Raw genomic sequence first — 55,499 nt, 5'->3', positions numbered from 1 at the left:
CAGCTTCGCCGTCCCGGCCTCGCTCGAGACGTCGGCGGCCACACCGCGCACGGTGGCGTCGGGCACCGCCGCGCGCACGTCCTTGATCGCGCGCCGCACCGATCGCTCCGACCGCGCGTTGACGACCACCTCGGCGCCGGCGCGCGCCAGCCCGACGGCGATCGCGAGTCCGATGCCCTGCCCCGACCCCGTCACCAGGGCCGTCCGTCCGCTCAGGTCCAGCTCGATCATTGCCGCTCCGCTCCGTCCGCCGCCTGCGGACTCCTCGGAGGAGGGTGCCACACGCCTCCGACACCCGCCCCAGGAAACCGCTCCCACCGCACACCGCACGCTGATCGAGCGGCCCCGGAGGGGCGCAGCGGGACCGGCCGTCGTCAGGACGGCTGGTCTGCGGACCGCCCGTTCGGCACCGGTGGATCTCGATGCGCCCGCTGCGCGGCCTGCTCGATCAGCAGAAGTGCACCCCGCCGAGGCGTCCTGCAACGGTCAAGGCGTCCAGCAGCACCGGGACGCCTCGACCGTCCGAGGACGTCTCGGCGCAGCGCCCTGGTCGAGTGGCCCCGCGGGGGAGTATCGAGACCCGTCACCCGGAGTGGTGCCGGCCGATCGGCAGCACCAGCGGCGTCCCGGACACCGGGTCCGCGATCACGCGCGACTCCATGCCGAAGACCGCGCGCACCGTCTCCGCGGTCACCACCTCGGCCGGCGTGCCCGAGGCGTACAGCGCGCCCGCTCGCACCGCGAAGAGGTGGTCGGCGTACCGCGCCGCCAGGTTCAGGTCGTGCAGCACGATCACGATCGTCGTGCCGCGCTCGCGGTTGAGGTCGGTCAGCAGGTCGAGCACCTCGATCTGGTGCGACACGTCGAGGTAGGTCGTCGGCTCGTCGAGCAGCAGCACGTCCGTCCGCTGGGCGAGCGCCAGCGCGATCCACACCCGCTGCCGCTGCCCGCCGGACAGCTCGTCCACGGGCCGGTCCGCGATCTCCAGCGTCCCGGTCGCGCGGAGGGCGTCCTCCACGATCGCGTCGTCGTCCGCGGACGCGCCCCGCCCGAACCAGCCGCGGTGCGGATACCGCCCGCGCGCGACCAGATCCGCCACCGCGATCCCCTCGGGCGCGATCGGCGTCTGCGGCAGCAGCCCCACCCGCTGCGCGACCTGCCGCGTCGGGAGCCGGTGGATCGCCTCGCCGTCCAGCAGCACGGCCCCGGCGCTCGGCGTGATCAGCCGCGCCATCGCGCGCAGCAGCGTCGACTTGCCGCAGGCGTTCGCCCCGACGATCACGCTGATCGCCCCGGTCGGCACCGTCAGCGACAGCCCGTCGACGACCACACGCTCGTCGTAGGCGAGCGTCACGCCGTCGACCGACAGCGTGGAGTGACCGGCGGTCATGGCGGGCGTCGAGGCGGTCACAGGGATCCTCCGGTGCGGTTGCGGCGGGCGAGGAGCCAGAGCAGGAACGGCGCGCCGAGCGCACCGGTCACCACTCCGACGGGGAAGCGGGCGCCGGAGAAGGCGAGCCCCGCGACGTGCTGCGCGACCAGGTCCGCCGCGAGCACGACGACGATCCCGACCAGCGCGGACGGGATCAGCGGCACGCGCGCGTCCGGCACGAGCCGCCGCGCGATCGGCCCGGAGACGAAGGCGACGAACGCGATCGGACCGGTGGCCGCGGTCGCGACGGCGACCAGGCACACGGCCACAGCGAGCAGCCCCAGCCGGCTGCGCCGCACGTCCACGCCCAGCGCGGTCGCCGACTCGTCGCCGAGCTGCAGCATCGAGAGCCGCCCGGCCAGCAGCAGCGCGAGCGGCACGAGCACCAGCATCGACAGCGCGAGCGCCGGCACCCCCGCCCAGGACGCGGAGTTGAGGCTCCCGGTCAGCCAGCGCAGCGACTCCTGCACGTCCTCGAACTGCGCGCGCGTCTGCACGTAGGCGATCACGCTCTGCAGCATCGCCGCGATCCCGATGCCGATCAGGATCAGCCGGGCGCCGATCACTCCGCTGCCGTCGGCGAGCCAGGCGATCAGCAGCGCCGTGACGAGGGCCGCCGCGACCGCGATCACCGAGACCGCGCCTCCCGAGAGTCCGAAGAACGCGATCGCGACGACGGCCGCCGCGCTCGCACCCGAGGTGATGCCGATGATGTCGGGGCTGGCGAGCGCGTTCCGCAGCATCGTCTGGAAGATCACGCCGCCCATCCCGAAGCCCAGGCCGACCAGCACGGCGGTGAGCGTTCGCGGCAGGCGCAGGGTGCCGACGGTGAAGGAGGCACCCGGCACCGTCTCGCCCAGCATCACCCGCAGCACTTCGAGCGGCGAGTAGACGGTGCTGCCGACGGTGAGCGACACGACGACGAGTGCGAGGGCGACCAGCGCGAGCACCCCGCAGCCCAGCGCGGTGCGGCGGGCCCGGCGGCGACGACCCGCGGCGACGCCGAGCGGCGGAGCACCCGCGGGAGAACGGAGTGACGGGGCGGCGCTCACAGGGCCCGCACCTTCGAGCGGCGCACGATCGCGATCAGCACCGGAGCCCCGATCAGCGCGGTGACGATGCCCACCTCCACATCGCTCGGCCGCGCGACGACCCGCCCGATCACGTCGGCGACCAGCAGCAGCAGCGCGCCGAGCAGCGCAGAAGAGGGGAGCAGCCAGGCGTGCGACGGCCCGGTGAACCGCCGCGCGAGATGCGGCACGGTGAGCCCGATGAAGCCGATCGGCCCCGCGATGGCGGTCGCCGCTCCGCAGAGCAGCACCGCGGCGAGGCCGGCGACGAGGCGCGTGCGGCCGACGCGGCGGCCGAGTCCCTTCGCGAGGTCGTCGCCGAGGGCGAGGGCGTCGAGCCCGCGGGCGCTGCCGATGGCGAGCGCGCCGCCGACCGCGAGGAACGGCAGGACCTGCAGGATGCTCGTGAACTCCGCGCCGCCCACCCCGCCGACCTGCCAGAACCGGAACCGGTTGAGCGTCGCGTCCTGGGTGAGCAGCACGGCGCTGATCAGCGAGGCGAGGGCCGCGGCGGTCGCGGCGCCGGCGAGCGCGAGCTTGAGGGGAGTGGCGCCCTCGCGACCGAGCGAGGCGACCGCGTAGACGAAGGCCCCGGCCGCCGCCGCGCCGAGGAAGGCGAGCCAGATGAACTGGGGGAGCGTCGTCGCTCCGACCGTCGAGATCCCGAGCACGACCGCGAGGGACGCGCCCGCGTTCAGCCCCAGGATCCCCGGATCCGCGAGCGGATTGCGGGTCATCCCCTGCATCACCGCGCCGGCGAGCCCGAGCGCGGCGCCGACGAGGAGCGCCAGGACCGTGCGCGGGACGCGCCCCTGCACCGCCGCGTCGACGATCGAGTCCGGGTCGGGTGCGGTGAGCGCCGGCCAGATCTCGCCGAGCGGGATCTCGCGCGAGCCGTAGACCAGCGAGAGCACCGACGCGACGACCAGCGCGGCGAGCACCGCGATCAGCGCCGGGACGCGCCAGCGCGCACCGGCGCCCCGGAGGCGAGTGTCGTCGCGTCCGGGGCGCCGGTGGGGTGCCGTGGCCTCGGCGGTCACGACACCTTGTCGGCGGCGGTCGCGAGGCCGGTCGTGTACTCGTCGAGCACCCACGGGATGCTCAGCAGGTTCGGCGACGAGGTCGCCATCGCCTCGGAGGAGTCGTCGGTGAGGACGTAGACCGAGCCGCGGGCGACCGCGGGGATCTTGGAGAGCAGCGGGTCGGCCTGCAGCGCCGCGAGGGTGGTGTCGTCGCCGTAGACGATGAGGACGTCGGCGTCGAGCTGGTCGGCGTTCTCGGAGCTGACGGTGCCGCTGAACAGCTCGGAGTCGCCGGTGAGCGAGACGACGCTCGGGGCGAGCTCGAGGCCGAGGTCCTCGACGAACTTCACCCGCGCGTCGTTGCCGGTGTAGTAGGTGAAGGTGCTGGCGTCGGTCGGGTCGTACCAGCCGTAGGTGAAGGTCTTGCCCGCCAGAGAGGGCTTCGCGGCGACGGCTGCGTCGATCTCGTCCTCGACCTCGGCGACCTTCGCCTCGGCCTCCTCGCCCAGTCCGAGCGCCTCGCCGTCGAGCTTGGCGGAGTCCTGCCAGGTGGTCGCCCAGGGCAGTCCCGGGTAGGCGACGGTCGGGGCGATCTGGCTGAGGGTGTCGTAGTCCTGCTGCGTGATGCCGGAGTAGGCGGAGAGGATCACGTCGGGGGTGAGGTCGGAGATGGCCTCGAACGGCACGCCGTCGGTCTCGTCGAAGAGGGTCGGGGTCTCGGCGCCGCTCGCGTCGAGCGCCTCCTTGGTCCAGGCGAGGAGGCCGTCGCCGTCCTCGTCGCCGTAGGAGGCCTTCGCGAAGCCGACCGGGGTCACGCCGAGGGCGAGCGCCACGTCCTGGTTGGTCCAGCTGGTCGCGACCACGCGGTCCGCCGACTCGACGGTCGTCTCGCCGAAGGCGTGCTCGACGGTGACGGGGAAGCCCGCTCCTGTCGCGGCGGCGTCGGTGGTGCCGTCGGTGCCGGCGGCGTCGGCCCCCGCGGAGCATCCGGTCAGCAGCAGGGCGGAGAGGCCGAGCGCGGCGACGGCGGAGACGCGCAGAGGCGTGCGGCGGAGGGGGGTGCGGGAGACGGGCACGGCGATCCTTCGGAGGGGGTGACGGGGTTGCGAAGGTTAACCTAACCTAACTTCCTGCCCGCGGGCCAGTCCCGGGGTCTGGTCGTCCGCCGGCCTGGCTCTGCTGAGCAGGCGGTCGCTCCGTCCGACGTCCGGCACGCGGAACCGCGTCCGGCACGCGGGATCGGCGGATTCCGGCGAGCCGAGGGTGTTTCTGCGAGCCGGAGCTCGTCGCGCCGAAGCTTCGGCTCGTGAAGCCGCTCCGGGCACGCGAGATCGGCGGGATCCGGCGAGCCGAGGGTGTTTCTGCGAGCCGGAGCTCGTCGCGCCGGAGGTTCGGCTCGTGAAACCGCCCCGGGCACGCGGAATCGGCGGATTCCGGCGAGCCGAGGGTGCTTCTGCGAGCCGGAGGTCAGGAGGTGGGAGGTTCGGCTCGTGGAACGGAGTTCGGCTCGCCGAATCGCGAACATCCAGCGAGCCGGAGGCGTTCTCACGAGCCGAAGGTGCGGTCCAGCCGCTCCGGCGCAGGAGTGGCCGCCTCCGAAGCCTCCTCCGGTCCCCGCGCGTCCACCGCCGCCGCGTCCCCGCCGGCCCGCCGCGGCCGCAGCTCGCTCACCAGCGTCCCCGCCACGATCAGCGCGGCCCCCGCCAGCGCGAGCGCCGGCAGCCGGTCGCCGGCGAGCCGCCCGATCACGCCGCCCCAGACCGGCTCGGCGGAGTAGATGATCGTCGCGCGGGTCGGCGAGACGGAGCGCTGGGCCCAGTTCATCGTCAGCTGGATGAGGCAGCTGCTGGCCCCGAGGGCGAGGGCGGCGATCAGCCAGACCCAGGAGAACGCCGGGATCGCCTCCCCCGCGAAGGGCATGCCGGCGAAGGAGAGCAGCCCGGCGACCAGGAGCTGCACGACGGTCACGCGCCCGAGGTCGACCCGGCCGGCGAACGCGCTGATCAGGATGATCTCGGCGGCGATGGGGATGGTGCTGATCAGCGTCGCCAGCTCGCCCGGGCCCAGTCCCACTCCGGTCTGCGGCCCCGCGATCAGCAGGAGTCCGACGAACGCCAGTCCGACGCCGACCAGTGTGAGGACGCCGGGCCGCCTCCGCAGCACGACCCACTGCAGCAGCGGCACCAGCGGCACGTACAGCGCGGTCAGGAAGGCGGACGTGCTGCTCGGGATCGTCTGCAGTCCGTAGGTCTGCAGCCCGTAGCCGAGGACGATCATCACCCCGATCGCGGCCCCCGCGCCGAGATCGATCCGCCGCATCCCGCGCAGCGACCGGTGGAAGACCACCGCGCTGATGACCCCCGCCGCCAGGAACCGCACCCCGACGAAGAAGAGCGGACCGCTGTGCTGCATCGCCACGTGCACCGCCAGGAAGGTGCCGCCCCAGAGCGCCGTGATGCCGATCAGCGCCCACTCGGGACGCGAGAACCGGACGGCCGAGAGAAGGCGAGTGCGCAGCATTCTGCACACTATAGAGTGCAGAACGATGCGCACGCCAGAGCCCTCCGCCGTCCTCGCTCACGTCGGCAGCAACCTCCGCCGGGCGCGGCTGGAGGCCGGGCTGAGTCAGGCGGCGCTCGCCGAGCTCTCCGGCATCAGCCGGCGCACGATCGTCAACGTCGAGGCGGGCGAGGCGAACATCAGCCTGACCGGCGTCGACCGCCTCGCGATCGCGCTCGGCTCCAGCTTCACCGCCCTCGTCTCCGCTCCCGGCTCCGTCCCCGCCGCGATCGACGAGGTGGCCTGGCGCGGCGAGGACGCGGAGAGCGTCGCCGTCCTGCTCGCTTCCGTCCCCGCCCGCACTGAGGCGCAGCTCTGGACCTGGACCCTCGGCCCCGGCGACCGCTACCAGGCGCAGCCCGACCCCGACGGCTGGCATGAGATCCTCCTCGTCACCGCCGGCGCGCTCCTGCTCGAGCGCGAGGGCGAGCCGGACCTCCGACTCGCGGCCGGGCAGCACGTCGCGTTCTCCACCGCCCGCCGCTACGCCTACGTGAACGCCGCCCCCGACGAGACTGCGACCTTCACCCGTATCGTCGTGAGCTGATCCCGCGAGGGAGTCCCCCGCGCCCGGCGATCGGACGCCGTCCGCACCGTTCCGTGCCATCCCGATCGTTCTCCGACGCGGACCGCGGAGATCCGGCGCGCCACTCGCAGACTGTGCTCTCCACGATCCGCGAGCGGTGACCCGGTGGTCCGGGTCCCCGCCACCGCGCGCGGCGAGAGAAGGGATCACGATGAGACTCTGGAAGACGACGGCGATCTGCTCCACGGCGGCCTTGCTCGCAGGGCTGTCCGCCGCCCCGGCGACGGCGGCACCGGCGGAGGGCGGTGGAGCGGTCGCGGCGGCGGTCGCCCCCGCGCAGGACCTCTCGGCGCCCCTGACGGAACGCGCGCGCGACCTCGAGACGCCCGGCTACCGACTCGTCCAGGTCGAGGAGCGGACCGTCGAGTACCGGGTGGTCGACCCGGCCGCGACCCCGGCCCCCAAGAGGACGCTGACCTTCACGAACCCCCCGCAGGCCCCGAGTGCCGCGCGCCTCGAGGTGCGCTACCAGCAGAGCAACGGCGACTTCTTCAAGGAGGTGTCCCCGCTCCTCCAGCCCGGGGGTCCCGCGTGGCAGACCACCCTCCAGGGCGACGACCGCGAGGTCGACCTCCAGGTGAAGGACGCCTCGGGCGAGGTCCTCGCGGAGCGGAGCTACCCCGGGGAGATGCCCGCCGGGAACCCCACCGTCGCATGGTTCTACAGGAGCGTCTTCAACCTCCCCGGCTACACGTTCACCTGGTGACGCCCCGGTAGGGCCGCCGTTCGGCCGCGCCGCGAGGGCTCACCCCACGGCGCGGCCGTCCGTCGCCGTTCTGCTCGTCCTGCGCCACCGCGGTCGTTCCCTGCCGAGCATGCCGGGCCTGCCGAGCACCCGCTGCACGATGGGGTCTTCACGGTCCGCGACCGGTGATCCGACGACCGGGTCCTCCGCCCCGATCGCGGCGAGGAAAGGAATCAGGATGAAGCTCTGGAAGACCATGGCGATCTGCTCGACGACCCTCGCGCTCGTCGGTCTGTCGGCCGTGTCGCCGGCGATGGCGACGACCGAGGAGACCCCGGCCGCCGGCGCAGCGGTGGCGCCCTCGCCGGAGTGGGGACCCTCGGGCTCCGGTCCGCGAGCCGCCCAGCCGCTCTCCCTCCCCGGGCGCGCACCGGTCGAGGACGGGGCGGTCGACCACCGAGCTGCCGACGAGTCCGCGCCGTCCTCGTCCAAGCATCTTCTGACGTTCGCGAACGACGGAGCTCCGGGCGCCGTCCGCGTCGAGGTGCGCTACCGGCAGGGGAACGGCGACCTCTTCAAGGAGGTGTCGCCTCTGCTGCCGCCGGGACCCTCCTCCTGGACGACGTCGATCCAGGGCGACGCGCGGGATCTCTTCATCGAGGTCCACGACGCCTCGGGCGCGCTCCTCGAGCAGTGGGGGTTCCTCGGTGAACTGCCGTCCGGGGACCCCTCGGTGTACTGGTCGACGCAGATCCTCTCCGGCGAGATCCTCGGCTACACGGTCATCTGGAGCTGAGCCGCTGAGCCGCTGAGCCGTTGAGCAGCTGAGCCCCTGAGCCCCTGAGTTGCTGAGCCCCCGGTCCACGCGGCTCGGTGCGGAGACGAGGCGAGGAGTGCTCCCTCACCGGAGCGCTCCTCGCTGTTCGCGCCACGGCATCCGCGCGATGCGGTCGTGAGGGAGTGGCTCACCCCGCGGCGCGGCCGTCCCGCGGCGCCGACCACGAGCCGTCCGGGCGGAGCGCGCCGGCGACGGTCGTGGCGATCACCCGCAGCTCGCGGCGCTGCCGTCCGCTGAGCGGCCCGAGGACGACGTCGCGGACCAGGGCCTCGTGCCCGGGTGCCGCCTGCGACTGCTGGGCCGCACCCGCCTCGGTCAGTGTCGCGAGGGTCGTGCGCCCGTCCTCGGGATCGGCCCGCCGCTCGACCCAGCCGCGGTTCTCCAGTCGCGAGACCGCCCGCGACAGCCGCGACAGCGAGCTGTTCGCGAAGCCGGCCAGTGCGCTCATCCGCAGCGTCCGCTCCGGCGCGGCGGCCAGGGCGTAGAGGACGCCGTACTCGAAATGGCTGAGGCCGGAGTCCTTCAGCAGCTGCGCGTCGAGCGCCGCGGGAAGCCACTCGAGGAGGGTCGCGAGCGCGCTCCAGGCCGCGAGGTCCTCCCCGTCGAGCGGGGTGTCATCGGGATCGGGCATCCCCCGAGCGTAGCCGGAATTCACTTGACGCGGAAAGTGATTCGGCTATGGTTTCCCAGGCAAGCATTCGACTGCGACGGAGAGGAACCGACCCGCATGGACCTGGAACTGAACGGCAAGCGCGCCTTCGTGAGCGGATCGACGCAGGGCATCGGCCGCGCCATCGCTCTCGCACTGCTGCGGGAGGGCGTCGAGGTCGTCGTCAACGGGCGCAGCGAGGCGGGAGTCCACGCGGCGGTCGAGGGCCTTCGCGCGCAGGTCCCGGGTGCCGTCGTCTCGGGCCTCGCCGCCGACTTCGCCGACGCGGAGTCGGTGGACCGGCTCCTGGGCCTCCTGGGCCGCGTGGACGTCCTGGTCAACAACGTCGGCCTGTTCGAGGTCGCCCCCTTCGCCGCGATCACCGACGAGCAGTGGCTGCGCTACTTCACGGTGAACGTGCTGAGCGGAGTCCGCCTGTCCCGGCACCTCCTCGACCCGATGCTCGAGTCGGGCTGGGGGCGCATCGTCTTCGTCAGCAGCGAGTCCGGCGTGAATGTGCCGGGAGACATGACGCACTACGGCGTCACCAAGGCGGGGATGCTGGCGCTCGGCAACGGCCTGGCCAAGCTGACCCGCGGCACCGGAGTCACGGTCAACACGGTCCTCGGCGGCCCGACCTGGTCCGACGGTGTCGCGAGCAGTGTCCAGGGCATCGCGGACGCCCAGGGCGTGCCGGCCGGCGTCCTCCGCGCCGCGATCATCGGCGGCACCGCGACCTCCCTCGTCGAGCGCTTCCTCGAGCCGGACGAGATCGCCTCGCTCGTCACCTACCTCGCCAGCCCGCGCGCCTCCGCGACGAACGGTGCGGCCCTGCGCGCGGACGGCGGCGTGCTGACCGGCCTGCTCTAGGGCCCGCCGGGCGCCTCGGGCGCCGGCGATGCTCTCGGCCGTCGGCGCCGCGCCGACCTCGGCGGAGCCGCCCGCAGGTGCTCGCCGACCCGCCCCAGGATGCGCGCCAGCTCGCCCGCGTCCGCGTCGGTGAGAGGTGCGAACAGCAGACCGTGCACGGTCGCGATGTGCCCCGGGAAGACGGTGGCCAGGACGTCGCGCCCGGCGCCGGTGAGTGCGACGACCGTGCTGCGCTCGTCGTCCGGCGACGGGGAGCGGGTGACCAGCCCCCGCTGCTCGAGCAGCTGCGCCTGGTAGGTGAGGCCGCTGCGGCTGTGCACGACGCCGTCGGCGAGGTCGGTCATCCGCTGCCGGCCGCCGGGGGCGTCGCCGAGCCGCGCCAGCAGCTGGAACTGCAGGTAGCTGAGATCGCCGGTCTCGCGCAGCTGCTGCTCGACCGCGGGCCGCAGCAGGCTGCCCACCTCGGTGAAGGCCAGGTAGGCCGAGAGCTGGGTCGCGGTCAGGGCGGGCTTCGTCATGCCTCCGATCCTACCGTTGCTTCGAATTGGAAGCAGTGCTAGCGTGGCCTCAGTACTTCGAATTGGAAGCAATAACGCGAGGGAGACGATCATGCAGGCAGTGCGATTCCATGAGGTGGGTGGACCCGAGGTCCTCGCCCGGGAGGAGATCCCGGTCCCGGTTCCCGATGCCGGGCAGGTGCGGCTCCGGGTCGCCGCCTCGGCCTTCAACGCGGCCGACGCGGGGATGCGCGGCGGCTTCCTGCCGATCCCGGTCGAGCTCCCGCACGTGCCCGGCTACGACGTGTCCGGCACGGTCGACGCGGTCGGCGACGGTGTCGAGGGAGTGGCGGTGGGCGATTCGGTCGTCGCGTTCCTGCCGATGGAGCGCGACGGGGGAGCGGCCGAGTACGTGCTGGCGCCGGCCGAGGCCGTGGTCGCCGCTCCGACGAGCCTTCCGCTCGCCGACGCGGCCGCGCTGCCGTCGGTGGCGCTCACCGCCTGGCAGGCGCTGTTCGACGACGGCCGGCTCGTGGCCGGGCAGCGGGTCCTCATCGTCGGCGCGGGCGGGGTGGTCGGGAAGTACGCCGTGCAGCTCGCGAAGCGCGCCGGCGTGCACGTCGTGGCGACCGCCGCTCCGCGCAGCATCGACGCCGTCCGTGCGGCGGGGGCCGACGAGATCGTCGACCGCACCCGGACCGACGTGCTCGGTGCTCTCGGCGAGCAGGTCGACGTGCTGCTCAATCTGGCGCCGCTCGAGCCGGAGCGGTTCGCCGCTCTCGTCGCCGCGGTGCGGGACGGCGGGGCCGTCGTCAGCACGACGGCCTTCCTGTCGACTCCGGGCGACGAGAGCCGCGGCGTGCGGGCCGCGACGGTCTTCGTCCTCCCGAACCGCGAGCGGCTCGCCGAGCTGGTCGCCCTGGTCGACGCGGGGGAGCTGGCCGTGGAGGTCACCCGCCGGGTGCCGCTGGCCGAGCTGCCGGCGGTCCACGCCGAGGCGGCCGCCGGCCGGATCGCGGGGAAGGTGATCGTCCTCGCGTGAGACAGCGCGACCGCGGTCTCAGCAGCGCGGGGTGGGGCTGGGGGGAGTGGGGCAGGGGGAGGCGGGGAGATGGACTCCGCCTCCCCCTGCCGGTCGTGTCGTAGTCGTCGTCCCCCGAGCTCTTCGCTCAGGGGGAGCGCCACATCAGAGGTCGAACAGCCAGAGGAAGGGCAGCAGGAACGCCATGTCGGCTCCTTTCGTCGGATCGGACGGAATGCGCGGCGGGGGATCCCGATGCCGGGATCCCCGCGGTCGTGACCCGTCACCGATTCCGGTGCTGGACCACGACCGCGGTGGCGTCACCGGGCTAGGCGAGAATGGCGATGAGGTACGCGAAGAATGCGAGCAGCACATCGACTCCTTTCAACGGGCGGGACGGGACGTGCGGCCGGGACGGCCGGGGTCTGCCTCGAGGACGGGGAGGGGCGACTGCTCAGGCGGAAGAGGCGCGTCCCCGTGGTCGACTCGCTAGAGCGAGCCGAAGAAGGCGATGAAGATCGCAACGAGGGCGTTGGGCATCATGGCTGTCTCCTTTCGTGGTGCGGGCGGAGGGAGCGGTCGCGATGACCGGGGCCCACTGTCGCCGACGCCCCGAAGCGTCTTCAAGTCCGTGGCGCTTCTCGTCCCGGGCGGCGGAATCGCTTCCCTTCGAGAGGCCGCCGAGGGGCTCCCGGTCGGGAGGCCGGTGAGGGCAGGCTCTGTGCCATCCACCTCAGTCCGTGACAGCGACGACGTCCTTCGGCACTCGCTCCGCCAGGATCGGACGACCCCCTCTCGTCCGGGACGAGGGGAGGCCGCCGTCCTCCCCCGACCGGTCGAGAGTCCGATCGAAAGGAACAGGATGAAGCTCGTCCGCACCACGACCATCGGCGTGATCGCCGCAGCGCTCCTCGGCCTCGCCTCCGCGCCCCCGGCGACGGCGGCGAGCGACACGGGCGGGACGGCGACCGACCCGACCCTCTGCACCACGAACTACTCCGTGTACCAGGTCGACACCACCGTCAACGCCCACCTGGACGGTCAGGACGTGGTGATCGACCTGTCGGCCGGGCTCTTCCGGACGCGCACCCGGATCGTCGTCCTGGTGAACGACGAGTACATCGGCGAGACCTACTGCGGTTCCGCCTACTACGCGGACCGCTGGTCCGTGGGCGATCGGGTCTTCCTGAGGATGAAGCCCGCGAAGCCCGGCGACGCCCTGCGGGTCGCGGTGATCGGGGGCAAGCCCGGCGGGTCGCTCGGCTCCCGCTACGGACAGCACAGCCTGCTGGAGGAGCGGCTGAGCGCGCCCGGATCGGAGCGCTGACGCTCGACGATCCCGGGACTCCTCCGTGGTGCTCAGGTCCGCGGTGGCGGGATCCGCGGTGGTGGGGTCCGCGGTGGTGGGATTCACATCCCCCGTCGTGGTCGCGGTCACCCGTGCGTGTGCGGGTGGCCGCGGCCGATGCGGCGGGACTAGTCGAAGATCGAGATGAGATAGGCGATCAACGCGAAGATCATGACGACTCCTTTCCTCGGACCTGATCGGGCGCCCGGGGGTGGGTGACCGTGGTTCCACCGTGGCCCTCGATCGGCCGACTCTCCACTGATCGGCGGAGACCGATGACCTGGCGGGAATCGGTCAGTCGCCGACCGGGTCAGAGCAGGCGGGAGCGCGAGAACAGGGCGTGCAGCAGTGGCAGTGCCGACACCGCCATCAGCACCGTGCCGAACACGGTGTCGTCCGCCCGGACGACGGCGCCCGCGATGAGCAGCCCGGCGAAGAGCACCGCGGAGACGACCCGCCGCACGGTCCCCTCGAGCCGGTTCAGCCGGCGCTCGACCGTCGGCACGGTGACCGCGAGGGTCCCGTCCTCGAGGGTCGTCGTCAGCTCGTCCAGGCGTCGCGGCAGCCGGACGAGCAGCCCGAGCGTGTCGAGCGCCTGCCGCCCCACGTCCTGCGCGACGTTGCCGCGCTCCTCCCGGATCAGCTGCTGCGCGTAGGGCTCGACCGAGTCCCAGAGGTTGAACGCCGGGTCGAGCGCGCTGCAGACGCCGGAGGTCAGCGACATGGCCCGGATGATGAGCAGGAAGTTCTCGGGCAGCTGGAACGGCAGCGAGCGCACCACGTCGCCGAACTGGATCGCGAAGTCGCGGAACTCGCGCGGATCGACCTCGCGCAGCTCCGCGAAGCCCATGCCGCCGAAGCGCGCGAAGAGCTGGGTCATCGCGCGCTCGAGCTCGCGGGAGTCGGCGGAGGGGAGCAGCACGCCGACGTTGCGCGCCGCGTCGACGAGCCCCTTGCCGTCGCGCGAGGCGGCGGCGATCAGCATCGCACGCAGGCCGGCCCGCGTCGTCGGCGGCACCTCGCCCATCATCCCGAAGTCGATGAAGGTCAGGCGCCACGGCAGCTCGCCGTCGGGGGTGGGCGTGACGAAGACGTTGCCCGGGTGCGGGTCGGCGTGGAACCAGCCGTGGGTGAAGAGCTGATCGAACATGACCGCGGCGAACACCGGGGCGACGTCGCGCGGGTCGATGCCGGCGGCCGCCAGGCCCTCCGCGTCGGTGATCTTGATCGCGGTGACGTCCTGCAGCGTCAGCACCTTGCGGGTCGAGCGCTCCCAGATCACGTCCGGGACGCCGACGCGGGGGTCGCCGGCGAAGTCCGCGGCGAAGCGCACCGAGTTGGCGGCCTCGCGCAGGTAGTCGATCTCCTCGAGGCTGGTGACCGCGAACTCCTCGACGAGCGCGGGCGCGTCGACGCGATCGGAGACGAGGCGCACATGGGTCAGCCAGCCGCCGATGCGCCGGAGCGCCGCGAGGTCGACCTCGACGATCTCGTCGATGCCCGGGCGCTGGACCTTGACGATGGCGTTCTCGTGCCCGGAGTCTGCGGCATCCACCGGCGAGAGCCGCGCGCGGTGCGCCTGCCCGAGCGAGGCCGCGGCCACCGGAGACTCGTCGACGTCCGCGTAGGCGCGCGCGAGCGTCATGCCCAGCTCGGCCTCGGCGAGGGCGCGGATCCGCGGGAAGGGGACCGGCGGCACCTCGTCCTGGAGGCCCTCCAGCTCACGGGTGATCTCGGGCGGCAGGACGTCCAGGCGCGACGACATGAACTGGCCCACCTTGATCATCAGACCGCCGAGATCGACGGCCAGGACGTGGAAGCTGCGCGCGAAGCGCCGCATCCGCTGCGGGCGGGTGCGCAGCGCGATCGCCGTCAGCCCGATGCGGGGCAGCAGCAGATCGAAGAACCAGGTCACCGCGAGGTGCCAGGAGGCGAACCGCAGGATGCGGCGGTAGCGACGCTGGTCGCTGCGGGCTCGGCGGCCCGGGTCGGCAGGACCCGGGCGGACCGGCGCCACCCGGGTCAGTCCTGCGCGAGGATCGCGTACAGGCGGCGGCGCACGTCCTCGAGTTCGGAGACGGCCTGCCGGATCTGAGCCGGGGTGCCCGAGCGGCCGACCTGCGCGGCGGCCTGGGCGAGCGCGACGCCGGCCTTCGGCAGCGCGCCGAAGTCGACCTGGTCGGACTCGGACCACGGGGTGCCGGTGCCGGAGGCCGCGACCTGCGCACGACCGGAGTCGGTGAGGCTGTAGGTCTTGCGGCCGTTCGACTCGTCGGCGGCGATCAGGCCCTCGTCGGCGAGCAGCTGCAGGGTCGGGTAGACGGAGCCGGGGCTGGGCTTCCAGCTGCCGCCGCTGCGCTCCTCGATCTCGTGGATGATCTGGTAGCCGTGCATCGGCTGCTCGGCGAGGAGGGCGAGGACGGCGGCGCGGACGTCGCCGCGGCCGACCCGGGTGCCGACGCGCTTCTCGAAGCCGGCGCGAGCCTGCTCCATCGCCTGCCAGATGCCGTCGACGGGGTTGCCGGCGCCGAACGCGCCGGTCGAGGACTGGTTCTTCATGATGACCTCCGTGTGTCTTCCGAGTGTGCCGTTCCGAACGACCGTGTCGCTCCGAACGATACTCAGCGATATGTGCGGCGACTGTGAGCGACTGCCGTCGAGAGCACCCGTCGGGGGGCGCTCGACTCCTGTCGGCGGCAGAGCGTGCACGGCGCGCCACCTCAGCTGATCGTCGAGACGTCTAGGTGAGGATGTCTCGTCGCGATCAGCTGCGGCCGTCCCTCGACGCGCCGCTCCTTCGCTGCTGGTCGCACCGAGGAAAGGGATACCCATGAGAAACACCCGCACTGTGGCGGCCTGCGTGGCCGCGACGACCCTGTTCGGCCTGCTCTCGGCGTCACCGGCGCTGGCCTCCGAGCTCGATCGGGGCGACGCCTCGATCGTCCAGGGCCAGGAGTCGAGCGGCTCGAACCTCGGACTGCTCGGGCGTTCCGCGACGGACGCGGCGGACGCGCGGCCCGACCGGGGCGACGCGGGCATGCTCGGCTCCCCGCAGCCCGGCGGAGCGGACGCCCCTCTCCCCGCGCGGCCCGTGCAGGAGGTGCCGACCGAGTCGACTCCGGCTCCGACGCCCGGCTTCGCGGCATCCCTCGAAGCGGACAGGAGATTGATCGTCTCCTTGCCCATGGAGAGCTTCTCCTCGGGGAAGCGCTTCGTGGTCTATGTCGACGGGACGTACGTCGGCGAGACCAGTGCCGAGGGTCAGATCGGCGGCGTCCACCTCCTGTCGACGGAGGGTCCGGACGGCGTGGCGCGCTTCCGGATCGACGCGGGCAGGAACGGCGGCCGGGTGGAGGTCCGGCGGTACTTCGGCCGACGGGATCTCGGCCGGGACACCGAGCCCCGGGAGGAGACGGTGTTCGACCAGCAGGTCGCGGTCAGTCCCGACATCACGGCGACCCTCGTGGACGGCAGAGCCGTGGTCTCGGTGCCGGAGAAGTTCCTCGCGGCGGACCAGTGGCTCGTGGTCGCCATCGGCACCGTCCGCGCCGAGATCAAGGGGGATACCACCTGGGGGGTGGCCCGGGAGTGGAAGGAGGGCACGGATCGGCTGTTCGAGATCCCCGATGTGAAGCCCGGTGAGCAGCTCGAGGTCTGGGAGTTCGAGGGGAAGATCTTGGACCCGCTGACGGCGGAGAATTCGAAGGGGAGGTTGTTCGCCGTGACGCTCTAGGGGACGCGAGGCGGACGAGAGCGTGGTGAGTGATCCGGGGGCTCACGAGCAGGGCTCCGTGGGGTCGCGTGCGTACCGCGCCACAGAGGAGCGGCCGGAGGTGCGTCGAGGTGAGAATGTCTCGTCGCGACCGGCCGCAGCCGACAGAGACGTGCTGCCTCTCCGACGCTGGTCGCCTTCATCGAAGGGAATCTCCATGAGGAACACGCGCACTGCAGCGGCCTGCGTCGCCGCGACCACTCTGCTCGGGCTGCTGTCCGCGACGCCGGCGATGGCCGGCCCGCTCGACCCGGGTGCGGGAGGAATCGTCCAGCGGGAGGATTCGCCCGGCGCCGATCTCGGACTCCTCGGCCACTCCGTGACGGACGTGCCGGCCGGGCAGTTCGATCGCGGCGAGGCGGCGATGTCCGCGAGCCGGCAGCCGGGCGGACCGGACGTCCGCGAGCTCGGTCTCCCCTCGCGGGAGGTGCCGACCGTGCCGGCCCCTACTCCGACGCCGATCGAGCCCGCGCTCGCCGACACGTCGGCCGAGCCCGCCGCGGCAACGGAGTCGACCGCGCCGACCGCTCCCGGAGCGGCGCCGATCGCGCAGCAGCCGTTCGTGATCGCGACGCTCTCGGACGAGGGGGTGCTGGTGTCGGTGTCCGACGACCTCTACCGCACGGACAAGCGGTTCGTGGTGATCGTCGAGGGGAAGCCCGTCGCTCAGATCCAGAACAAGCGGACCCGCGGTGTGCTGAGGGTGGTCCCCGATGTCGTAGAGGGGCGGACAGTCCTCTACATCCCCGGTGTGAAGCCGGGCGATCGCATGGCGGTCACGGAGTACGCGGGATCGCTGGACGACGGGTTCGACGACTCCCTCCGCCGGACGAGGGTGTACGCGGCGCAGCTCGGCGACGCCCTTCCGGCGACCGCGCCGTCCGCTCCCGCGGCGTAGCCCGCGCTGTCCACCGGCCCCCGACATCGGGCTCCGGCTGAGAACGCAGAAGTCGCGGTAGTCGCGTTCGACTACCGCGACTTCTGCGTTGCGGAGTCGGTTCAGCGCGATGCCCGCGCGGAGCGCGAGGCGGCCGAGGCGACGGCGGTGCGAGCGGGACTCGAGAGCGGCCACCGCGACGTCCGGGTCTCGAGCGGGGCGGGACGGGCATGCCGCACTGCGCGACAGGGGGAGAAGGGGTGCGGTGCGCCGGGAACACAATGGCTCCTCGTGACCGGCCGGGGCTGCTCCAGGAGATGCCGCTTCGTCGTCGCCGGTCGCACTGAAGGAAGGGAATTCCATGAGAAGCACGCGCACTCTGGCGGCCTGCGCTGCCGCCACCGCCCTGGTCGGCCTGCTGTCGGCGACGCCGGCGACGGCCGCACCAGCCGGGATCGGGGCCTCACGGTCCGCGGCTGCGCCCGCCACGTCCGCTCCTGCAGCGAGTTCGACCGTGACGGCATCCCTCGTGGACGGTCACGTGATCGTGAGTCTCCCCGGTGAGATCGCCTCGTCGGACACGTGGCTCATGGTCCGCGCCGGGGAGAGGGTCCTCGGTCAGATCCAGAACGGCGTCGTCCTCGGCGGGAAGTCGTACTACGCGCTGGACGGCCGGATGAAGGTCGAGTTCGGTGCCGCGCAGGCGGGTGATCGGCTGGAGGTCTTCCAGCTCGAGGGTTCTCTGGGCGACGACGTCGACGACGCCCACTGGATCAAGAAGCTGGCCGACTTCCCGGCATCGGACGCTCCGGTCGAGTCGGGACTGACGGGGTCGTTCGAGGACGGCTTCGCAGTGGTGAGCGTGCCCACCGCCGTCTTCGCGGCGGAGAGGAGGCTCGTGTTCCGGGCCGACGGGGTGGAGGTCGGTCAGAGCTACGGCGGGGAGACCTTCATCGGCGGCGGCCAGGACGGCAGAACCGCGTTCCTCGGCAGCAAGCGGACCGACGGCGACCTGACGCGGGTGCAGCTCCTCGGTGTGAAGCCCGGCAGCCGGGTGGAGGTCTCGGAGTACGAGGGAGCAGGGTTCGACTTCGGGGTGGAGGACGTCAAGCGGATCGCGAAGCTGTTCGATCAGCAGGTGGGCGAGAAGCCCGGCGTGGCGGTGTCCCTGGTGAACGGGAACGCCGTGCTGTCCGTGCCCGACGAGGTCCTCCGGACCGACAAGCGGTTGGTGGTCTCCGCCGGAGGGAGGGACCTCGGTGAGATCCAGGGCGACGCGGCGTACGGGCCCGTGAAGGTGTGGCGCGAGGGCGACGCCAAGCTGTTCGAGTTCAGCACGGTGACGCCGGGTCAGCACCTGGAGGTCTGGGAGTACGAGGGCACGTGGTACGACTCGCGCGATCCGGCCCACCGCAAGGAGAAGCTGCTCGACCAGGTTCTGACGGCCGCTCCGGCTGCGCCTCCCGCTCCCGCCCCGGCGGAGCCGACGTTCGTGAAGGCGTCGATCTCGGACGGTCGTGCCCTGGTGACCCTGCCGGACGCGATCGTCGAGTCGGATCGGCGCTTCGTGGTCGTCGTCGGCGGGAAGCCCGTCGCCGAGATGCGGCAGAACGACGCCCGCGGGGTGGCCGGTGTCTCGAAGTCGACCGAGGACGCGGAGACGACCTTCCTCATCGACGGGGTGGATCCCGGCGATCGACTGGAGGTCTGGGAGTACGAGGGCGTGCTGGGCTTCGGGTTCCAGGACGCACTCCGCAAGGCCGAGGTGTTCGACCAGCAGCTCTAGGCCGCTCGGATCATGACGCAGAAGTTGCGGTAGTCGCGTTCGACTACCGCAACTTCTGCGTTGTGGGCGGGATCAGCGCGGGAGGCGCTGGAGCGCGGTGCGGCGCTCGCGGTCCTCGAGTGCGGCGCGCTCGTGGCGGAGGGCGGCGACCTCCGCGTGGGTGGGCGGGAGGCGGCGCTCCCGGGTGCTCCACGCCACGAGAGCGATCCCAGCGCGGAGCGCGAGGCGGTCGAGCAGGCGGGCGAGCCGAGGTCGGGGGAGGCGGGCGACGAGTGTCGCTGCGGTGTTCACGATGGTGTCCTTCGTGCGGGGCCCGGTCGATGCCGGGCGGCTGGCGCGCGGGCGCGCCGGAGAGCGCCTGGTGGGCGCGGCGAGGAGCGCGCTCGGAGCGCGCGGAGCGGCCGCCGGAGGGGCGGCGCGCGGGACCCGGGGATCGGGTCGGGAACGGGACGACGGTCCGTGCGGCGGTGCCGCGGGACCGGGAGCTTCTTCTGCGCCGTCACCGTCTGAGCGATGACGAGCGGGAGGCTCGACCGGTCAGTCGGAGAGGGCGCCGAAGAAGCCGGCGGTGGTGAAGTGCGGTGCGTGCGTCATGGTCGGCTCCTTTCGTGGTGGCGTTCGTCGACCGTAGCGGGCTGCGGGTGTTCCTGGCAAGAGGCTGGGTGCGGGTCGGCGGGTCTCGATACGCCGCCTGCGGCAGCTACTCGACCAGCATGTGGCGCCTGCGCGGACGGGAGGACGGTGGAGCGGCTGCCCTTTACATGCTGATCGAGTAGGCCGCAATGCGGCCGTATCGAGATCCACCACCGTCAGAAGACAGGTCTGCAGAACCGCCCTGCTGGCGAAGGCGGGTCTCGATACGCCGCGTTCCGCGGCTACTCGACCAGCATGGGGGCGCGTGCGGCGGCTGCTCGACCAGCATGAGGCGCAGGGTCAGGCGCGGGGGCGGGGCTGGAGGCGCTCGAGCTGGGTGACGTGGGCCGGGGTGAGCTCTTCGAGGGAGTGGGCGCCGAGGAGCTTCATGGTGCGCACGATCTGGTCGGAGAGGATCGCGATGGTGCGGTCGACGCCCTGGCGGCCGCCGGCCATGAGGCCGTAGAGGTAGGCGCGGCCGATCAGGGTGAACTTCGCGCCGAGAGCGATGGAGGAGACGATGTCGGCGCCGTTCATGATGCCGGTGTCGACCATGACCTCGGTGTCGGTGCCGACCTCGCGGACGACCTCGGGCAGCAGGTGGAAGGGGATGGGGGCGCGGTCGAGCTGGCGTCCGCCGTGGTTGGAGAGGACGATGCCGTCGACGCCGAAGTCGGCGAACTTGTGGGCGTCCTCGACGCTCTGCACGCCCTTGATGACGAGCTTGCCGGGCCACATCTCGCGGATCACCTTGAGGTCCTCGAAGCTGATGGTGGGGTCCATGGCGAGGTCGAGCAGGTCGCCGACGGTGCCGCCGGTGGCGCTGAGGGAGGCGAACTCGAGCTTCTGGGTGGTGAGGAAGTCGAACCACCACCACGGGCGGGGCAGTGCGTCGAGGACGGTGCCGACGGTGAGCTGGGGCGGAATGGAGAAGCCGTTGCGCTTGTCGCGCAGGCGGGCGCCGGCGACGGGCGTGTCGACGGTGAAGAAGAGGGTCTCGTAGCCCGCCTTGGCGGCGCGCTCGACGAGCCCGTAGGAGATCTCGCGGTCGCGCATGACGTAGAGCTGGAACCAGTTGCGGCCGTTCGGGTTGGCCTTCTTCACGTTCTCGATCGAGGTGGTGCCGAGCGTGGAGAGGGTGAAGGGGATGCCCGCGGCGGCGGCCGCTCCGGCTCCGGCGGTCTCGCCCTCGGTCTGCATCAGGCGGGTGAAGCCGGTGGGCGCGATCCCGAAGGGCATGGCGGAGGGTGCGCCGAGGACGGTAGCGGTGGTGTCGACGGCGGCGACGTCGCGGAGCACCTGGGGGTGGAACTCGACGTCCTCGAACGCCTGGCGGGCGCGGGCGATCGAGATCTCGCCCTCCGCGGAGCCGTCGGTGTAGTCGAAGGCGGCTTTCGGGGTGCGGCGCTTCGCGATCGAGCGGAGGTCCTCGATGGTGAGGGCGGCGTCGAGGCGACGCTTGCGGCCGTCGAGCTCGGGCTTCTTGAAGCTGAGGTACTCGAGCAGCTCGACGGGCTTCGGGAACTGGCGCTGGACCATGCTGGTCAGCCTTTCTCGGGGGAGGAGGGACGGGGTTCGTAGCGCGTCGGCGGGAACGCCCGGCGCACGAGCGCGCGCAGCGACTCGAGCGAGCCGGAGACGAGACCCTGCGCGCGGGCCTGGACGATGATGTTCCCGATCGCCGTGGCCTCGCTGGGACCGGCCTCGACCGGGAGCCCGGTGCGGTCGGCGGTCAGCTGGCAGAGCAGCTCGTTCTGCGAGCCGCCGCCGACGACGTGGATCGTGCGGACCCGCTTGCCGCTCAGCCGGACGGCGTCGGCGAGGGTGCTCGCGTAGGCCTCGGCGAGCGACTCCAGGATCGAGCGGACGAACTCGGGCCGGGTGCGCGGCTGCGCGAGACCGCGCTCGACGCACCACTCGACGATCCGGCCGGGCATGTTGCCGGGGGCGAGGAAGCGCTCGTCGGCCGGGTCGAAGGTCGTGATCGGTCCGCGGATCGCCGCGGCCTGGCGCAGCAGCTCGGCGAGGTCGATCTGCTCGCCGGTGCTGCGCTCCCAGGTGCGGATCGACTCGGAGAGCAGCCAGAGGCCGGAGACGTTCTTCAGGAATCGGACTCGCCCGTCGACGCCGCCCTCGTTGGTGAAGTTGGCGGCCCGACCCTCCAGCGAGACCACCGGCTCCTCGAGTTCGACGCCGACGAGCGACCAGGTGCCACTGGAGATGTACGCGAAGTCCTCGCCAGCGGCCGGCACGGCGACGACGGCCGAGGCCGTGTCGTGCGAGCCGACGGCGACGACGCCGAGCCCGGCCGGGGCGCCGAGCTCGGCGGCGACGGCGGGCAGGAGCGAGCCGAGCCGGGAGCCCGGCTCGATCAGGGGCGCGAGGATCCCGAGCGGCAGATCGAGGCGCGTGAGGAGCTCGTGGTCCCACGCGCGGGTGTGCGGGTCGAGCAGACCCGTGGTGGAGGCGTTGGTGATCTCGGTCGCGGCGACACCGGTCAGCCAGTAGCCGATCAGGTCCGGGACGAGCAGCGCCTGGTCGGCGAGGGCGAGCACGTCGCGCTCGGCGGCGAGCTGGAACAGCGTGTTGAAGGGGAGGTGCTGCAGTCCGTTGCGCGCGTAGAGCTCGTCCGCGCCGATCCGCGCGTGCACGTCGGCGACGCCGCGCGCGGTCCGCTCGTCGCGGTAGTGGTACGGCGCGCCGAGCATCCGGCCCCGGCGCAGCAGGGCGTAGTCGACGGCCCAGGAGTCGACGCCGATCGAGACGACCTCGGGCTCGTCCCGGAGCGCGTTGGTCAGTCCGGTCGTCAGCGAGCGGTGCAGCTCGAAGATGTTCCAGTGCAGCGCGGACTCGCCGCCCTCCTGGACACGTACCGGCTGGTTCGGGAAGCGCGCGACGTGCCGCATCCGCAGCTCGTCGTGTCCGACGTAGCCGAGGATGACGCGCCCGCTGGTGGCGCCGAGGTCGACCGCCGCGACGGCCTTCATCGGAGGACTCCTTCGGTCGCGGTCATCGCAGGAACGCCGCCGCGACTCCAGCGTCGACAGGGACATGAAGCCCCGTCGTGTGGGAGAAGTCCGAGGTGCAGAGGGCGAAGACGGCGTTGGCGACGTTCTCGGGGACGACCTCGCGCTTGAGGATGGTGCGCTTGGCGTAGAACGCGCCCAGGTCCTCCTCATCGATGCCGTAGGTCTTGGCGCGGTTCGCGCCCCAGCCGGAGGCGAAGATGCCGGAGCCGCGGACGACGCCGTCGGGGTTGATGCCGTTGACCTTGATGCCGTGCTCGCCGAGCTCGGCGGCCAGCAGCCGGACTTGGTGAGCCTGGTCGGCCTTGGTCGCGGAGTAGGCGATGTTGTTCGGGCCGGCGAAGACCGAGTTCTTCGAGGAGATGTAGACGATGTCGCCGCCGAGCTTCTGGTCGACGAGCACGCGGGCCGCGGCCTGCGAGACGAGGAAGGAGCCCTTCGCCATCACGTCGTGCTGGAGGTCCCAGTCGGCCTCGGTGGTGTCGAAGAGCGACTTGGAGAGCGAGAGGCCGGCGTTGTTGACCACCAGGTCCAGACCGCCGAAGGCGAGCACGGTGGTGTCGATCGCGGCCTTCACGGCGGCGGCGTCGGAGACGTTCGCCGCCACTCCCACCGCGACGTCGGTCGAGCCGAGCTCGGCGGCCGCGGCCTGCGCCTTGGCGAGATCGAGGTCGGCGACGACGACGCAGGCGCCCTCGGCGGCGAGGCGGGTGGCGATGGCCTTGCCGATGCCGGAGGCGGCGCCGGTCACCAGCGCGATGCGCGAGGCGAGGGGCTTGGGCTTCGGCATGCGCTGCAGCTTCGCCTCCTCGAGGGCCCAGTACTCGATGCGGAACTTCTCGGCCTCGTCGATCGGCGCGTAGGTCGAGATCGACTCGGCGCCGCGCATCACGTTGATCGCGTTGACGTAGAACTCGCCGGCGACCCGGGCGGTCTGCTTGTTCGCGCCGTAGGAGAACATGCCCACGCCCGGCACGAGCACGATCAGCGGGTCGGCGCCGCGGATCGCGGGGCTCTCGGGCGTCGCGTGCGCGTCGTAGTAGGCCTGGTAGTCGGCGCGGTAGGCCTCGTGCAGCGCGGGGAGGCGCTCGACGATCTCCTCGACGGTGGCCGTGGCCGGCAGGTCGACGAGCAGCGGCTTCACCTTGGTGCGGAGGAAGTGGTCGGGGCAGGAGGTGCCGAGCGCGGCCAGGCGCGGGTGCTCGGTGCTCGCGAGGAAGTCGAGGACCTCGGCGGAGTCGGTGAAGTGGCCGACCTGCGGGCGGTCGTGCGAGGCGATCGAGCGCAGGTGGGCGGCGAGGGCGGCGGCCTTGGCGCGGCGCTCCTCCTCGGGCAGGGCGGAGTAGCCGTCGAGGGCGGGGCCGAAGGGCTCGGGGCGGCCGTGCTCGGCGATGTAGGCGCTGGCGGTCTCGATGATGCGGAGCGAGTTCGCCTCCGCCTCCTCGCTGGTGTCGCCCCAGGCGGTGATGCCGTGGCCGCCGAGGATCGCACCGATGACCTCGGGGTTCGCCTCCTTGATCGCGGCGATGTCGAGGCCGAGCTGGAAGCCGGGGCGGCGCCACGGGACCCAGGCGACGGTGCCGCCGAAGGCCTCCGCGGTGAGGCGCTCGCCGTCGGCGGCCGTCGCGAAGGCGATGCCGGAGTCGGGGTGCAGGTGGTCGACGTGCGCGGCGTCGACGAGGCCGTGCATCGCGGTGTCGATCGAGGGGGCGGCGCCGCCCTTGCCGTGCAGCGTGTAGTCGAACGCGGCGACCATCTCGTCCTCGCGGTCGACGCCGGGGTAGACGTTCACGAGCGCGCGGAGGCGGTCCATGCGGAGGACCGCGAGGCCCGACTCCTTCAGGGTGCCGAGGTCGCCGCCGGAGCCCTTGACCCAGAGCAGCTCGACGGGCTCGCCGGTGACCGGATCGGTCTCGACGCCCTTCGCGGAGGTGTTGCCGCCCGCGTAGTTCGTGTTGCGCGGGTCGGCCCCGAGGCGGTTCGAGCGGGCGATGAGCTCTGCGGCGGTCGAGGCTGCCATGACTTCTCCGTCTGGTTGAACGAGTGTGTTAACTATCACAGAAGCTAACAGGCCGACTCGTTCCGGTCAATGCTCGTCAGCGCAGGTCGGCGAGGCCGCGGAACGGGTCGAGTCGCTCATCCGCGGGGTCGAGCTCGGTCACGAGCACCGCGATCGCCTCCCAGTCGAGCGCGCGGGCGAGGGCCGTGCGCTCGAGCTTGGAGGAGTCGACCAGCAGCACCGTCTCGGCGGAGGCGGCGACGAGCACGCGCTTCACCTGGGCCTCCTCGAGCGTCACCTCGCTGGTGCCCGCGCGGGTCACCGCCGACGCCGAGGTGAAGAAGCGGTCGTAGTGCAGCTCGGCCGCGCCGGCGCAGGCGAGCGGGCCGACGAAGCTGTCGGTCTCGGCCTGCAGCTCGCCGCCGATCAGCACGACCCGGGCGCGGGTGGCGCGGGCCGAGGCGTGGTTCTCCAGCGAGTTGGTCGCGATCAGCAGCCGCGGCGACTCCGGGGCGGCGGCGAGCAGGGTCCCGGCCGTCGAGGAGGCGTCGACCGCGATCGCGCCCGAGTCGGGCAGCAGGGCGACGGCCTTGCGGGCGATCTCGCGCTTGGCGGCGGCGCCCGCGGCCAGGCGCTCGGCGAAGGGGCGGGGGCGCAGGGCGGCGACCGCGCCGCCGCGGACCCGGCTGAGCCGGCCCTCCGCCTCGAGGTCGGCCAGGTCGCGACGGACGGTCATCGTCGAGACGTCCAGCTCGGCCGCCGCGTCGTCGAGGCGGATCGCGCCGTCGCGCTCGAGCAGCTCGATCAGGCGCGCGCGCCGCTCCGCGGAGTCCACCGTGGCCATGCCGCTCCCGTTCCGCCGACGCGTGGGCGCCCGCGCGATCGAGAGTAACGGTGGGCGGTCGCGCGGGGCGTCGGTGCGGGCCGGCGTCAGCCCTTGTCGTCGCGGTCGCGCCGGACCTGGGCGGACGGGTCGCGACCGGTCACCGGGAACGGCCCCGTCACTCCGTCGCGCAGCTCCGCGATCCGCAGGATGCGGCCGCGCTGCAGGAACCAGCCGGCCACCAGCAGCGGGACGATGATCACCAGCGAGGCGATGGTCAGCGTGCCGACCGGGAAGTCGATCGCCATCAGCACCAGCACCACGGCGAGGAAGACGAGGGTCAGCCAGGAGGTGACCGGAGCGCCGGGGAGCTTGAAGGACGGCTCCTTCGCGAGGCCCTTCTTCGCCCACTGCCGCAGCCGCATCTGGCAGAGGATGATCGTGCCCCACGCCGTGATGATGCCCAGGCTCGCGATGTTCAGCGCGATCTCGAACGCCTGGCTCGGCACGAAGTAGTTCAGCACCACGCCCGCCACCGTGAAGGTCGCGGTGAGCAGGATGCCCGCGTAGGGGACGCCGCCGCGCGACATCCGCGTCGTCCACTTCGGGGCGGAGCCGTTCATCCCCATCGAGTGCAGCGCGCGACCGGTCGAGTAGAGGCCGGCGTTGAGCGAGGAGAGCGCCGCGGTGAGCACCACGAAGTTCATGATCGAGCCCGCGATGGTGCCGACCTCGGGCCCGCCGATCGAGGAGAAGAAGGTGACGAAGGGGCTCTCGCCCTCCTTGTAGGCGGTGTAGGGGAGCAGCAGTGAGAGCAGGACGATCGAGCCGACGTAGAAGATCGCGATCCGGAAGATCACCGAGTTGATCGCGCGCGGGATGACCTTCTCGGTGTCCTGCGTCTCGCCGGAGGCGGTGCCGACCAGCTCGATCGCGGCGTAGGCGAAGACGACGCCCTGCATCACCAGGACCGCGGGGAGCAGTCCGTTGGGCAGGATGCCGCCGTTGTCCGCGAGGATCGAGACGCCGGTCTGCACGGTCTCGCCGCCGGCCTGCACGGGGAAGGCGAAGACGAGCCAGATCAGCGCGACGACGAGGAAGGCCACCAGCGCCGTCACCTTGATCAGCGCGAACCAGAACTCGAGCTCGCCGAAGACCTTCACCGCGACCATGTTCGCGGCGAGGACGACGAGCAGCGCGATGAGGGCGAGGAGCCACTGCGGCGCCGCGGTGAAGGCCGACCAGTACTTGAGGTAGACGGCGACGGCGGTGGTGTCGACGATCGAGGTCATCGCCCAGTTGAGGAAGTACATCCAGCCGGCCGCGTAGGCGAACTTCTCGCCGTAGAACTCGCGGGCGTAGGAGATGAACGACCCGGACGACGGGCGGTGCAGGACGAGCTCGCCGAGGGCGCGGAGGATGAAGAACGCGAAGACGCCGGCGACGAGGTAGGCGATCGCGAGGGCCGGGCCGGCGGAGTTGAGGCGGCCGCCGGCGCCGAGGAAGAGCCCGGTTCCGATCGCACCGCCGATCGCGATCATCTGGAGCTGGCGGGGCTTCAGACCGTGCTGATAGCCCTCCTGCTCGTGCGAGAAGTCCTTCGCGGGCGCCTGCTCCGCACCGATGTCGTCCTGCGCTGTCATGGCGTCACGGTACTCCCGCGCTGGGGCGGTTCCGGCCGCTCAGCGCGGGGTGGGGGGTGGGTATGCGCTTGCCCGGTGGCTGAGCGGGCCCGCGGGGGCGCATCGAGACCCGACCTCGCAGGCACGTGCGTTCCGCGAAGACGGCTCGTGGTGAGGGGAAGCCGTGCTGATCGAGCAGCCCGCGGAGCGGGCGCATCGAGATCCACCAGGGCCAGAAGGACGAGTCTGCAGATCCGCCCTGCTGATGACGGCGGGTCTCGATACGCCCCTGCGGGGCTGCTCGACCAACACGACGGGGCGCAGCCGCGTCCTTTCGCTCACCACCGAGACGCGAAGCGGCTTCCGCGCTCGATGCACCCGCGGAGCGGGCTGCTCGACCGGCGCGGAGCGGGTCGCTCGACCAGCAGAAGAGGGGCGCTCAGGCGGGGGCGCGGTGGGTGGCGAAGGCGAGGTCGAGGAGGGGGAGGCGGTCGCGCTCGACGACGGCTGTCAGGACGCGGTCGCCGAGGTGGGCGCCGACGCCGAGGACGTGCGCGTCGGTGTCGATCCGGAGTCCGGGGACCGGGCGGCCGTCGAGGAGGAGCGGGACGTCGTGCTCGACGCACTTCTCGGTCGCGGGGCCGAGCAGCTCGCCCGGGAGCCGGCCGCGGACGCGCTCGGCGTGGAACCGGTTCCTCAGGATGTGGTTCACGTGCTCCACGAGGACGCTCTCGGCCGAGTGCCACGGCGGCGCCGGCTCGTGCGCGACGGTCGTCCGCACCGCCTCCCACAGCCACGGGTAGCGCATCCGGGCGGTGATCGCGGTCATCCAGTCGGGCAGCGGGCGCACCGGTGGGGCGTCGAGCGAGGCGCGAAGCTCGTCGTCGAGCTCCGCGAGGTTGGCGGGGTCGTCGTGGTCGTCCGGATTCAGCCAGAGCGTGTACCCGATCGCCACGGACTCGATCTCGACGCGTCCGCCGGAGGAGCTCGACGCCGTGCCGGACGTCCACGGCTCGAGCGACGGCTGGGGAACGAAGCCGTACAGCGGGCCCGGGAAGGCGCGCGCCACCTCGTCGAGGGTCGGCGGGACCGGGACGTCCTCGAGGCGGGCGCTCTCGTCGTAGAACATCCTCCGAGGGTGCCGCGGCGGCGCGGCGGGCGCAACGGCGGGCGGTGACCCGGCGCGAAGCGACGCCGGGCAGGGGAGGCGAGCGGCGGTCCGGCGATGGTGGGTCTCGATACGCCCGCGGAGCGGGCTACTCGACCAGCAAAGGGGGGCGCGTCGCTCGGCGGGGCTCGGCGGAAGCATGCTGGTCGAGTAGCCCCGCAGGGGCGTATCGAGCCCCGACCCCGTCAGCGGCTGCGTTCTGCAGACTCGGCTCTCGGTGATGGTGGGTCTCGATACGCCCGCTGCGCGGGCTGGTCGACCAGCAACGGTGGTCAGGCGCGGGCGCGGCGGGTGACGAAGGTGAAGTCGAGGAGGGGGAGGCGGTCGCGGTCGACGACGGCCGTCAGGAAGCGGTCGCCGAGGTGGGCGCCGATGCCGAGGACGTGCGGGTCGGTGTCGATCCGGATGCCGGGGACCGGGCGGCCGTCGAGGAGGAGCGGGACGTCGTGCTCGATGCCGAGGTCCATCGCGGGGCCGAGGGGCTCCTCGCCACCGCTCCCGCCGGCCCGCTCCGCGTGGGCGCGGCTCCTCAGGATGCGGTTCACGTGCTCGAGGAGCGCGAACTCGATGCTCTGCCACGGCGAGTGCTCCTCCGCCACGCTCGTCCGCACCGCGTCCCAGAGCTGGGGGTACGGAATCCGGGCGGCGATCTCCGCCATCCACTCGGGCACGGGATGCGTCGGCGAGACGTCGAGCGAGGGCCTCGGTTCGCCGCCGAGCTCCTCGAGATTCGCGGGGTCGTCGTGGTCGTTTGGGTTGCGCCAGAAGGTGTAGCCGATCGAGGCCTCGTCGAAGAGGATCTCCCCGCCCCGGTCGCGCGCCGAAGCCGAGGACACCCACTCCTCCAGTGACGGCTGCGGCGTGAGGGTGAAGAGCGGACCTCGGAAGAACCGCGTCACGACGTCCAGCGTCGGCGGCTCGGGGAGCTCCTCGGGGGGCAGATACTCGTCGGCGTGCATCCGTCCAGCCTCACGCGACGGCGGTGCGGTCGGCAACGCCGTTCGGCGGACCGGCGCGAGGCGACGCACCGGGGCTCAGGCCGGTGCCGCGCCCGCCGGCGCCGGGTCGACGCCCGCAGCTCGCGCCCTCGCCTTGACGGCCTCGATCACCTCGGTCTTGGCGTCCGAGTACGCGTTCATGTCCGCCCAGCTCCGCTCCATCAGGGAGCGCTTGGTCGACTCGTAGAGGGCGCGATCGGCGGCGTCGCGGCGGAGGTGGTCGCGGAGGAGCAGGTACTCCTCGATCGCGGCGTCGCCGCGGCCGTAGAGGTGCACGTGGACGTCGCGCTCAGGGGTGCGGACGAGGCGGTGGCCGGGCTCGCGGACCCGGAGCGCGTAGCCGGCCGCGAGCAGCGGGGCGAGGTAGTCCTCCTCGGCGGTGATGTCGGGGACGGCGACGGCGATGTCGACGATCGGCTTCGCGGCGAGGCCGGGCACGGACGTCGAGCCGATGTGCTCGATCGCGACGTCCAGCGCGGCGAGGGCCTGCGCGATCCGCCGCTGGTGCTCGCGGAACGCCTCCGGCCAGCCCTCGTCGTACGCGTGCAGTCCGACCGCGAGCGGCTCGGCGCCGCCGACGATGTCGACGCTGGTGACGTCGGGGCGGCGGGGGTGCTCGCTGCTGTCCATACCGGAATCCTCGCAGTGCTCGCGGCCCCTGATCGCGGCGGGCGAACGTGCGGGGCAAGGGCTTGCAGCCCGCCGATCGGAGGGATTGTCTGGAGGCAGGAGAGAGAGGTGTCACCATGACGCAGACCTTCCCCGCGTGGTTGCGGGACCAGGAGAAGAGGGACGACGAGGTCGGCGAGCTCGCCCAGACCTACGCCGGCCGCGGCGACCTGCCGGAGCACGGCGGACGCGCCATCTACGACGGCTACTTCGCGAGCGAGCCCGCCTCGGCGCAGGCCTCGCTCGACCGGGCCTGGATGGAGTTCGAGGCGCACCCCGAGCCCTCAGCCACCTCGGACGAGCCGGAGGGACTGCGATGAGCGACCAGACCCCGAGCCCCGTCGAGGACCCGGACGACCAGGCCGACAAGCCCTCGCAGGCCGAGGGCGAGGACCCGCGCGACACCCCGGTCGAGGTGCTGCCCGCCGAGGGCAAGCCGTCGAAGGCCGAGGGCTGAGCCGAAGGCTCGGCGTGAGGGGCGCTCCCGTTCGCGGGGGCGCCCCTTCCTGCTGTCCGCGGTGGGGATCTCGATACGCCTGCTGCGCGGGCTGCTCGCCGGCCTGCTCCGGGGACGGCAGCCGATTCAGCAGAAGTTGCGGTATTCGGGTGCGACTACCGCAACTTTTGAGGAGTGGGGGCGGGACGGGCCGTCAGCGGCCGACGGCGGCCATCAGCTCGTGGGCCTCGGGGCTCTCGGGGTACTGGGCGAGGACGCGCTCGAGGTCGCGGCGCGCGGGGGCGCGCCGGCCGTCGGCGAGGTGGGTGCTGGCCCGCTCGTAGAGGGCCTCGATCCGGAGCTCGACGGGGCGGGCGGTCGTGACGTTCGGCCGCACGACTCGGTCGAAGGCCTCGAGGGCGCTCTCGATCAGGCCGAGCTCGCGCAGGGCGACGCCGCGGCGGATCAGGACCGCGGCGGACGGGGCGTCGACGTTGACCACCGGCGCCGAGAACTGCGCCATGTCGCCCCAGCGCCGCCGGGCGGAGTAGAGCGAGGCGAGCGTCGAGGCGGCCAGCGTCGATGGCGGCAGGGTCTCGACGGCGGCCGTGGCGCCGGCCGGGTCGTCCGCGGCGGCGAGCTCGGCGAAGAGCAGGCGCAGCGCGGTCGCGTCGAGCGGGACGTCGATGTCGAGTCCGGCGCTGAGCGGCAGGTGGGCCGTGAGGACGATCCCGTAGCGGCGGAGGAACGGATCGGCGGACGGGTCGTAGCGCATCCGCACCAGCCAGCCGGCGAGGCGGAGGGCGCGGTCGTCCTCCCGGCGCGACAGCGCGTCGCGGACCAGTTCGATCACGGCGGCGAGCTTCGAGCCCTCGGGGGAGGCGGCGGTCGCCTCGTGCAGCTCGGCGGCGGGGGCGCCCGCGCGGATCAGGCGGACGAGCGGCGCCTCCCACGGCTGCGCCAGCGGCGAGGGCCGGACGAGGCCGGGGCCGCTGGGCATCGACAGCCCGGCCGAGAGCCGGGAGCGGTCTCGGGATCGGCTGAGGGCCGGGCCCACGACGGGGTGCAGGCGAGCACCCGCGAGGACGCGCAGCTCTCCTGCGGTCCGGAAACCGATCCCCACTGCAGCACTCCCCCACTCGGGGGACCCTCGTCATCCCCCAGGTCCCCAGTTTACGGGGTTCTCCGGCGTACCTCCCCCCGAAAGGGGCCCGCGGCGGTGTCGGGAATCGGAGGAGGGCCGACGCGTCGGGTCGGACGGCCGCGAACGGACTCGCGATCGGCCGCCTCCCCGGGCGGTGACCCTGCAGCCACCGCCCGGGGAGGCGGCCTCGTGCGTCTCCGTCGGGACGCCCCGGTCAGGACGCCCCGGTCAGGCGACGGCCGTGAGGCGCGAGCCGTCGGCGGCGCTGCGCTCCACGGCGTCGAGCACCTGCTGCACCTGCAGGGCGTCGGCGAACGACGGCGTGGGCTGGACGCCCTCGGCGATCGCCGTGACGAGGTCGACGACCTGATGGCTGAAGACGTGCTCGTAGCCGAGCCCGTGCCCGGTCGGCCACCAGGCGGCGGCGTAGGGGTGCACCGGCTCCGTCACCTGGATGGTGCGGAAGCCCTGCGCGTCCTCGGGGTCGCGGGCGTCGTAGTACTCGAGCTCGTTCAGCCGCTCGAAGTCGAAGGCGATCGAGCCCGTCTCGCCGTTGATCTCGATGCGGTTGGCGTTCTTCCGGCCGGTGGCGACGCGGGTCGACTCGAAGACGCCGACGGCGCCTCCGCTGAGCGTCGCGGTGAACAGCGCGGCGTCGTCGACGGTGACCGGGCCGCGCTCGGCGCCCTCCTCGGCGCGACCGCCGAGGCCGGCCTGCGCGGACAGGACCGGGCGCTCGGTGACGAAGGTCCGCAGCATCGCCGAGACGCCGTCGATCGTCTGCCCGGTGAGCCACTGCGCGGTGTCGATGCTGTGCGCGCCGATGTCGCCGAGGGCGCCGGAGCCGGCCCTCTCCTTGTCGAGGCGCCAGGTCAGCGGGCCCTCGGAGTCGCTCAGCCAGTCCTGCAGGTACTGCGCGCGGACGTGCCGGATCTCGCCGAGCCGGCCCTCCTCGAGGAAGCGCTTGGCGAGCGCGAGCGCCGGGGTGCGGCGGTAGCTGAAGCCGCACATCGCGAAGCCGGTCGCGGCGGCGGCCGCCTCGGTCATCGTCCGGGCCTCGGGGACGGAGCGCGCGAGCGGCTTCTCGCAGAGCACGTGCTTGCCGGCCTCGAGGGCGGCGATCGCGATCTCGGCGTGCTGGTCGCCCGGGGTGCAGATGTCGATCAGGTCGATGTCGTCGCGGGCGATCACCGCGCGCCAGTCGATCGAGGACTCGGTCGCGCCGAAGTTCTCGGCGGCGGCCCGCGCGCGGCCCTCGTCGCGGCCGACGACCACGGCGAGCTCGGGCTGCAGCGGCAGGTCGAAGAAGCGCGGGGCGGTCCGCCAGGCCTGAGCGTGGGCGCGGCCCATGAAGGCGTGGCCGATCATGGCGACGCGGAGGGGTGCTGTCATCGGGGGTCTCCTCGGAAGGGGCGCGCCGGCCGCGACCAGGGAGAGGTCGCGGCCGGCGCGGGACGGGTCGGGTGGTGCCTGCGGGCGCGGGCGGTGTCAGGCGCGGACGGGCTCGCCGACCGGCTCGCCGGCGGCCGTCCGCAGCGGGAGCAGCTCGGGCCGCTCCACCCTGGACTCGATCTCGACGACCGCCTTCTCGGCGCTCGAGCGGAGGATCGCGTCCATGATCTCGAGGACGTGCAGCCCGAGGCGGCCGGAGGCGCGGTGCGGCCGGTCCTCCGCGATCGCCTCGGCGATGTCGGCGAGACCGACGCCGCGCCCGGTGTCCACGACGCCGGCGGAGTCGGGGACGACCCGCCAGTCCTCGTCGCGCACCGCGACCTCGACGGAGTCGGAGAACATGTTCGGGTCGGGGACGGCGATGGTGCCCTCCGTCCCGAAGATCTCGAACTTCGGCGCGCGGGTGCGCCAGACCTCGAAGCTGACCATCACGGTCGAGGTGACGCCGTTCTCGTGCTCGAGCAGCGCGCTGATGTGCGTGTCGATCGAGACGGGAATGGGCGTGCCGGCGCGCGGGCCGGACTCGATGGTGCGCGGGCGGTCCGAGCGGGTCGCGAGACCGGTGACCCGGACGACGGGGCCGAAGAAGTGCACCAGCGCGGTCAGGTAGTACGGGCCCATGTCCAGCAGCGGGCCGCCGCCGGGCTGGTAGTAGAACTCCGGCGCCGGGTGCCAGCGCTCGTGGCCGGGAGCGGCCCAGTGCACCTGCGCGGCGATCGGCGTGCCGATCACTCCGGAGTCGAGCGCCTGCCGCGCGGTCTGCACGCCGGTGCCGAGCACGGTGTCGGGGGCGCTGCCGAAGCGCAGGCCCAGCTCCTCGGCGAGGTCGAGCATCGGCGCGGCTTCGGCGGGGTTCAGGCCGAGCGGCTTCTCCGCGAAGACGTGCTTGCCGGCCTTCAGCGCGCGAGTGCCGATCTCGACGTGCGCGGCGGGGATGGTCAGGTTGAGCACCGCGTCGACCTCGGGGTCGGCGATCAGCTCGTCGACCGAGAGGGCGCGGACGCCCTGCTCGTCGGCGACCTCCTGCGCTCGCGCGGTGTTCAGGTCGGCGACCGCGACGAGGCGGAGGCCGGGGAAGGTCGGGAGGTTCGCGAGGTACTGCTCGCTGATCTTCCCGACTCCGATGATGCCGACTCTCAGCGGGAGGCCCACAGCAGTCCCCTCTCGATGATGGTGCGGACGTTGGCGTCCTGGAGGATCTCGACACGGTGGCCCGGGGTCGAGACGAAGATGCGGCCCTCGCCCCACTGGCGGGTCCAGACGGCGGGGGAGGTGATCGGGCGGTGCCACGGGTCCCACTCGCGGACGGCCTGCGTGGTGGTCGCGAGCACGTCGTTGTAGTCGTCGTGCAGCACCCAGTACTGCTCGGTGGTGAGCTCGAAGTCGCTGATGCCCTGCGTGATCGGGTGGTCGGCCGCGAGGGCCGTCATCTCGATCGTGTGCGGGACGTAGTTGTCCGACTGCTCGCCGGTGCGCTCGTCCGGGTGCTTGCCCGGGTGCGAGACGAACTGGCCGCCGATCAGCTGCAGGTAGTCGGAGTTGTTCCGGTACGAGTCGGCGATGCCGCCGTGCCAGCCGGCCAGGCCGGTGCCGCGCTCGACGGCCGCGCGCAGGCCGAGGAACTCGGGCCACTCGATCGAGGTCATGGTGTTGGACTGCACGATCAGGTCGACGGTGCGCAGGTAGTCCTCGTCGGCGTAGACGGCGGTCGACTCCTCGACACGCACCTCGAAGCCGTTCTCGGCGAGGAAGGGGAGGAACAGCTCGGTCGCCTCGACGGGCTGGTGGCCGTCCCAGCCGCCGCGGACGACGAGCGCCCTCTTGGCGGGAGTGGACGGGGGGAGGTCGGTCATCGGTGTCCTCGGGGTGCTCGGCGGATCGCTCCGCGGTTCGTCATCGAACGGTAGTTGCGCAACTCTGTTGCCGTTGCCGCCCGTGTGCGTCCAGTCTGCACCCGCGGAGAGTCGTGGGCAAGGCGGGATCCGGGCGTCTGCGACGGTCGTTCCCCCGCTGGGTTTCGCAACTCGTTCTGCTCTACAGTGGGGGCATGGACGACAGCGGTGCCGCTCCCCGGCCGACGATGGCGCGCATCGCCGAGCGCGCGGGGACGAGTGTGCCGACGGTCTCGAAGGTGCTGAGCGGCGGGACCGACGTCTCCGAGGCGACCCGGCTGCGGGTGATGGAGGCCGCGCACGAGCTCGGCTACCGGCGCCGGCCGCGGCTGCGTCCGCCGGCGGAGGACCCGCACGTCGCGCACATCGTCGACGTCGTGGTCGGCCACCTCGACGGCACCTGGATCGGTCCCGTGCTCGGTGGGATCGAGGAGGAGGCCGCGGCGGCGGGCGTCGACCTGGTGCTCACCCGCGCGCGGCCCGACGGGGAGTGGGTCAACCGGCTCCTGCGCCGCTCGTCCCTCGGCGCGATCGTCGTCCTCGTGGACGTCACGGCGGCGCAGCTGCACCTGCTCACCACGGCCGAGCTGCCCGTGGTGATCGTGGATCCGATCACCCGCCCGCCCGCCGACGTGGCGAGCGTCGGCGCGACCAACTGGGACGGCGGCAGGATGGCGGCGGAGCACCTGCTCGCCCAGGGGCACACCCGCATCGGCGTGATCGCGGGCGCCCGCGGGCAGCTCTACAGCAGCGCCCGGCTCGACGGCTTCAGCACGGCGCTGCGCGACGCGGGGGTGCCGCTGCCGCGGGAGCGCGTGGTCTACGGCGGCTGGAACCGCGACCGCTCCCGGGTCGTCGCCTCCGCGATGCTGGCGGACGCGCTGATCCGGCCCACCGCGCTCTTCGCCCTCTCGGACACCATGGCGCTCGGCGTCTACGACGCGGCCGACCTGGCCGGCCTGCGCATCCCGGACGACCTCAGCGTGATCGGCTTCGACGACGTGCAGGAGTCGGCGTGGGCGACGCCGCCGCTGACCACGATCCAGCAGCCGATCGCCCAGATGGGGGCCGCCGCCTTCCGGATGCTGCACCAGGCGCACCGCGCGGCCCGGCCGCTGTCCTCGAGCGCGACGCGGCTGGAGCTCGAGACGCGCCTGATCGAGCGCGCGTCGGTGGCGCGTCCGCGCTGAGGGCGGTGCGGCGGGCGGGCTGCGTACTGCTCCTCGAAGGAGTCGAACCGCGCCGTTCCCTGTGACGCCATCGAGGCGAGTAGATTATGTCTCTCAGGACATGACCGGGGAGGTGTGCTGATGACGGAGAGCTCGACCGCCGTGCGCTCGGCCCGTGCCAGCCGCGGCTTCACACAGCAGCAGCTGGCGGACCTGACCGATGTCGATCAGGCCCGGATCTCGCGCATCGAGAACGGCCGGGACGCGGACTTCAGCACGGTGCAGCGCGTCCTGGCGGGCGCGGGACACCGGCTCTACGCACTGCCCCTCCAGCGGGACGATGCCGCGGCCGCGGCTGTCGAGATCCGCGGACGGCTGCGAGTGGGGGATCGGGATCGCGCCCTGCGGGCACTCCTGCAGCTCAACGACAACCTCGTCGCTGAGCGCGGGCTCCTCCGAGGTGTGCTGGGGCTGGCGGAGCCCGAGCCGACGCGGAACCGCGCGTGGGACGCGGCGATCGCCGCGCTCGTCGCCTGGCGTCTGGGCGAGGAGGGGCTGCCTCTCCCGGCCTGGGTGACCCGGCCCATGCGCTACCTCCCTGTCGCCGTCGTCCTCGAGATCGACCCCGCGGATCCGGCGCCGCCCGAGTCGGAGGTGCCCGAGGAGTTCCTGCGGCGCGGCGTGCACGTGTGGCGAGACACCTTCGCGAGCGTGTGATCGTGGCCGTCTCGCTCGACCGCGACGACATCATCGCGGGTCTCGCGGAACTCGTCGCTGAGCTCCATCAGCTGCGGGCATCCGGCTCGTCGGCGGTGCCGCCCTCGCCCTCCGCTACTTCGACAGGGGCACGACGCAGGATCTCGACTCGCTCCACGTGAACCCGGGCAGTGATGACGTGGTGACAGGGGCGGCTGCGAAGGTGGCACGCAGGCACGGGTGGAGCGACGACTGGCTGAACTTCGCGGTGGAGCAGACCGGATCGGTGCCGACTCTCGGCGAGCGGGTCGTCGAGTGGGAGACGGTGTACGACCGTGCGGGGGTCGTGATCCAGGTCGCATCAGCTGATGCTCTTCTCGCGATGAAGCTTCGCGCCAATCGACCCGGTCGCGATACCAACGACATCCGTCAGCTCCTGAGTCTCTGCGAGGTCGGCACTCTGGAGGCCGCTGAAGACCTGTTCGAGAGCTTCTACCCCGGCGACGCGCTCGCCGACCGCGCCGTCGCGATCGTGACCCGGATTCTCGAGGCGGGGCTGCCGGAGAAGCCGCCCTCGCCAGGGCCGATTCTTCTCTGAGTGCCGGGAGCGCGCCGAGTCGCCCGAGAAGGCGCGTTCTCGGGGTGGAGAACGAGCCTTCTCGGGCGAGTCGGTGCGGGCGGCCCCATGCTGATCGAGTAGCCCGCGGAGCGGGCGTATCGAGATCCACCTGCGCCGGACGGCGGGTCTGCAGGTCTTGATGTCCGGCGGAGGGTGGGTCTCGTTACGCCCCTGCTGGGCTGCTCGACCAGCATGAATCGGCACGCCCCTGTGGGGCTGCTCGACCAGCGTGGAGTCGGGCGACTCGGCGGGGGTCCGGGGCTAGAGGGCGCCCTGGGTGGCGGTGCCGGCGGGGATCGGGGACAGGCGGGTCACGACCGGGGGCGCGGCGACGAGGCCCTTGATGGCGGCGTTCAGGCGGACGACGGGGTCGCCGGCGCCGTGGGCGTCGAGGGCCTCGGCGCTGGTCCACTTCTCGAGCATGACGATGGTGCCGTCGGGGGAGTCGTGGATCGCGTAGAGCTCGCAGCCCTCCTCGCCGTGGACCTCGGCGATGGCGGGGGAGAGGGCGGCGACGAGGGCGTCGCGCTTGCCCTCGACGGGAGTGAAGATCGCGGTGACGACGACGGGGTCGGACATGGCAGTGCCTTTCGTGGAGGGGTGGTGGGCGAGCGTCCGCCGGGTCGGGAGCACCTGCGATCGAGCCCGCTCCGACGATATCGGCAGGGTGCCGCTGCGGTCGGTGACGCCGGGGCTCGGCGCGAGGGATCGCGTCTCGCGATGCTCTCCCGGTCGCCTCTCGACCGGTCGGCGGCGCGGGCCTACAGTGGCTGCGACGGCGGTCCGGGACGACTCCGGGCAGGCCGTCGCCGAGCGGAGGGAAGCCATGTCCTCGACCGTCCCCGAGGCCGCCGGCGCACCCGCCGCGGAGCCGAGCGCGGCGAGCCTGCGCTCCTTCGGCTGGATCCTCGTCAACACCGCGGTCGCGAACGTGACGACGAGCTTCCTCTGGTTCGCGCTGACCTTCTGGGTGTACCTCGAGACGCGGTCGGTGCTCGCCACCGGGATCATCGGCGGCGCGTACATGCTGCTCGTCGCGGTCTTCGCGATGGCGTTCGGCACGATCGTGGACCGGCACCGGAAGCACCGGGTGATGGTGTTCGCCGGGGCGGTGACGCTGGTGTCGTTCGGCGCCGCCGGCGGCCTCTACCTCGCGCTGCCGGAGGCGACGCTGCTGGACTTCGGCGGGCCCTGGTTCTGGGTCTTCTCCGGCACGGTCCTGTTCGGCGCGGTGATCGAGAACATGCGGAACATCGCCCTGTCGACGACGGTGACGCTGATGGTGCCGGTGGAGCGCCACGCGAACGCGAACGGCCTGGTCGGCACGGTGCAGGGGCTCGCGTTCGTGGTGACGAGCGTGTTCAGCGGGCTCTCGATCGGCCTGCTCGGCATGGGCTGGACGCTGCTGATCGCGATCGGGGTCTCCGCCGCGGCACTCGTGCACCTGCTGTTCCTGCGGATCGCCGAGGCGATCCCCGCGGCGGCCGGCTCGCGGGCCCCGCTGATCGATCTGCGGGGGAGCATCACGGCGGTGCGCGCGGCGACCGGGCTGTTCGCGCTGATCGTCTTCTCGACCTTCAACAACCTGATCGGCGGCGTGTACCTGGCGCTGATGGATCCCTACGGACTCGAGCTGTTCCCGGTGGAGCTGTGGGGCGTCGTGCTCGGCGTGACCGCGACCGGCTTCATCATCGGCGGGCTGCTGGTGGCGAAGCTCGGGCTCGGCCGGAATCCGATCCGGACGATGCTGCTGCTCGTGATGGCGATGGGCGTGATCGGCGCGGTCTTCACCCTCCGCGACTGGTGGTGGCTCTACGCCGGCGGCATCTGGGTCTACATGACGCTGATCCCCGCGGTCGAGGCGGCGGAGCAGACGGTCGTGCAGAAGGTGGTGCCGTTCGAGACGCAGGGGCGGGTCTTCGGCTTCGCGGCGGCGCTGGAGTCGGCGGCGGCGCCGATCACCGCGTTCCTGATCGCGCCGATCGCGGAGTTCGCGCTGATCCCGTACATGGAGTCGGCGGACGGGCGGGCGGCGTACGGCTGGCTGCTGGGCGACGGGGTCGGGCGGGGGATCGCGCTCGTGTTCCTGATCGGCGGGGTGATCATGGTGGTCGCGGCCGGCGCGGCGATGCTCACCCGCTCGTACCGCACGATCTCGGCTCAGTACCTGCGCGCGGAGCCGCCGGCGGACGACGTCCTTCCGGAACCGTCGTCGGACGACCTCGAGCCCGCGCCGGGAGAGAGCTCGGTCGAACAGCAGCGCTGACGACCGGCATCGCCGCCGCTCCGCCACCGCGAGAAACGCGACGTTTCGAGTGTTAGAGCGTTTTATCCAGATCTCCTAAAACGCTCTGACTTCCCTAACGGGCGCCGCCGGCGCGCCATGGGTCGCTGTTGAGGGATCGGGGGTCGCGTCGGCGGATCCGGACGCTCCCCGACCGGTACGGGCGGTGGACTGCAGGTGCTCCGAGCGGTTCGGAGCGATTCGCATCTCTGGAGGAGACCCGTCGTGAGCATCACCAGCACCCTGCACCTCAACTTCCGCGGCAACGCGAAGGAGGCGCTCGAGTTCTACCACTCGGTCTTCGGGGGCGACCTCGTCCTCGCTCCCTACGGGAACGTCGAGGCGGGGCAGAGCGCCGCCCAGTCCGAGCAGATCGCCTGGGGGCAGGTGACGGCGCCGAACGGGTTCCACGTCATGGCGTACGACGTGCAGGACTCGCTCCCGCACGCGGCCGGCGAGAACGCGTTCTACGTGTCGCTGCGGGGCACCGAGAGCGCGGAGATCGAGCGCCTCGGCACCGCCCTCGCGGAGTCGGAGGGGGCGGTCGTCCACGTCCCGTTCGGGCCGTCCGTGTTCTCGCCGCTCTACGGCAAGCTGACCGACCGCTTCGGGGTCACCTGGATCATCGACGTGGTCGTGCCCTGGGCGGGATGAGCTGCAGCAGCGGGTGCCCGGGGCGGGGGGATCTCGATACGCGCCCTGCGGGCGCTACTCGATCAGCATGTTCCGGACGCCTCCATGCTGGTCGAGTAGCCGCGGGGCGGCGTATCGAGACCCGCCGTCTGCAGGGGGTAGATCTCGATACGCGCCCTGCGGGCGCTACTCGATCAGCATGTCTTCGTCGCGCTTCGCGGGCTGCTCGATCAGCATGTCCTTGCCGCCTCGGCCCCCTCCGCGGGGACCCTCGCTCAGACCCGGTGGAGCCAGGTGAGCTGCGAGTGCGGCTCGACGATCAGCGGGCCGAGCTTCTCGTTGAAGACCGCTCCGTAGTCGGCCGAGATGTGCGCCTGGAAGGCGTCCTCGTCGCGGTAGATCTCGTAGACGAAGAACCGCGCGGGGTCGTCCTCGCGCCGGTAGGGCACGAACTCGACGTTGCCGGGCTCCTGGCGCACGAGCTCGCCGAGGTCGGCGATCATGGCCGCGACGGTCTCCTCCTGGCCGGGCTTCGCCGTGAACTCGGCGTAGAGGACGCGGGGGGCGGCGGTCGTCATGCGGTCGCCGCTCCCGTCATGATCGCGACCGCATCGGTCATCGAGTGCGACTGCGGCGTGATGGTCGCCGCCTTCTTGCCGAGGCGCTGGATGTGGATGCGGTCGGCGACGTCGAAGACGTGCGGCATGTTGTGGCTGATCAGGATGACCGGGATGCCGCGGTCGCGCAGGTTGCGCACGAGCTGGAGCACCTGGTTCGACTCGCGCACGCCGAGGGCCGCGGTGGGCTCGTCGAGCACGACCACCTTCGAGCCGAACGCCGCGGCGCGGGCGACGGCGACGGCCTGGCGCTGACCGCCGGAGAGGTTCTCCACCGGGACCGTGACGTCCTGGAGGGTCGAGATGCCGAGCTCGGTCAGCTCCGCGCGGGCCTCCTTGCGCATGCCGGCGGTGTCGAGCATCCGGAACACGGAGCCGAGCACGCCCTTCTTGCGCTTCTCGCGGCCGAGGTAGAGGTTCGACGCGACGTCGAGCGCGGGGGAGACGGCGAGGTTCTGGTAGACCGTCTCGATGCCGGCGCCCCGCGCGTCCTGGGGGCGCTTGAAGGTCACGGGCTTGCCGTCGAGGAGGATCTCGCCCTCGTCGGGGATCTCGGCACCGGTGAGGCACTTGATCAGGGTGGACTTGCCGGCTCCGTTGTCGCCGATGATCGCCAGGACCTCGCCGGGGTAGAGCTCGAGGCTGACGCCGTCGAGCCCGACCACGCGGCCGAAGGTCTTCACGAGGCGCTTGGCCTGCAGGACGGGGGTGCGGGCGGCGGCGGGGGCGGTTCCCGCGGCGTCGAGGAGAGTCACTTGCGAACCTTCCGGATCCACTGGTCGACCGAGACGGCGACGATGATGAGCACGCCCACGGCGAGCGTCTGGTAGAGGACGTCGAGTCCGGCGAGCGAAAGCCCGTTGCGGAAGACGCCGACGATGAGGGCGCCGAGCAGGGTGCCCCACACGGTGCCGCGACCGCCGAAGAGGCTGGTCCCGCCGATGACGACGGCGGTGATGGAGTCGAGGTTGAGGTCGGCTCCGGCGTTCGGGCTGGCGGCGTTGGTGCGGCCGATCTGGATCCATGCGCCGATGGCGAGGATCGCGCCGGCGGCGAGGTAGACGCTCATCAGGACCCGGTTCACGCTGATGCCGGCGAGGCGCGCGGCCTCCTTGTCGTCGCCGACGGCGTAGACGTGGCGGCCCCAGGCGGTCTTGCCGAGGATGAACGCGACCACGATGTAGAGCAGGAGCATCAGGATCACGCCGAAGCTGATCCGGACGCCGAGGATGTCGAAGGTGCCGCCGGTGGAGGGCAGCAGGGCGGGCATGTCGGTGCCGCGGACGGTCGAGCCGCTGGAGTAGAGGAGCGTCAGCGCCACGAAGATGTTGAGCGTGCCGAGCGTCACGATGAACGGGGGGAGCCGCAGCCGCGTCACCAGGACGCCGTTGAAGGCGCCGGCCGCGAGTCCGACGATCAGGCCCAGCAGCAGGGCGACGATCGCGGGCAGGCCGTTCTCGGTCGCGGTCTGCGCGATGACCATCGAGGTGAGGACCATCACGGCGCCGACGGAGAGGTCGATGCCGGCGGTCAGGATGATCAGCGTCTGCGCGACGGCGAGCGTTCCGACGACCGCGACCTGCTGGGTGATGAGCGAGAGGTTCGAGGGGTCGAGGAAGCGGTCGTTCAGCAGTCCGAAGACGATGATCGCGAGGACGAGCACGACGGCGGGGCTGACGGCCGGGTAGCGGTGCAGGACGCCGCGGACGCGGTCGAGCGGCGTGCGGCGGTCGAGGAACTCGCTGGCGAGATCGAGGGCGGAGGTCGGCGGATTCGGGTCGGTGGTCTTCTGAGCCACGATGGCCTTTCTGGAGTCGCTGGGAGCGGAAGGGGGAGGGCGGGGCGCCGGAGCGCCCCGCGTCGGGCTACTCGCCCCAGCAGATCCCGGCGGCGTCGTCGGAGCTGATGCTGTCCAGGCCGTCGACCGGGGTGTCGGTGACGAGCTGCGAGCCGGTGTCGAAGAAGTCCAGGCCCTCGCTGGTGCTGGGCTCGGTGCCGTCCTTCGCGAGCTGCGCGATCGCCTCGACGCCCAGCTGGGCCATCTTCACGGGGTACTGCTGCGCGGTCGCGCCGATCAGGCCCTCCGCCACGTTCTTCACGCCGGCGCAGCCGCCGTCGATCGAGACGAGCAGGACGTCCTTCTCCTTGCCCGCGGCCTGGAGGGCCTGGTACGCGCCGTAGGCGGCGGGCTCGTTGATCGTGTAGACGACGTTGATGTCGGGGTTCTTGGAGAGGAGCGTCTCCATGGCGGTGCGGCCGCCGTCCTCGGCGCCCTGGGTGGCCTCGTTGCCGACGATCTCGTAGTCGCCGCCGCTGTAGCTGCCGGTCTTCTCCTCGTCGCCGTTGACCTCCTCGTCCGCGACGTCGATGCCCATGCCGGTGAGGAAGCCCTGGTCGCGGTTGTAGTCGACCGAGACGACCTTGTCGTCGAACAGGTCGAGCATCGCGATGGTCGCCTTCTCGCCGTCGAGCTGCGCAGCGGTCCACTTCCCGATCGACTCGCCGGCGGTGAAGTTGTCGGTGGCGAAGGTGATGTCGACGGCGTCGGCCGGGTCGGGCGCGGTGTCGAGGGCGATCACGAACAGGCCGGCGTCGCGGGCCTTCGCGATGGCGTCGACGACCGAGGGGCCGTTGGGCGTGATCAGGATGCCCTTGTCGCCCTTCGAGATCGCGTTCTCGATGGCCTGGATCTGGGTGTCCTCGTCGCCGTCCTCCTTGCCCGCGGCGAGCGTGAGGTTCACGCCGGCGGTGGTGGCCGCCTCCTTGGCGCCGTCCTCCATCGCGACGAAGAAGGGGTTCGTGGTGGTCTTGACGATGAGGGTGACGCCCACGCCGTCGCCGCTGTCAGCGGTCGAGCCGGCGTCGGAGGAGCCGGAGCTGGAGCAGGCGGTCATGCCCAGGGCCGCGAGGATCGCGACCGAGCCGAGGCCGAGGTACCGGTTGAAGCGAGGGGAGCGGTTCGTCATTGAAAGTCCTGTTCATAGGGCGGGAGCTTCCTCCCGACAACGATGTCACGGGAAGGTCTATCGTGTTCTCACAGCTAAGGTCAAGTCATCCCCGAGGAAGTGAGACGACACCGTGACATCGATGTCAGGACCCCGCGACGCCGTCGCCTCCGGTCGCCGCCCCACCATGAAGCACGTCGCCGCCCTCGCCGGAGTCGGCATCAAGACGGTGTCGCGCGTCGTCAACGGGGAGCCGAACGTCTCGGCCGCCACCATCGAGCGCGTGCAGGCCGCGGCGCGGCAGCTGCAGTACCAGCCCGACCTGCACGCCGGGAACCTGCGGCGCTCCAACGGGCGCACGAACACGCTGGGCCTGCTGGTGGGCAGCGTCGCGAACCCCTTCTCCGGCGCAGTGCACCGCGCCGTCGAGGACCTCGCGAACGAGCGCGGCGTCGCGGTCTTCGCCTCCAGCCTCGACGACGACCCGGCCCGCGAGCGGTCGTCGGTGAACGCGTTCGTCTCGCGCCGCGTCGACGGGCTGATCCTCACCACGGTGGCCCCCAGTCAGGCCTACCTCGGCGTCGAGATCGACCGCGGCACCCCCGCGGTGTTCGTCGACCGCGTCCCCACCGGAATCACGGCCGACGCCGTGATCACCGACAACGCCGCCGGGATCGCGCGCGCCGTCGGCCATCTGGCCTCCTTCGGCCACGAGCGCATCGCCTTCCTCGGCGACCGGCCCGAGATCTTCACGGCCCGTGAGCGCGAGCGCGGCTTCCTCGAGGAGATGGCGCGGCGCGGCCTCCCCGTGCTCCCCGGCTTCGTCCGCCACGGCGCCCACGACGAGCACGCGGCCGAGGAGATGGCGACCGAGCTGCTGGCGCAGGGGACGCCGCCGACCGCGATCATCGGCGGGCAGAACCTCGTCACCATCGGCGTCCTCGCGGCTCTGCGCCGCCGCCAGGAGCACGGCCGCGTCGCGCTGATCGGCTTCGACGACATCCCGCTCGCCGAGCTGCTGCATCCCGCCGTCTCCGTCATCGCGCAGAACCCCGGCCTGATGGGGCGGACCGCCGCGGAGCGCGTCTTCCTGCGCCTGGACGGGGAGGACGAGCCGGCCCAGACCTTCGTCATCCCCACCACGCTGATCGCCCGCGGCTCCGGAGAGGTCCCCGTCCATGTCTGAGTCGTCCGTGTCCGCGAAGTCCGTGTCCGAGCCGGCCGTCGTCGTCCTCGGCGACGCCCTGATCGACGTGCTCCGCGACGAGTCCGGCGAGCAGCGCTTCCTCGGCGGCGCCGCCTACAACGTCGCCGTCGGTCTCGCCCTGCTCGGCCACCGCGTCCAGCTGCTCGCGATGATCGGCGACGACGAGGACGGCGCCGCGATCCGCGCCGCGACCGCGGAGCACGGGGTGGAGCTCGTGCCCACCGTCGGTCCGCTCGGCACCTCGGTCGCGATCAGCGAGCGCGTCGACGGCGAGCCGCACTACGTCTTCAACGACGCCGCCCGCCACCGGCGGATCCGCTTCGGCGCCCGCGAGCGCGCGGTCCTCGACGCGGCCGCCCTCGTCGTGGTCAGCTGCTTCCCCTTCGACGACGAGGAGCAGGCGGAGGAGCTGCTCGCGGCCGTCGCCCGCCCCCGGGAGCGCCTCGTCCTCGATCCGAACCCGCGCTCGGGGATGCTCGCCGACGCGGGGCGCTTCCGCCGCGGCTTCGAGCGGCTGGCGGAGCGGTCGCTCCTGGTCAAGATCGGCGACGACGACGTCGCACTGCTGCACGGCGAACCGCTGGGCGCGGTCGTCGCGCAGCTGCGCAGTGCGGGCACCCGGACCGTGCTCGCCACGCGCGGAGCGCAGGGTGCGAGCCTGCACCTCGAGGACGGGACGGCGGCCGACGCGCCGATCGCCTCCGATCCGCGGCCCGTGATCGACACGATGGGCGCCGGCGACGCCTGCCTGGCGGCCGCCGTCTCGTCGATCCTCCGGCGGGGCGTCCCCGCTGTGGCGGCCGACGCCGCCGCGATGCTCGACGACTGCATGCGGATCGCGGCGGTCACCTGCCGCGCCCGCGGGGCCCTCCTGCGGTTCCCGGCTGACCGGCTCACCATCGCCGGCTGATGACTTTCGCAGGAGCCCTTGAATTGTCCGGAGGACAGTCCGTAGATTCGCCCCCACATTGACAACGTTGTCACCTCGGGTGACACGCGCAACGAAGGGCGTACCTCAGTGCTATCTCCCCGTTCCTCCCAGCCCCGGCCGCGTCGCGCCGGCGGCGTCGTCGCCGTCGCGGCGGCCCTCTGCCTGGTCGGCGGCGGCCTCTCCGTCCCCGCCGCGTCGGCCGCGGTGGCCGACCCCGCCTCCGAGGCCTACCGGCCCGCGATCCACTACTCACCCGCCCAGAACTGGATGAACGACCCCAACGGTCTCGTCTACTACGAGGGCGTCTACCACCTCTACTACCAGTACAACCCGCAGGGCACGCGCTGGGGCAACATGAGCTGGGGCCACGCCACCAGCACCGACCTGACGCACTGGACCGAGCAGCCGCTCGCCATCCCGGGCGACGCGGAGTCGGACATCTTCTCCGGCTCGATCGTCGTCGACAAGGACAACACCTCCGGGTTCGGCACCGCCGAGAACCCGCCCCTGGTCGCGATGTACACCGCGGCGTACAAGACGGGGGAGCAGGCGCAGGCCCTCGCCTACAGCACCGACGCCGGGCAGACCTGGACGAAGTACGACGGCAACCCCGTCATCGACCGCGACCAGAACGACTTCCGCGACCCGCACATGTTCTGGTATGACGGCGGCACCCCGGAGTCCTCCTACTGGGTCGTCGTCACCGTGGAGGCGGACGACCACAAGGTCCTGCTGCACAAGTCGACGGACCTGCGGAACTGGACCGAGCTCAGCGAGTTCGGCCCCGCCAACGCGACCGGCGGCGTCTGGGAGTGCCCCGACCTCTTCCCGCTGGCGGTCGACGGCGACCCCTCGAACATCAAGTGGGTGATGGTCGTCAACCTCAACCCGGGCGCGGTGGGCGGCGGCTCCGGCGGGCAGTACTTCGTCGGCGACTTCGACGGCACCACCTTCACCTCCGAGTCGACCGTCGGCTCCGACACCCTGCCCGAGGGCACGACCCTCGCCGGGTTCGACGACGGGACCTACAACGGCTGGACCGTGAGCAACGAGCCCGGCAACTGGAAGAACGGGCCCTTCGGCGCCGCCCCCGCCACCGGTCCGATCGACGGCCAGCAGACGGTCACGGGCTTCGCCGGAACGGGGCTCATCAACGGCTTCAACGACGGCGACTGGCCGGTCGGCTCGATGGAGTCGCCCGACTTCACCGTGGACCAGGACCACCTGAACTTCCTCGTCGGCGGCGGCAACCACCCGCACGTCGACGGCACGCAGCTCGCCAACGACCCGCCCGCCGGGAGCGAGCTGCTCTTCGACGGCTTCGAGTACCCGGACCAGCAGGGCCTGGCAGACAACGGCTGGACCGTGACCGGCGACCTCGCCGACGGCACCAACCCCTCGACCAGCGGCGGCGAGTTCTTCCTCGGCCAGAAGCGGATCAACACCTTCGACGGCGGGCCGAAGGGCGACGACAACCTCGGCACCCTGACCTCGCCGGAGTTCACGATCGACAAGAGCCACCTGAGCATGCTCGTCGGCGGCGGCTTCCGCCCCGAGGGCGACCCGCAGACCCTCGAGGTCCAGCTCGTCGTCGACGGCGAGGTCGTGCGGACCACCGCCGGCACGAACGACGGCGCCCTGAACTGGAAGAGCTGGGACGTCTCCGCGTACCAGGGGAAGGCGGCGCGGATCGTCGTCGTCGACGACGCGACCGGCGGCTGGGGTCACCTGACGGTCGACCACGTCGTCCTCGCCGACACCGCGGCGCAGGTCCGCTCGAACGAGACGAGCGTGAACCTCGTCGTCGACGGCGAGATCGTCCGCACCGCGACCGGCAGCGACAGCGAGACGCTGGACTGGACGAGCTGGGACGTCGCCGACCTGGCCGGCCGCACCGCGCACCTCCAGGTCGTCGACAACAACCGCGCCGGCTGGGGCCACATCCTCGCCGACCAGTTCATGCTCGCCGACGAGCCGGCGCAGAGCCGCCTGGTCGACTACGACTGGCTCGACTGGGGCCGCGACTACTACGCGGGAGTCACCTTCGACAACGCGCCCGACGACAAGCGCATCATGATCGCGTGGATGAACAACTGGCAGTACGGCGAGGCGATCCCCACCGGCCAGTGGCGCGGGGCCATGGCCCTGCCGCGTGAGCTCGCCCTGCAGACGGTCGACGGCGCGCCGAAGCTCGTGCAGAAGGTCGTCGACCAGACGGCCGGACTCGAGCAGACGGAGAACGCGTTCACGCTCGGAGCGACGGACATCGCCGAAGGCGAGACCGCGCTGCCCGCGGCGGCCGAGGGCAGCGTCTACAAGCTCGACGCCGTGCTCAGCGCCGGGGACGCCGACTCGTTCGGCCTCTCGGTCCGCAACTCGGCCGACGGGAGCCAGCGCACGCCGATCACCTACGACGTCGCGTCCGGTCAGCTGAGCGTCGACCGGACCCGCTCGGGCGACGTCGGCTTCGACGCCGACTTCCCCTCGGTCGAGACCGCCCCCGTGGCCCTCGAGGACGGGAAGCTGCACCTCGAGCTGTACGTCGACACCGCCTCGGTGGAGACGTTCGCCCAGGGCGGGATCGCGACGATCACCGACCAGATCTTCCCCGACGCCGGCAGCGAGGGCGTCTCGCTCCTCGCCACCGGGGGCACGGCGCGGGTGGAGAGCCTGACGGTCACGCCGCTCAGCCGCTCGATGTTCACCGACCCGGCTGCGGTCACCGCACTCACCGCGACCGGAGCGGCGCAGACCGTCGAGACCGGTGACGCGATCACCGGGCTCGGTGTCACGGCGACCAACGCCGCGGGCGCTCCCGTCGCGGGGACGGACGTCGCGTTCACCCTCGACGGACCGGCCCGCTTCGCCGACGGCGGCACGACGGCGACCATCGCGACCGGCGCCGACGGCTCCACGGCGCTCCCCGCGGCCACCGCAGGTCCCGGCACCGGCGCCGTCGCGATCACCGCGACGGCCGGGGGCGTCAGCAGCGTCCTGCCCGCAGTCACCGTGGTCGCCCCGGCGACCGAGGTGGACGTCGACGTGACGATCACCAGCACGAAGCGCAACGGATCGGTGGTCCTGACGGCGACGGCGACGAACAGCGGGAGCACCGCCGTGCGGCTGAGCATCCCGACGCCGTTCGGAGCGCTGAAGGTGACCTCGCTGGCCGAGGGGCAGTCGAGGAGCGTGTCGCTCGACACCCACCTCTCGCGGGTGCCCGCCGGCTCCGTCCGGGTGACCGCGACGGCGCCCGACGGGACGCAGGAGACCTTCCCGGTCGCGTACCGCGGCTCCGGGAAGTAGGACGACCGGCTCCGGGTGACCGGGGCGATGGAGGGGGCGGTGGCTCCGGGTGCGCCCGGGGTCGCCGCCCCCTCTCGTCGTCCGGGGCGGCGCTGACGGCGGGGGGTCCTGCGGTGGTGGATCTCGATACGCGCCCTCCGGGCGCTACTCGATCAGCAGGAGGGCGGTGCCCTGCGGCCGTTGCGCGATCGGCAGGAAGCGGATGGTCTGCGGGTGCTGCGCGATCGGCAGGGGAGCGGGTGCCCGGCGGGCGCTGCGCGATCGGCGTGAGTGCGGGTGCGGCGCGTTCATGCTGGTCGAGTAGGCGCGGAGCGGCGTATCGAGACCCGAGGTCTGCAGGGGGGTGGATCTCGATACGCCCGCGAGCGGGCTACTCGATCAGCATGAAAAAGGGGCGCGCCCAGCGGGCGCTCCTCGGGCGGCACGGCGGGGCGGGCGTCAGGCGGCCGGGGCGGCCGTGGACTCGCGGACGATGAGGGTGGAGGCGAGGCGGACGGTGGGGGTGTCGACGGGGTCGCCGGCCGCGAGCTTGAGCAGGAGGCGGGTCGCCTCGGAGGCCATGCTCGCGAGGGGCTGGCGGACGGTGGTCAGCTGCGGGCTGACCCAGCGGCAGAGGTCGACGTCGTCGAAGCCGACGACGGAGAGGTCCTCGGGGACGCGGAGGCCGCGGTCGCGGGCCGCGAGGTAGACGCCGTAGGCCTGCTCGTCGGAGCCGCTGATGATCGCGGTGGGCCGCTCCGGCAGATCGAGCAGCTCGCCGCCGAAGCGCACGCCGCCGCTGATCAGCGAGTCGCCGTTCCGGACGAGCTCCTTCGCGGGCTCGACGCCGGCGCGGCCGAGCGCGCTGGTGAAGCCGTCCAGGCGGTCCTGGTGGCACTCGAGCTCCATCGGGCCGGTGACGAAGCCGATGCGCCGGTGGCCGAGCGCGAGCAGGTGCTCCGTCGCCTCCCGGCCGCCGACCCAGTCGGTGGCCGACACGGTCGCGAACGACTCCGTGTCGCTGCCCTGCGGATCGATGGCGACGACCGGCACCTTCAGCTTCCCGAGCCGTTCGCGCGCCTCCGCCGTGAGGTCCGACACCACGAGCACGATGCCGTCCGAGCCGCGGGAGGCGATGCGGTCGATCCAGTCGGGCGCGCCGGCCCCGCCGTCGTGGGTGACGTTGAGCACCAGGTCGACGCCCGACCGCGAGGCCTCCGCCTGGGCGCCGCGGAGCAGCTCCGTCGCCCACTGCGTCTCGAGGCTGGAGACGACGAAGTCGATCAGCGTCGCGGATCGCTTGGCCTTGCGTCGCGCATAGCCGTGGTCCTCGATGAGGCGCTCGATCTCGTGCCGCTTGGGGGCCGAGATGCCGGGCTTGCCGTTGAGGACGCGGGACACCGTGGGGATGGAAACACCCGCCGCCTCGGCGATTTGCGCGAGAGTTGCGCCGGATTCCGTCATGCGACACCGCCTTCCTGCTCAGCTCCCGAGGTCTTGACCTCTCGGTCCTCGTCACTTTACACTGCAACTCGTGCGCAACTTGCGCAGTAAGTTGCAAGCAAGTTTTGCGAGTCGCCCGAGGAGGCGGCGCCGCACCTCGATCCACGGACACTCCGCGACGACGCGGAGCGAAGGAGTAGCGCGATGTCGAAGAAGACGTTCGGTTGGCCGAGGAGGGCCGCGCTCGTCGCGGCCGGTGTCCTGGCGGTCTCGCTCACCGCCTGCAGCGGCGGCGGGGGAGGAGCCTCGAGCGATCCCGGCTCCGCCACCGAGGGCTCGATCACCTGGTGGGGCTGGACCCCGGACAAGCCGCTGGCGGACAAGCTGATCGCCTCGTTCAACGAGGAGTACCCGGACATCGAGGTGGAGTTCGTCTCGAAGCCGATCGACAGCTACGACTCGGTGCTCGGCCCGGCCATCACGTCGGCCGACGGACCGGACGTCTTCAACGTCGCGCCGGGCTCGGCCAACGGCGGCGTCGAGACCTTCCAGGCCGGCGCCATCGACCTCGGCCCCGCCGTCGAGGAGGAGCTCGGCGCGGACTGGCAGGACAAGCTGGCCGCCTCGGGCGTCGAGGGCCTCGCCGTCGACGACAAGGTGGTCGGCCTCTCCGCCGGCGCCGTCTACTCCGGCAGCATCTGGGTCAACCAGGACATGCTCGACGAGGTCGGCGTCACCGCGCCCACCACCTACGACGAGTGGGTGCAGGTCTGCCAGACCCTCGAGGCGGCCGGCAAGGGCTGCTTCGTCCAGGGCGCCGGCCAGTGGGCCTTCGACATGGACACCTTCGAGGCGATCATGCAGAACATCGAGCCCGGCGCCTACGCCAAGGCCGCCGCGGGCGAGATGGACTACACGGATCCCGCCTTCGAGCAGGGCATGCAGATCTGGAAGGACCTCTTCGACGACGGGATCATGCAGGAGGGCGCGATCGGCCTGCAGCAGTACCCGGACGCCAACAACGCCTTCATGTCCGAGAAGTACGCGATGGTGATGATGGGCAGCTGGTACACCCAGTACACCGTCCGCGACTCGATGATCACCGCGATGGAGGCCGCCGGAGTCGCCGACCCCGAGCCGTTCACCATGGTGCCGATCCAGTTCCCGGACGTCGCGGGCACCGGGGACGTCGGCCAGATGTTCGGCGACGCGGACTACGGCCTCGCCGTGAGCACCAAGTCCGACGCGCAGGCCGCGGCGACCACCTTCGCCGTCTGGCTGACCACCTCCGAGGCCGGTCAGACCGCCGTCGCGAACACGCTGAACGACATCCCGTCGCTGGCGGGGGTGCAGCCCGACTGGGACGGCATCGACCTCGTCGCGCCGGACGCGCAGCTGGACGCGCTGAAGGAGTACACGGCGACGGCGAGCGCCGCGACCGACCCGCGCTTCGCGACGGTCAGCGCGGATCTCAACACCGCCTTCCGGGACGCGCTGATCGGCGTCGCCTCCGGGGACACGGACATCGACCAGGCCCTCCAGGGTCTGCAGTCCGTCGTCGACGACCAGAAGTAGGACCGAACCCACGTCGCGGGCGGCCGATCGGGCCGCCCGCGACGGGCATCAGGCAAGGGAGCTGAGATGACAACGGCCATCGCGAGATCCGGGGCGGGAGCGCCCGACCGCGCCGCTCGAGGCGTGGAGCCCGCCCCGCAGCGCCGGCGGAAGCGGATGCTCCTCGGGCCCGGGATGATCTGGATCCTCCCGGCGATCGTCCTCGTGCTGGGGATGATCTACTTCGCCATCGGCTACACGGGCTACGTCTCGACGCTCGACTGGAACGGGTTCATCCTGAGCCCGTCGGAGTCGGTGGGCGCGGACAACTTCGTGCAGATGTTCCAGGACCGCGTGTTCTGGGGCGCGATCGGGCACACGGCGGTCTTCTTCGTCGTCACCTTCGCGGTGCAGACGGCGGTCGGCTTCACCTTCGCGGCGATCATGCACTCGCGGATCGCCCTGGCGCCGCTCTACAAGGTGCTCATCTTCGTGCCGACCGTCCTCGCTCCGGCGTCGATGGCGCCCGTCTTCCGCTCGATCTTCGACGTCGACGGGCAGTTCAACCAGCTGCTGCGCGGCGTCGGGCTGGGCGGGCTCGCCCACCCGTGGCTCGCGGATCCGGCCACGGCGATGCCGGTCGTGATGGCCGTCACCGTCTGGCAGTGGACGGGACTCACCTTCATCCTCTTCTACGCCGCGATGGCGCAGATCGAGCCGGAGATCCTCGAGGCGGCCCGGATCGACGGGGCGAGCAACCTGCGCACCCTCGTCGCGATCGTCTGGCCGCTGTGCAAGGGCACGACGATCGCGCTCGCCACGCTGGGGATCATCGGGGCGCTGAAGACCTTCGATGTGCCGTACCTGGTGACCAAGGGCGGCCCGAACCACGCGACCGAGTTCCTCGGCACGTACATCTACCAGACCATGGTCGCGGAGAAGCACTTCGGCTACGCGGCCGCGATCTCGATCGCCCTCCTCGTCCTCGCCGTCGGCGGCGGCGTCCTGATGAACCTGCGGCGCCGCGCCGACGAGAGCTGAGGCCCGACGTGTTCGAACTCCGCACGGTCCGCTCGCGCATCGGCGTGCAGCTGCTCGCGACCGTCATCGTCCTCCCGTTCCTCTTCGCGCTCGTCGCGATGGTGCAGGGCTCGCTGGCCGGCGCCGGCTGGGGCAACTACGGCAAGGTCTTCGCGACCGGCGTCGTCCCCACCTACTTCCGGAACACGATCATCGTCGCGGTCTCGACCGTCGCGATCGTCTACGTCCTCACGATGCTGGCGGCCTTCGGCTTCGCCAAGCTCCGCATCCGCGGCAAGGAGGTGTGGTTCTGGCTGCTGATCGCGGCGCTGACCATGCCGGAGGCGGTGCTGCTGACGCCGCTGTTCGTCACGGCGTCGACGCTCGACGTCTACAACCAGCTGATCGCGGTGATCCTGCCGCTGGCCGCGCTGCAGGTGCCGTTCACGGTCCTGCTGGCCCGGAGCTTCTTCGCCGGGATCCCGACCGAGCTGATGGACGCCGGCCGCGTCGACGGGGCGAGCATCGTCAAGGTCTTCTGGTACATCGTCCTGCCGCTGACCCGGCCGATCGCCGGCGCGATCGTGGTGCTCACGCTGATCAACAGCTGGAACGCGTTCCTGCTGCCGCTGCTGATGCTGAACGACCCGGACAAGCAGGTGGTGACCCTGCTGCCCTCGTTCTTCACCAGTCAGTACACCAACGACCAGACGGGGGTCCTGGCCGCCTCGGTGATCACGGCGGTCCCGGTGATCGTCGCGTACCTGCTGCTGCAGCGCTCCTTCGAGCGCGGCCTGGCCGCCGGGGCGCTCAAGTGAGCGCCCGGCTGGACGGGGCGCTCGCCGTCGTCACCGCCGGCACCGCGGGGATCGGGCGGGCGATCGTGCTCCGCCTGGTCGCCGAGGGGGCCGACGTGATCGCGACCGGCACGAGCGAGGAGCGCGCCGCGGCCCTGCGCGCGGAGACCGGCGGCGCCGTGCGCACCGTGGTCGGCGACGGCTCGACGCTCGAGCACCTGGACGAGCTGGCGCGGGCCGTCGGCGAGGACGGCCGCGCCGTCGACGTCCTGGTCCTCAACGCCGGGCGCGACGTGGAGGCGACGCCGATCGTCGACACCACTCCGGAGATGTTCGACCACGTGAGCGACCTCAACTTCCGCGGCACCTTCCTGACCGCCCGGAGCATCGTGCCGGCGATGGCGGACGGCGGGCGCATCGTCCTCGTCTCCTCGATCGCCGGGCACAACGGCGGGCCCGGGCACTCCGTCTACAACGCGACCAAGGCGGCCGTGCGCTCGCTGGCTCGCACGCTGACGGCCGAGCTCGCCGACCGGCGGATCCGCGCCAACGCGGTGAGCCCCGGCCCGATCGCCACGGCCGGCTTCGACAAGTTCACCGGAGGCTCGGCCGCGGTCGAGCAGGCGGTCGCCGCGCAGATCCCGGTCGGCCGCATCGGCCGGCCCGAGGAGGTCGCCTCGGCGGTCCTCTTCCTGGCGACCGCGGAGTCGAGCTTCATCGCCGGCGCCGAGCTCGTCGTCGACGGCGGGATGACGCAGGCGTGACGGCGACGACGACGCGATCCCCTCCGCAGCACGACGGCACGATCGAGCACGACCCCGTACCGACAGAGAGAAGGTCCGACATGACTGAGCCGATGACGTTCGCGGTGGTGGGGACCGGCTGGCGCTCCGAGTTCTACCTCCGACTGGCCCGCACCGCCCCCGAGCGGCTGCGCGCCGTGGCGATCGTGGCGAACTCCAGCGCCGCCGAGGAGCGGATGAGCGCCCGCTGGGACGCCCCCGTCGTCCGGACACTGGAGGAGGCCCTCGCCCACCGGCCCGACTTCGTGATCGCCGCCGTCTCCTGGCCGTCGATGCCGGGCGTGACGATCCGGCTCGCGGAGCTCGGCGTGCCGGTGCTCGCGGAGACCCCGCCCGCGCCGACCGCCGACGGGCTGCGCGAGCTGTGGAGCGCGCTCGGCGCCTCGGCCCGGGTGCAGGTGGCGGAGCAGTACATGCTGATGCCCGGGCACGCCGCGCGGCAGGCGGTCGTCCGGAGCGGTGCGATCGGGCAGGCCACCGCCGTGCAGATCGCGTCCACGCACCTGTACCACGCGACCAGCCTGATCCGCGGCTTCCTCGGCGCCGGCATGGCCGAGGCCGTGGTGAGCGCCCGCGCCTTCACCGCGCCCCAGGCCGATCCGCTGACCTTCGACGGCTGGCG

General features: G+C 72.2%; 55 protein-coding genes (2 of these 55 running past the window's edge). 24 read left to right on the top strand and 31 right to left on the bottom strand.

What is annotated here, in order from left to right:
* The 6 genes from C1I64_RS14300 to C1I64_RS14275 form a co-directional block, all read right to left on the bottom strand.
* Positions 1–228, bottom strand: partial view of an SDR family NAD(P)-dependent oxidoreductase gene (locus tag C1I64_RS14300; RefSeq protein ID WP_127888588.1) — the beginning only. It extends 567 nt beyond the left edge of the window; 228 of the gene's 795 nt are visible here — the first part of the coding sequence; its start codon is at positions 226–228; its stop codon lies off the left edge, out of view.
* 355 nt (positions 229–583) lie between these two features.
* Positions 584–1,390, bottom strand: a complete 807-nt coding sequence (locus C1I64_RS14295) for an ABC transporter ATP-binding protein (RefSeq protein WP_123447069.1) — start codon at positions 1,388–1,390, stop codon at positions 584–586.
* A gap of 17 nt (positions 1,391–1,407) precedes the next feature.
* A complete protein-coding gene (locus tag C1I64_RS14290) occupies positions 1,408–2,484 on the bottom strand; it encodes a FecCD family ABC transporter permease (RefSeq protein ID WP_127887653.1) in 1,077 nt (358 codons plus the stop codon).
* Positions 2,481–3,542, bottom strand: coding sequence for a FecCD family ABC transporter permease (locus tag C1I64_RS14285; RefSeq protein ID WP_127887652.1), 1,062 nt, complete (start codon positions 3,540–3,542; stop codon positions 2,481–2,483). The genes C1I64_RS14290 and C1I64_RS14285 overlap by 4 nt, the downstream gene beginning before the upstream one ends.
* A complete protein-coding gene (locus C1I64_RS14280; RefSeq protein ID WP_127887651.1) occupies positions 3,539–4,600 on the bottom strand; it encodes an iron-siderophore ABC transporter substrate-binding protein in 1,062 nt (353 codons plus the stop codon). Before C1I64_RS14280 ends, C1I64_RS14285 begins: the two co-directional genes overlap by 4 nt.
* Positions 4,601–5,069: 469 nt before the next feature.
* Positions 5,070–6,044 (bottom strand): DMT family transporter, encoded by a 975-nt coding sequence (locus C1I64_RS14275; RefSeq protein WP_127887650.1) that lies wholly within the window; start codon positions 6,042–6,044, stop codon positions 5,070–5,072.
* A 25-nt stretch (positions 6,045–6,069) separates the two neighbouring features.
* On the opposite strand from C1I64_RS14275, the gene C1I64_RS14270 reads away from it, so the two are divergent.
* Positions 6,070–6,630: a helix-turn-helix transcriptional regulator gene (locus C1I64_RS14270; RefSeq protein ID WP_127887649.1), complete on the top strand. Its 561-nt coding sequence runs from the start codon at positions 6,070–6,072 to the stop codon at positions 6,628–6,630.
* Positions 6,631–6,820: 190 nt separating this feature from the next.
* The gene (locus C1I64_RS14265) at positions 6,821–7,375 is read left to right on the top strand and encodes a hypothetical protein (protein ID WP_127887648.1); all 555 of its coding nucleotides are present in this window, start codon (positions 6,821–6,823) and stop codon (positions 7,373–7,375) included.
* A gap of 39 nt (positions 7,376–7,414) precedes the next feature.
* Here the strand turns inward: C1I64_RS14265 and C1I64_RS14260 are convergent, their stop codons facing one another.
* Positions 7,415–7,612: a hypothetical protein gene (locus C1I64_RS14260; protein ID WP_127887647.1), complete on the bottom strand. Its 198-nt coding sequence runs from the start codon at positions 7,610–7,612 to the stop codon at positions 7,415–7,417.
* On the opposite strand from C1I64_RS14260, the gene C1I64_RS14255 reads away from it, so the two are divergent.
* A complete protein-coding gene (locus C1I64_RS14255) occupies positions 7,593–8,150 on the top strand; it encodes a hypothetical protein (RefSeq protein WP_127887646.1) in 558 nt (185 codons plus the stop codon). The two genes, C1I64_RS14260 and C1I64_RS14255, sit on opposite strands and share 20 nt — an antisense overlap.
* A gap of 169 nt (positions 8,151–8,319) precedes the next feature.
* Here C1I64_RS14255 and C1I64_RS14250 read toward each other — a convergent pair whose 3' ends face one another.
* Entirely contained in the window at positions 8,320–8,823 is a 504-nt protein-coding gene (locus C1I64_RS14250) for a MarR family winged helix-turn-helix transcriptional regulator (RefSeq protein WP_127887645.1), read from the bottom strand.
* A 96-nt stretch (positions 8,824–8,919) separates the two neighbouring features.
* On the opposite strand from C1I64_RS14250, the gene C1I64_RS14245 reads away from it, so the two are divergent.
* Positions 8,920–9,711 carry an SDR family NAD(P)-dependent oxidoreductase gene (locus C1I64_RS14245; RefSeq protein WP_127887644.1) on the top strand — a complete coding sequence of 264 codons (792 nt, stop codon included), beginning with the start codon at positions 8,920–8,922 and terminating at the stop codon, positions 9,709–9,711.
* Here C1I64_RS14245 and C1I64_RS14240 read toward each other — a convergent pair.
* Positions 9,708–10,229 (bottom strand): MarR family winged helix-turn-helix transcriptional regulator, encoded by a 522-nt coding sequence (locus tag C1I64_RS14240; protein ID WP_127887643.1) that lies wholly within the window; start codon positions 10,227–10,229, stop codon positions 9,708–9,710. The genes C1I64_RS14245 and C1I64_RS14240 overlap by 4 nt on opposite strands.
* Before the next feature lie 91 nt (positions 10,230–10,320).
* Here C1I64_RS14240 and C1I64_RS14235 point away from each other — a divergent pair, with 91 nt between their 5' ends.
* Both C1I64_RS14235 and C1I64_RS14230 read left to right on the top strand, forming a co-directional pair.
* On the top strand, positions 10,321–11,250 hold the full coding sequence (locus tag C1I64_RS14235) for an NADP-dependent oxidoreductase (RefSeq protein ID WP_127887642.1): 930 nt from the start codon (positions 10,321–10,323) through the stop codon (positions 11,248–11,250).
* Between the two features lie 841 nt (positions 11,251–12,091).
* Entirely contained in the window at positions 12,092–12,556 is a 465-nt protein-coding gene (locus C1I64_RS14230) for a hypothetical protein (RefSeq protein ID WP_127887641.1), read from the top strand.
* A 331-nt stretch (positions 12,557–12,887) separates the two neighbouring features.
* On the opposite strand, the gene C1I64_RS14225 is transcribed toward C1I64_RS14230, so the two are convergent.
* Together C1I64_RS14225 and C1I64_RS14220 are read right to left on the bottom strand one after the other, a co-directional pair.
* Complete coding sequence (locus C1I64_RS14225) at positions 12,888–14,594, bottom strand: ABC1 kinase family protein (protein ID WP_127887640.1); 1,707 nt, start codon at positions 14,592–14,594, stop codon at positions 12,888–12,890.
* 5 nt (positions 14,595–14,599) lie between these two features.
* Positions 14,600–15,136, bottom strand: coding sequence for a PadR family transcriptional regulator (locus C1I64_RS14220; RefSeq protein WP_123446929.1), 537 nt, complete (start codon positions 15,134–15,136; stop codon positions 14,600–14,602).
* 271 nt (positions 15,137–15,407) lie between these two features.
* Between C1I64_RS14220 and C1I64_RS14215 the strand changes: the two genes are divergently transcribed.
* The 3 genes from C1I64_RS14215 to C1I64_RS14205 all read left to right on the top strand — a co-directional run bounded on the left by C1I64_RS14215 (position 15,408) and on the right by C1I64_RS14205 (position 19,012).
* Complete coding sequence (locus C1I64_RS14215; protein ID WP_127887639.1) at positions 15,408–16,310, top strand: hypothetical protein; 903 nt, start codon at positions 15,408–15,410, stop codon at positions 16,308–16,310.
* Positions 16,311–16,506: 196 nt separating this feature from the next.
* On the top strand, positions 16,507–17,247 hold the full coding sequence (locus C1I64_RS14210; protein WP_127887638.1) for a hypothetical protein: 741 nt from the start codon (positions 16,507–16,509) through the stop codon (positions 17,245–17,247).
* A gap of 493 nt (positions 17,248–17,740) precedes the next feature.
* Positions 17,741–19,012: a hypothetical protein gene (locus tag C1I64_RS14205; RefSeq protein WP_127887637.1), complete on the top strand. Its 1,272-nt coding sequence runs from the start codon at positions 17,741–17,743 to the stop codon at positions 19,010–19,012.
* 72 nt (positions 19,013–19,084) lie between these two features.
* Here C1I64_RS14205 and C1I64_RS14200 read toward each other — a convergent pair whose 3' ends face one another.
* From C1I64_RS14200 to C1I64_RS14160, 9 genes are all read right to left on the bottom strand, one after another.
* Positions 19,085–19,303, bottom strand: a complete 219-nt coding sequence (locus C1I64_RS14200; RefSeq protein ID WP_127887636.1) for a hypothetical protein — start codon at positions 19,301–19,303, stop codon at positions 19,085–19,087.
* Positions 19,304–19,945: 642 nt separating this feature from the next.
* Positions 19,946–21,184 carry an alpha-hydroxy acid oxidase gene (locus C1I64_RS14195; RefSeq protein ID WP_127887635.1) on the bottom strand — a complete coding sequence of 413 codons (1,239 nt, stop codon included), beginning with the start codon at positions 21,182–21,184 and terminating at the stop codon, positions 19,946–19,948.
* Between the two features lie 5 nt (positions 21,185–21,189).
* A complete protein-coding gene (locus C1I64_RS14190; protein ID WP_127887634.1) occupies positions 21,190–22,632 on the bottom strand; it encodes a rhamnulokinase in 1,443 nt (480 codons plus the stop codon).
* Between the two features lie 22 nt (positions 22,633–22,654).
* Positions 22,655–24,691, bottom strand: a complete 2,037-nt coding sequence (locus C1I64_RS14185) for a bifunctional aldolase/short-chain dehydrogenase (RefSeq protein WP_127887633.1) — start codon at positions 24,689–24,691, stop codon at positions 22,655–22,657.
* A 76-nt stretch (positions 24,692–24,767) separates the two neighbouring features.
* Positions 24,768–25,514 carry a DeoR/GlpR family DNA-binding transcription regulator gene (locus tag C1I64_RS14180; RefSeq protein ID WP_127887632.1) on the bottom strand — a complete coding sequence of 249 codons (747 nt, stop codon included), beginning with the start codon at positions 25,512–25,514 and terminating at the stop codon, positions 24,768–24,770.
* An 86-nt stretch (positions 25,515–25,600) separates the two neighbouring features.
* Positions 25,601–27,136 carry an amino acid permease gene (locus tag C1I64_RS14175; protein ID WP_127887631.1) on the bottom strand — a complete coding sequence of 512 codons (1,536 nt, stop codon included), beginning with the start codon at positions 27,134–27,136 and terminating at the stop codon, positions 25,601–25,603.
* A gap of 418 nt (positions 27,137–27,554) precedes the next feature.
* On the bottom strand, positions 27,555–28,244 hold the full coding sequence (locus C1I64_RS14170; RefSeq protein ID WP_127887630.1) for a hypothetical protein: 690 nt from the start codon (positions 28,242–28,244) through the stop codon (positions 27,555–27,557).
* Positions 28,245–28,555: 311 nt separating this feature from the next.
* Positions 28,556–29,242, bottom strand: coding sequence for a hypothetical protein (locus C1I64_RS14165; protein WP_127887629.1), 687 nt, complete (start codon positions 29,240–29,242; stop codon positions 28,556–28,558).
* Between the two features lie 75 nt (positions 29,243–29,317).
* On the bottom strand, positions 29,318–29,911 hold the full coding sequence (locus C1I64_RS14160; protein ID WP_127887628.1) for a GrpB family protein: 594 nt from the start codon (positions 29,909–29,911) through the stop codon (positions 29,318–29,320).
* 116 nt (positions 29,912–30,027) lie between these two features.
* Between C1I64_RS14160 and C1I64_RS14155 the strand changes: the two genes are divergently transcribed.
* Together C1I64_RS14155 and C1I64_RS20175 are read left to right on the top strand one after the other, a co-directional pair.
* Positions 30,028–30,270 (top strand): hypothetical protein, encoded by a 243-nt coding sequence (locus C1I64_RS14155; RefSeq protein WP_123706469.1) that lies wholly within the window; start codon positions 30,028–30,030, stop codon positions 30,268–30,270.
* A complete protein-coding gene (locus C1I64_RS20175; RefSeq protein WP_159421935.1) occupies positions 30,267–30,407 on the top strand; it encodes a hypothetical protein in 141 nt (46 codons plus the stop codon). Before C1I64_RS14155 ends, C1I64_RS20175 begins: the two co-directional genes overlap by 4 nt.
* A 193-nt stretch (positions 30,408–30,600) precedes the next feature.
* On the opposite strand, the gene C1I64_RS14150 is transcribed toward C1I64_RS20175, so the two are convergent.
* The 4 genes from C1I64_RS14150 to C1I64_RS14135 form a co-directional block, all read right to left on the bottom strand.
* Positions 30,601–31,386, bottom strand: coding sequence for a tetratricopeptide repeat protein (locus C1I64_RS14150; RefSeq protein ID WP_127887627.1), 786 nt, complete (start codon positions 31,384–31,386; stop codon positions 30,601–30,603).
* Positions 31,387–31,758: 372 nt separating this feature from the next.
* Positions 31,759–32,922 (bottom strand): Gfo/Idh/MocA family protein, encoded by a 1,164-nt coding sequence (locus C1I64_RS14145; protein ID WP_127887626.1) that lies wholly within the window; start codon positions 32,920–32,922, stop codon positions 31,759–31,761.
* Between the two features lie 96 nt (positions 32,923–33,018).
* Positions 33,019–34,134 (bottom strand): Gfo/Idh/MocA family protein, encoded by a 1,116-nt coding sequence (locus tag C1I64_RS14140; RefSeq protein WP_127887625.1) that lies wholly within the window; start codon positions 34,132–34,134, stop codon positions 33,019–33,021.
* The gene (locus tag C1I64_RS14135; RefSeq protein ID WP_127887624.1) at positions 34,119–34,835 is read right to left on the bottom strand and encodes a ThuA domain-containing protein; all 717 of its coding nucleotides are present in this window, start codon (positions 34,833–34,835) and stop codon (positions 34,119–34,121) included. Before C1I64_RS14135 ends, C1I64_RS14140 begins: the two co-directional genes overlap by 16 nt.
* A gap of 194 nt (positions 34,836–35,029) precedes the next feature.
* Here C1I64_RS14135 and C1I64_RS14130 point away from each other — a divergent pair, with 194 nt between their 5' ends.
* From C1I64_RS14130 to C1I64_RS14120, 3 genes are all read left to right on the top strand, one after another.
* Entirely contained in the window at positions 35,030–36,064 is a 1,035-nt protein-coding gene (locus C1I64_RS14130) for a LacI family DNA-binding transcriptional regulator (protein ID WP_207901695.1), read from the top strand.
* A gap of 120 nt (positions 36,065–36,184) precedes the next feature.
* Complete coding sequence (locus C1I64_RS14125; protein ID WP_127887623.1) at positions 36,185–36,760, top strand: helix-turn-helix transcriptional regulator; 576 nt, start codon at positions 36,185–36,187, stop codon at positions 36,758–36,760.
* A 157-nt stretch (positions 36,761–36,917) separates the two neighbouring features.
* A complete protein-coding gene (locus C1I64_RS14120; RefSeq protein WP_127887622.1) occupies positions 36,918–37,337 on the top strand; it encodes a hypothetical protein in 420 nt (139 codons plus the stop codon).
* Between the two features lie 282 nt (positions 37,338–37,619).
* Here the strand turns inward: C1I64_RS14120 and C1I64_RS14115 are convergent, their stop codons facing one another.
* Positions 37,620–37,937 (bottom strand): putative quinol monooxygenase, encoded by a 318-nt coding sequence (locus C1I64_RS14115; RefSeq protein ID WP_127887621.1) that lies wholly within the window; start codon positions 37,935–37,937, stop codon positions 37,620–37,622.
* A 247-nt stretch (positions 37,938–38,184) separates the two neighbouring features.
* On the opposite strand from C1I64_RS14115, the gene C1I64_RS14110 reads away from it, so the two are divergent.
* Both C1I64_RS14110 and C1I64_RS14105 read left to right on the top strand, forming a co-directional pair.
* The gene (locus tag C1I64_RS14110; RefSeq protein WP_127887620.1) at positions 38,185–39,624 is read left to right on the top strand and encodes an MFS transporter; all 1,440 of its coding nucleotides are present in this window, start codon (positions 38,185–38,187) and stop codon (positions 39,622–39,624) included.
* Positions 39,625–39,867: 243 nt separating this feature from the next.
* The gene (locus C1I64_RS14105) at positions 39,868–40,296 is read left to right on the top strand and encodes a VOC family protein (RefSeq protein ID WP_127887619.1); all 429 of its coding nucleotides are present in this window, start codon (positions 39,868–39,870) and stop codon (positions 40,294–40,296) included.
* 254 nt (positions 40,297–40,550) lie between these two features.
* Here the strand turns inward: C1I64_RS14105 and C1I64_RS14100 are convergent, their stop codons facing one another.
* The 4 genes from C1I64_RS14100 to C1I64_RS14085 all read right to left on the bottom strand — a co-directional run bounded on the left by C1I64_RS14100 (position 40,551) and on the right by C1I64_RS14085 (position 43,858).
* The gene (locus C1I64_RS14100; protein WP_127887618.1) at positions 40,551–40,853 is read right to left on the bottom strand and encodes a putative quinol monooxygenase; all 303 of its coding nucleotides are present in this window, start codon (positions 40,851–40,853) and stop codon (positions 40,551–40,553) included.
* Positions 40,850–41,647, bottom strand: coding sequence for an ATP-binding cassette domain-containing protein (locus C1I64_RS14095; protein WP_127887617.1), 798 nt, complete (start codon positions 41,645–41,647; stop codon positions 40,850–40,852). The genes C1I64_RS14100 and C1I64_RS14095 overlap by 4 nt, the downstream gene beginning before the upstream one ends.
* On the bottom strand, positions 41,644–42,690 hold the full coding sequence (locus C1I64_RS14090; protein WP_123446891.1) for an ABC transporter permease: 1,047 nt from the start codon (positions 42,688–42,690) through the stop codon (positions 41,644–41,646). The genes C1I64_RS14095 and C1I64_RS14090 overlap by 4 nt, the downstream gene beginning before the upstream one ends.
* 67 nt (positions 42,691–42,757) lie before the next feature.
* Entirely contained in the window at positions 42,758–43,858 is a 1,101-nt protein-coding gene (locus tag C1I64_RS14085; protein WP_123446890.1) for a substrate-binding domain-containing protein, read from the bottom strand.
* 121 nt (positions 43,859–43,979) lie between these two features.
* Here C1I64_RS14085 and C1I64_RS14080 point away from each other — a divergent pair, with 121 nt between their 5' ends.
* The 3 genes from C1I64_RS14080 to C1I64_RS14070 all read left to right on the top strand — a co-directional run bounded on the left by C1I64_RS14080 (position 43,980) and on the right by C1I64_RS14070 (position 49,281).
* Positions 43,980–45,023, top strand: coding sequence for a LacI family DNA-binding transcriptional regulator (locus tag C1I64_RS14080; protein ID WP_243587837.1), 1,044 nt, complete (start codon positions 43,980–43,982; stop codon positions 45,021–45,023).
* Positions 45,016–45,954, top strand: a complete 939-nt coding sequence (locus C1I64_RS14075) for a PfkB family carbohydrate kinase (RefSeq protein ID WP_244209487.1) — start codon at positions 45,016–45,018, stop codon at positions 45,952–45,954. Before C1I64_RS14080 ends, C1I64_RS14075 begins: the two co-directional genes overlap by 8 nt.
* Positions 45,955–46,062: 108 nt before the next feature.
* The gene (locus C1I64_RS14070) at positions 46,063–49,281 is read left to right on the top strand and encodes a GH32 C-terminal domain-containing protein (protein ID WP_341867834.1); all 3,219 of its coding nucleotides are present in this window, start codon (positions 46,063–46,065) and stop codon (positions 49,279–49,281) included.
* 144 nt (positions 49,282–49,425) lie between these two features.
* On the opposite strand, the gene C1I64_RS20170 is transcribed toward C1I64_RS14070, so the two are convergent.
* Together C1I64_RS20170 and C1I64_RS14065 are read right to left on the bottom strand one after the other, a co-directional pair.
* The gene (locus C1I64_RS20170) at positions 49,426–49,572 is read right to left on the bottom strand and encodes a hypothetical protein (RefSeq protein ID WP_164874554.1); all 147 of its coding nucleotides are present in this window, start codon (positions 49,570–49,572) and stop codon (positions 49,426–49,428) included.
* Positions 49,573–49,719: 147 nt separating this feature from the next.
* Entirely contained in the window at positions 49,720–50,724 is a 1,005-nt protein-coding gene (locus tag C1I64_RS14065; RefSeq protein ID WP_123446887.1) for a LacI family DNA-binding transcriptional regulator, read from the bottom strand.
* A gap of 183 nt (positions 50,725–50,907) precedes the next feature.
* Between C1I64_RS14065 and C1I64_RS14060 the strand changes: the two genes are divergently transcribed.
* The 5 genes from C1I64_RS14060 to C1I64_RS14040 form a co-directional block, all read left to right on the top strand.
* Positions 50,908–52,278, top strand: coding sequence for an ABC transporter substrate-binding protein (locus C1I64_RS14060; RefSeq protein ID WP_127887616.1), 1,371 nt, complete (start codon positions 50,908–50,910; stop codon positions 52,276–52,278).
* Positions 52,279–52,344: 66 nt separating this feature from the next.
* Complete coding sequence (locus tag C1I64_RS14055; protein ID WP_208645134.1) at positions 52,345–53,298, top strand: carbohydrate ABC transporter permease; 954 nt, start codon at positions 52,345–52,347, stop codon at positions 53,296–53,298.
* An 8-nt stretch (positions 53,299–53,306) separates the two neighbouring features.
* Positions 53,307–54,095: a carbohydrate ABC transporter permease gene (locus tag C1I64_RS14050; protein ID WP_123446885.1), complete on the top strand. Its 789-nt coding sequence runs from the start codon at positions 53,307–53,309 to the stop codon at positions 54,093–54,095.
* On the top strand, positions 54,092–54,838 hold the full coding sequence (locus tag C1I64_RS14045; RefSeq protein WP_127887615.1) for an SDR family NAD(P)-dependent oxidoreductase: 747 nt from the start codon (positions 54,092–54,094) through the stop codon (positions 54,836–54,838). The genes C1I64_RS14050 and C1I64_RS14045 overlap by 4 nt, the downstream gene beginning before the upstream one ends.
* 80 nt (positions 54,839–54,918) lie before the next feature.
* Positions 54,919–55,499, top strand: partial view of a Gfo/Idh/MocA family protein gene (locus C1I64_RS14040; RefSeq protein ID WP_127887614.1) — the 5' portion only. It continues 493 nt past the right edge of the window; 581 of the gene's 1,074 nt are visible here — the first part of the coding sequence; the start codon lies at positions 54,919–54,921; its stop codon lies beyond the right edge, outside the window.

The organism is Rathayibacter festucae DSM 15932 (assembly GCF_004011135.1).
Taxonomy (GTDB): Bacteria; Actinomycetota; Actinomycetes; order Actinomycetales; family Microbacteriaceae; genus Rathayibacter; species Rathayibacter festucae.
Note: the sequence above shows the minus strand (reverse complement) of the source record. Positions and strands in the feature narration are given on the sequence as shown.

Bases quoted from the DNA above. Each gene is read 5' to 3' on its own strand.
- C1I64_RS14055 (WP_208645134.1), top strand. From the start codon at position 52,345: ATGACAACGGCCATCGCGAGATCCGGGGCGGGAGCGCCCGACCGCGCC.
- C1I64_RS14180 (WP_127887632.1), bottom strand. From the start codon at position 25,514: ATGGCCACGGTGGACTCCGCGGAGCGGCGCGCGCGCCTGATCGAGCTG.
- C1I64_RS14195 (WP_127887635.1), bottom strand. From the start codon at position 21,184: ATGGTCCAGCGCCAGTTCCCGAAGCCCGTCGAGCTGCTCGAGTACCTC.
- C1I64_RS14240 (WP_127887643.1), bottom strand. From the start codon at position 10,229: ATGACGAAGCCCGCCCTGACCGCGACCCAGCTCTCGGCCTACCTGGCC.
- C1I64_RS14230 (WP_127887641.1), top strand. From the start codon at position 12,092: ATGAAGCTCGTCCGCACCACGACCATCGGCGTGATCGCCGCAGCGCTC.
- C1I64_RS20175 (WP_159421935.1), top strand. From the start codon at position 30,267: ATGAGCGACCAGACCCCGAGCCCCGTCGAGGACCCGGACGACCAGGCC.
- C1I64_RS14135 (WP_127887624.1), bottom strand. From the start codon at position 34,835: ATGACCGACCTCCCCCCGTCCACTCCCGCCAAGAGGGCGCTCGTCGTC.
- C1I64_RS14185 (WP_127887633.1), bottom strand. From the start codon at position 24,691: ATGGCAGCCTCGACCGCCGCAGAGCTCATCGCCCGCTCGAACCGCCTC.
- C1I64_RS14245 (WP_127887644.1), top strand. From the start codon at position 8,920: ATGGACCTGGAACTGAACGGCAAGCGCGCCTTCGTGAGCGGATCGACG.
- C1I64_RS14075 (WP_244209487.1), top strand. From the start codon at position 45,016: ATGTCTGAGTCGTCCGTGTCCGCGAAGTCCGTGTCCGAGCCGGCCGTC.
- C1I64_RS14165 (WP_127887629.1), bottom strand. From the start codon at position 29,242: ATGCACGCCGACGAGTATCTGCCCCCCGAGGAGCTCCCCGAGCCGCCG.
- C1I64_RS14270 (WP_127887649.1), top strand. From the start codon at position 6,070: ATGCGCACGCCAGAGCCCTCCGCCGTCCTCGCTCACGTCGGCAGCAAC.
- C1I64_RS14255 (WP_127887646.1), top strand. From the start codon at position 7,593: ATGAAGCTCTGGAAGACCATGGCGATCTGCTCGACGACCCTCGCGCTC.
- C1I64_RS14100 (WP_127887618.1), bottom strand. From the start codon at position 40,853: ATGACGACCGCCGCCCCCCGCGTCCTCTACGCCGAGTTCACGGCGAAG.
- C1I64_RS14150 (WP_127887627.1), bottom strand. From the start codon at position 31,386: ATGCCCAGCGGCCCCGGCCTCGTCCGGCCCTCGCCGCTGGCGCAGCCG.
- C1I64_RS14265 (WP_127887648.1), top strand. From the start codon at position 6,821: ATGAGACTCTGGAAGACGACGGCGATCTGCTCCACGGCGGCCTTGCTC.
- C1I64_RS14060 (WP_127887616.1), top strand. From the start codon at position 50,908: ATGTCGAAGAAGACGTTCGGTTGGCCGAGGAGGGCCGCGCTCGTCGCG.
- C1I64_RS14110 (WP_127887620.1), top strand. From the start codon at position 38,185: ATGTCCTCGACCGTCCCCGAGGCCGCCGGCGCACCCGCCGCGGAGCCG.
- C1I64_RS14065 (WP_123446887.1), bottom strand. From the start codon at position 50,724: ATGACGGAATCCGGCGCAACTCTCGCGCAAATCGCCGAGGCGGCGGGT.
- C1I64_RS14210 (WP_127887638.1), top strand. From the start codon at position 16,507: ATGAGGAACACGCGCACTGCAGCGGCCTGCGTCGCCGCGACCACTCTG.
- C1I64_RS14215 (WP_127887639.1), top strand. From the start codon at position 15,408: ATGAGAAACACCCGCACTGTGGCGGCCTGCGTGGCCGCGACGACCCTG.
- C1I64_RS14250 (WP_127887645.1), bottom strand. From the start codon at position 8,823: ATGCCCGATCCCGATGACACCCCGCTCGACGGGGAGGACCTCGCGGCC.
- C1I64_RS14260 (WP_127887647.1), bottom strand. From the start codon at position 7,612: ATGGTCTTCCAGAGCTTCATCCTGATTCCTTTCCTCGCCGCGATCGGG.
- C1I64_RS14175 (WP_127887631.1), bottom strand. From the start codon at position 27,136: ATGACAGCGCAGGACGACATCGGTGCGGAGCAGGCGCCCGCGAAGGAC.
- C1I64_RS14160 (WP_127887628.1), bottom strand. From the start codon at position 29,911: ATGGACAGCAGCGAGCACCCCCGCCGCCCCGACGTCACCAGCGTCGAC.
- C1I64_RS14130 (WP_207901695.1), top strand. From the start codon at position 35,030: ATGGACGACAGCGGTGCCGCTCCCCGGCCGACGATGGCGCGCATCGCC.
- C1I64_RS14085 (WP_123446890.1), bottom strand. From the start codon at position 43,858: ATGACGAACCGCTCCCCTCGCTTCAACCGGTACCTCGGCCTCGGCTCG.
- C1I64_RS14170 (WP_127887630.1), bottom strand. From the start codon at position 28,244: ATGTTCTACGACGAGAGCGCCCGCCTCGAGGACGTCCCGGTCCCGCCG.
- C1I64_RS14080 (WP_243587837.1), top strand. From the start codon at position 43,980: ATGTCAGGACCCCGCGACGCCGTCGCCTCCGGTCGCCGCCCCACCATG.
- C1I64_RS14145 (WP_127887626.1), bottom strand. From the start codon at position 32,922: ATGACAGCACCCCTCCGCGTCGCCATGATCGGCCACGCCTTCATGGGC.
- C1I64_RS14235 (WP_127887642.1), top strand. From the start codon at position 10,321: ATGCAGGCAGTGCGATTCCATGAGGTGGGTGGACCCGAGGTCCTCGCC.
- C1I64_RS14220 (WP_123446929.1), bottom strand. From the start codon at position 15,136: ATGAAGAACCAGTCCTCGACCGGCGCGTTCGGCGCCGGCAACCCCGTC.
- C1I64_RS20170 (WP_164874554.1), bottom strand. From the start codon at position 49,572: ATGAACGCGCCGCACCCGCACTCACGCCGATCGCGCAGCGCCCGCCGG.
- C1I64_RS14275 (WP_127887650.1), bottom strand. From the start codon at position 6,044: ATGCTGCGCACTCGCCTTCTCTCGGCCGTCCGGTTCTCGCGTCCCGAG.
- C1I64_RS14115 (WP_127887621.1), bottom strand. From the start codon at position 37,937: ATGTCCGACCCCGTCGTCGTCACCGCGATCTTCACTCCCGTCGAGGGC.
- C1I64_RS14190 (WP_127887634.1), bottom strand. From the start codon at position 22,632: ATGAAGGCCGTCGCGGCGGTCGACCTCGGCGCCACCAGCGGGCGCGTC.
- C1I64_RS14125 (WP_127887623.1), top strand. From the start codon at position 36,185: ATGACGGAGAGCTCGACCGCCGTGCGCTCGGCCCGTGCCAGCCGCGGC.
- C1I64_RS14295 (WP_123447069.1), bottom strand. From the start codon at position 1,390: ATGACCGCCGGTCACTCCACGCTGTCGGTCGACGGCGTGACGCTCGCC.
- C1I64_RS14155 (WP_123706469.1), top strand. From the start codon at position 30,028: ATGACGCAGACCTTCCCCGCGTGGTTGCGGGACCAGGAGAAGAGGGAC.